The organism is uncultured Campylobacter sp. (assembly GCF_937996225.1).
GTDB lineage: Bacteria > Campylobacterota > Campylobacteria > Campylobacterales > Campylobacteraceae > Campylobacter_B.
The window spans coordinates 1-57671 of the sequence record NZ_CALKTC010000075.1; the positions used below are offsets into that span (position 1 = coordinate 1).

A 57671-nucleotide genomic window follows, 5' to 3' on the forward strand; every position below is an offset into this window, starting at 1 on the left:
AAAATTCAAAAAACGAAAAAAATAGGGAAAATTTTGATAGATGGTGCGACCGACGAGATTTGAACTCGTACACCTTGCGGCACTACCCCCTCAAGATAGCGTGTCTACCAATTCCACCACGGTCGCATAAATTTTAAAGCTTGATCTCAAACCTTGAATTATATAAGTTTGAAGCCCGATTTCTCGGGCTTTTGATTAATTTGCAGCAGCCTTTAAACCCGCTGTCAAAAAAGGATTTACGAAAAGCAAGATAAATGAAATAACTAATGCATAGATAACCTGCGCTTCGATCATCGCTAGCGAAATATACATCGTATTCGATAGCTTGCTAGCTACGCTCGGATTTCTAGCGATGCCATTAAGCGTCGCACTAGCGGCATTTCCCATACCTAACGCGCCACCCAAAGCGGCTAGACCTAAAACAACTGCAACGGTAATTGCAGAAAAAGAAACGATCTGAGTGTAAGCGCTTAGCTGCTCGCTAGCAAAAGCCGCGCCGCAAAGCGCAAATAACAATACAAGAACTTTTTTCATAAAAGTCTCCATAAATAAATTTTAAAACGAGTTTCGGCTCAATACCCCCTACTCCAACGTTTTAAGTGTGAAATATTATTAAAATTTTGCTTTTGATTTGTTTAATCTAGCGGAATTTGCGTTAAATTTAGCAAATCCCGCCAAGCAATCTAACGCTTAGCGTCCAGATACGTATTTAGCGCCGCAACGTAGGCCTTCGCAGACGCTAGCATCGTATCTACGTCAAGTCCTCTGCCGATGATGGCGCCCTCGTCTTTAAATTCTACTTTGACGGTTACTTTCGCCAGCGCGTCTTTACCCTGCGAGACCGCTTTTACTTGGTATTCTTTCAGGCTGCCGCTGATGCCGCTGATACGATCTATCGCCTTAAATATCGCATCCACGCCGCCGTTTCCAAGCGCGCTATCGCTTAAAATTTCATCCTTATACCTTAGCGTAAGTGCGGTGCTAGCGTGTCCTTTGTTGCAGCTATTGGAGCTTAAAACCAGCACTTCGTAGGTCTTTTCGGCTCCCACGAACTCATCGTTTACGAGCTCTCTAATATCCTCGTCGAAAACGTCCTTTTTGTTATCGGCGAGCGCTTTAAATTTATTAAACGCGATCTCAATCTGCTCGTTACTAAGCTCATAACCCAAAGACACCAGTTTATCCTTAAAGGCGTGGCGGCCGCTGTGTTTGCCCAGTACGAGCGAGTTTTTATCAAGTCCGATATCCTCGGCGTGCATGATCTCGTAAGTTTCTTTGTGTTTTAGCACGCCGTCTTGGTGGATGCCGCTTTCATGCGCGAAGGCGTTTTTACCCACGATCGCTTTATTAGGCTGCGGCTCGATGCCGGTGATGCTCGCGACTAGGCGGCTGGATGGGTAAATTTCTTTCAAATTTATATCGGTATAAAGCGGCGCAAATTTATCTGTGCGCGTCTTGATCGCCATTACGATCTCCTCCAGCGCCGCGTTGCCCGCACGCTCGCCGATGCCGTTTATCGTGCACTCGACCTGTCTGGCTCCTGCCAAGATAGCGGCTAAGGAATTTACGGTAGCCATTCCCAAGTCGTTGTGGTTATGTACCGAAACTACGGCGCGCCCGTCGATAAGGTTAACGATCTCGCCTATTCGAGCGGTAATCTCGTCCGGATAGAGATAGCCTACCGTATCGGGGATATTTATGGTGGAGGCTCCGGCGCTTATCGCGGCGTCACAGATCTCTTTTAAAAAGCCGATATCGCTTCTGCACGCATCCTCGCAACTAAACTCCACGTCATCGCATAGGCTTTTGGCGTATTGCACAGACTCTATGGCGCGCTTTATGACCTCTTGCGGCTGCATTTTGAGTTTAAATTCCATATGGATGGGGCTTGTGGCGATGAAGGTGTGGATGCGCCCGAGCTTTGCGCCCTTTATCGCTTCGCCTGCGGCCTTGATGTCTTTTTCTAAAGCGCGCGCAAGCGAACAGACGCGAGCCTTGCTAACGGCGCCGGCGATCTTTTCTATCGCGTCAAAATCCCCGGGGCTCGCCGCTGCAAAACCCGCCTCGATAACATCTACGCCCAGCTTTTCAAGCTGCAACGCAAGATGGATCTTTTCGTCCGTATTCATCGACGCTCCGGGGCTTTGCTCGCCGTCACGAAGCGTCGTATCGAAGATTATGATTTTATTTTTGTCCATTGCTTGTCCTTTCAAAGCGTTAAAATTTGGTGAAATTATAGCCGTGCAAGCTTAAAACAATCGCGGCGATAAACATATTTGAGATTATTTCGCCGTTTCCTCGGGTTTGTCTTTTTTATGAAATTTAGCCGCACTTAAATTTAAAGCTCCGCGAACCAAACCGTAAACGATATAAACCAAAGTGAGCACCGCCGGAAATTCCAGCCTGAAAAGATATAAAAGCGAGAAAAATACGACGATTAGAAGCACTAAAATTTTAATCGCGTTGGGGCGCTTTAGGCTGATCTTTTTAAAGCTCGGAAAGCGGATGTTACTTACCATCAAAAACGACAGTGCCGCCATTGCGATGATCAAAAATACACCAAATCCTTTGGAGAGCTCATATTTTAGATAAATTCCGATCCAAAACGCCATCGTAATAGCAGCCGTTGGAATCGGCAGCCCGATAAAAACGCTAGGCTCGTAGGTGCCCGTAGTGACGTTGAATCGCGCCAGCCTGATTGCGCCGAAAACCACGTAAAGCGCGGATACGAGCGAGCCGACCTTACCGTAATCGTGCCCGACCGCGCAGTAAAACAGCAGCGCCGGCGCTACGCCGAAAGCCACGATATCCGCAAGGCTATCGAATTCCACGCCGAATTTCGACGTAGCATGTGTTAGCCTCGCTACGCGGCCGTCAAGCCCGTCGCAGATCAAGGATAAAATGATATAAAAGATCGCGGCGCTGAAGTTGCCTTTGATCGTAGAAATTATGCTGATGACCGCTAAAAATGCACTTGCCGCCGTGAAAAAATTCGGCAATATGTAGATTAATTTTCCCTTTTCCTCTTCCATCTCTTACTCTTTAAATTTTATTTTCGCGCCGCTTTTCGTTCGGCGCCGCAGATCGCGCATAAAACCCTTTAGCGCGATCGTCTTAAAATTTAGCCCTAAGTTCTTGCTCTGCGCGAGGCTTGAAATTTACGCCTCGCTCTTTGCGCTTTCGATATCATCGTTAGCGCCTAAATTTCGCACCAGACGGGTAGGCATACCGTTATCTTTTTCAAATTTAGAGATGATCTCCACGATCTGCTCGCCCGAGACCGTCTCCTTCTCATACAGCGCCTTTACCATCTCCTCAATCGCCGGAGCATAGGTCCTTAGCGTCTCTTTTACCGCCGCGTAACGCTCATCCAGCGTCTTGCGGACATATTCGTCGATCTTAACCGCCGTTACCTCGCTGTAATCCTTGATGCTCTGTCCGCCGTTTAGGAAGGAATACTGCTGCTTTTCTAGCACCGCAAGCCCGAGCGCATCGGTCATTCCGACTTGAGTAGCCATAAATTTAAGCATATCGGTAGCGCGCTGCAAATCGTTGCCTGCTCCGTCAGTGATCTCGCCTAAAAACACATCCTCCGCCGCGCGCCCCGCCAAAAACGTATCGATCTCGGCAAAAATTTCATGGCGCTGATGCAGATATCTATTTTCAAACGGAGAATTTAGCGTATATCCCGCAGCGCTCAGTCCGCGCGGCACGATAGTTACTTTAGATACCGGCATCGCGCCTTTGGTAAGCTCGGCGATGAGCGCATGGCCGCTTTCGTGGTAGGCGACGATCCGCTTTTCGATCGGGCTTACGCGGCGCGATTTTTTAGCCAGTCCGATACCGACGCGTTCGATCGCTTCGAGCAAGTCTTTTTGCTCGACCTCCGCCTTTGCCTCGCGACCCGCTAAAAGCGCGGCTTCGTTGATGATATTTGCAAGATCGGCTCCCGCAAAGCCAACGGTAAGGCGCGCGATCTCTTCGATATCGATATCGCGAGCAAATTTAACGTCGCGCATATGCACCTTCAAAATCGCCATTCTGCCGTCAAAATCAGGTCTATCGACTAGAACCTGCCTATCGAATCTGCCTGGACGCAGAAGCGCCGCATCCAGCGTCTCCGGGCGGTTGGTAGCCGCAAGGACGATTACCGGGCTTGATTCCGAGCCGAAGCCGTCCATCTCGGCAAGCAGCTGATTTAGCGTCTGCTCGCGCTCATCGTTGCCCCCGCCGATACCGCCTGCGGTTCTGCTTTTACCGATCGCGTCGATCTCGTCGATAAAAACGATCGCTGGAGCCTGTTTTTTAGCGTTATCAAATAGATCGCGCACCCTGCTGGCGCCCACGCCTACGAACATCTCAATGAAGCTCGAGCCCGATACCGAAAAAAACGGCACATCCGCTTCGCCCGCGACCGCTTTGGCTAGCAGCGTCTTACCCGTGCCTGGAGGACCCACCAAAAGCACGCCTTTTGGAATTTTAGCCCCGAGGCTAATGTATCGCTCTGGATTTTTTAAGAAATCTACGATCTCCTTAACCTCCTCTTTCGCCTCTTCGACGCCCGCTACATCGCTAAATTTAACCTTCGGTTTTTCGGCGCTTACCAGGTTTTTGGAGCTTCCGATGCCGAGCACGCCGCCGCCCATATTGCGCTGCATGCGGTTGGCTAAAAACATCCAAATTCCAAAGAAAATCACGAGCGGCAAGACCCAGCTAAAGAGCAGATCGGTCAAAAAGTTGCTCTCGTTATACGCGCCGTATGGAATTTTGCGCGATTCTAAAATTTGAACTAGCTCGGGATCATCTACGCGCTTGGCGGTGTAGATTACGTTGCCGACTTGAGCTTTAATCGTGGAGCTTCCGATGGAAACCATGCTTACTTGGGAGTTTTTGATTTGCGATTTTAGCTCGGAGTAAGTTACGTTTCTACTCTCGCCCGAGACGGAGCTCAGCACTCCACCGCTATCAAATCCGCCACTTGGGGATATCGCTTTAAACACCACTATCAAAATAAGCGCGAAAATTATAAAAACGCCGATCGGATTTTTATTAAAAAAATTGTTTCCACCGCCGTTTTGAGGGGGTTGATTGTTTTGGTTGTTATTCATATCTTCCTTTCATAAACGAAGCTGAGCCATTCGTTTTGCTTTTTCATCTGCACGAAATTTAAATCCAAAAAGGCCTGCTCTATCCTATCTTTATATTTTTCTAAAATTCCCGACAGCACGAGCTTGCCGCCCGGTTTTAGCGCTCTTTTCAGATCCGCGCTTAGGATCAAAATCACGTCGGCGATTATATTTGCGACGACGAGATCAAACTGTGGCTGCGCGCTTTTGCTTGAACTTTGCTCGTTTAAGCTTGAAACGCTGCCGAGCCAAATTTTATCGATCCGCACGCCATTTTTCTCGGCGTTTTGCCGCGTAGCGACTACCGCCTGCTCGTCGGTATCGCAGGCGCTTACCTTTGCGCCCAGTTTTTTCATCGCGATACTTAAAATTCCACTGCCGCAGCCCACGTCAAGCGCGCTCATGCCCGCGCGAGCGAGCTCGCTAAGCAGTGCCAGACACATATTGGTGCTTTCGTGATGACCCGAGCCGAACGCCAGCGCAGGATCGATCAGCAAATCGATTAGCGCGCGATCTTGCGATCTTTCGCACCAGCTTGGACGGACATAAAATTTACCGACCGCTACGGGCGCGACGCCTTTTTTATATTCGTCGAGCCAGTCTTTGTTTTGCTTTTTTGAAATTTCGATCTGCAGATCGGCGTCTAAATTAGTAGATCGCGCGAGCCCCTTTTTAAACTCTTCAAATGCAAATTTTAAATTTTGCAGATCCTCTTCGTCGCGGATTATGAAGCGATCGCCATCCTCCTCGACGCAGGTAACGCCGAGCTCAAACGCAAAGCTCTTGAAAAGCTCGCTCGCATTCGCGCTTTTTACGATCATCTCATAAAAAAAATCTTTCATCGCCTCACATCGCCTTTAAATTTTAAAATTTGCATATTACTAAAATTTAGTTCAAACTTTGCTTACGCTCGGGCGTTTTTATATAGCTTTAAACGCCTTTTTAAGATCGAGCGTGCCCTCGTAATACGCCTTACCGACGATAACGCCTGCGATGAGCCCTGCGTTTTTAAGCGCGATTATGTCGTTTATATCTTTAACGCCGCCGCTTGCGATAGTGTCGATACCGCTAGCTTTCGCGATAGAGCGGCTAAATTCTACGTTCACGCCGCTTAGCATACCGTCGCGCGATATGTCGGTGCAGATGATGGCGCAAACGCCCGCGTCCGCATAGTCTCGCGCCAGATCGGTCGCTTTTACGCGGCTTAGCTCCGCCCAGCCCTCGGTCGCTACGAGCCCCTCTTTCGCGTCTATGCCCACGACGATGCGGTAAAGCTTCGCCATTCTCCTTACGAAATCTCTATTTTTAAGCGCCGCCGAGCCCAGGATAAATCTATCGACGCCTAAGCTCAAATACTGCTTTATGCGCGCTTCGTCGCGGATACCGCCGCCCACTTCTACGCGCAGGCGCGTGTTTTTTACGATCAGCTCGATCGCTTTGAAATTTACCGCCTCGCCCGCAAACGCGCCGTCGAGATCAACTAAATGCAGCCACTTAGCGCCGAGATCTTCAAATTTTTTGGCTAGCTCGCAGGGGTCTTTGGAATAAATTTTTGCGCTTTGCATCTCGCCCTTGCTAAGGCGCACGGCGCATCCTTGTTTCAGATCGATCGCAGGGAAAATCTCCATCACAGCTCCGTAAAATTTTTAATGATTTTTATGCCCGCATCGTGGCTTTTTTCGGGATGCGGCTGAAAGGCAAATACGTTTTCGCGCCAGATCGCGCTTGCAAACTCATAGCCGTAAAATGTGGTCGCAAGCGTGATCTCGCGCTCGCAAAGGACATGGTAGGAGTGCACGAAATACAGATACTCAAACTCGCCTAGGCCCGCATTTATCGGCGAGCGCTTGATAAAATGCGCGCTGTTCCAGCCGACGTGCGGGATCTTTAGGTTTTCGGCGCGAGTAAAATTTTGCCCGCAGCGCTCGCTCGGTTCCGCCCCGTCTGAATTAAATTTCGCCCCGCCCGATCTAAATTTCATATCCTCGGACCCAGATTCCGCCCCCTGAATATTAAATTTCGTTTTGTCAAATTTCACGACGCGACCGGGCAAAATTTCAAGCCCGCTGCGCGCGCCAAATTCCTCGCTTTGCTCGAACAGAAGCTGCATCCCAAGGCAGATGCCTAAAAAATATCTGCCGCTTGCGACGAACTCTTTAATCGCGGCGTCCATACCGTTTGCGCGAAGCCTATCCATCGCCTCGCCGAATGCGCCCACGCCCGGAAGCAGAGCCTTATCGCAGCTCAAAAGCTCCTCGGGGCTGCGCGCGAGGCAAAATTTAGCGCCGCAAAAACTAAGCGCGTTCATCACGCTTTGGATATTGCCCGCGCCGTAATCCACGATACCGATCAAGCCGTGCCCTTCATATCGTTTAATCGGTGCGAAAACTCGGGCACGATACGCTTTAGCTTATCCGCGACCTGCGCGTCCTCGCACTCCGAAAGCTCCTCGATCTGCGAGCTTAGCTCTTGTAGGTCGTATTTTGCGGAGTGGGTTACGAAGATGGATTGGTACTTCGTGCTCTTGTCGTTTTCGTCGATCAAAAGCTCCTCGTAAAGCTTCTCTCCGGGGCGCAGACCGACAAATTTAATGCCAAGCTCCTCCTTGCCGGCAAGCTGCAGCATTCGCTTGGCAAGATCGGCGATCTTTACGGGCTCGCCCATATCCAGCACGAAAAGCTCGCCGCCCTGCGCGATGGAAGCTGCTTGAAGCACCAGCTGGCACGCCTCGCTAACGAGCATAAAATATCTCGTAATCTCGGGGTGCGTAACGGTAAGCGGCTCGTTCGCTTCGATCTGGCGTTTAAATTTAGGAATGACGCTGCCGCTTGAGCCGAGCACGTTTCCGAAGCGGACGGCGACGATCTGCGTATCGCTTGCCGCGTCGTTGGAATTTAGCGCGTAAAGCTCGCAGATACGCTTCGTCGTGCCCATAATGTTCGTCGGTCGCACCGCCTTATCAGTCGAGATCAAAACGACCTTTTTCGCGCCATATTTTTTGGACAGATCAATTACGTTTTTTGTGCCGATGACATTGTTTTTGACCGCTAGATGCGGATTAAACTCACATAACGGCACGTGCTTATACGCCGCTGCGTGCACGACTACCTCGGGACGAAATTCTGCAAAAACCTCCTCCAGCTCATGGCGATAAACGACGTTTATCATCTTTAGCTCGTTACGCGCGTCCGCGCCGGTGGCTTCGTTAATAGAGTAGAGGTTAAACTCGCTGTGTTCGACCATAATAAGACGCTTTGCGCCGAATTTCAAGCATTGCTTACAAATTTCGCTTCCTATCGTGCCGCCCGCACCCGTTACCAGCACGATCTTGCCTTTGATAAAATTTTCAATCGCTTTGGTGTCGAGGTCTTTGGGCTTGCGCGCGAGCAGATCCTCGATCGATACGTCGCGGATCTTTTTGCTCTCATCCTCCAAAAGCGAAAAGAGCTTGATATCCTTTAGCCCGTATGCAAACAGCTCGTCGTATAGCTCCTTTAGCTCGTCCGGATACAGCGCTAGCGCGATGATCGCGGTTTTGGCGCCGCTATCTTTGATCATCTGCGGAATTTCGCTCTTAGCCCTGACGACGTAATTTTCGCAATACGTCCCTACTAGCTCGGGCCGCCCGTCCACGACGCCCACCGGATAGTAGTTGATATATTTTTGCCGCATACCTTTTAGGACGTGAAAGGTCTTGCTCGTAGCGCCCACGACGATGCAGGGCTCGTTATTCGTGATATTTTTCTTCTCACTTAGAAACATCCGCTTTGAAATTCTAATCCCACCGATTAAAATAAACGAGATCGCCGCATCGATGATGATGACTGAGCGCGGGAAGGGGTTAAAAACTTTACTCGCTAGAAAAAATAGGATCAAAAAGGTAAGTGCTGCCATCACGTGCGCGTAGAAGAGCTTTCTTGCTTCGTATAGCCCGAAAAATCTCCACGGAACTAAATAGATCCGCAAAAACCAAAAATAGAAAATTTTAATCGCAGTAAGGCTCGAGGCGCTAAGCAGCGCGCCTTTATAGAATTCGTTCGGTATATCTCCGCTAAATCGCAGCAAAAACGCGATGTAAACGGAGAGGATCGAGATAAAAATATCTCCTAGCAAAAAAAACGCGAAGCGGCTAAATTTAGTGGGTTTTAACAGCATTAGATGTTTTCTTTTACGATTTTTACGACGCGTTCAATCGTCTCGTCGCTCATATCGGTGCCGCTAGGAAGGCAGATGCCGCGACTAAACATATCCTCGCTCGTGCCGTCAACTACACTAAGTGCGCCTGCGAAGATGCTTTGCAGATGCATCGGCTTCCAAAGCGGGCGAGATTCGATGTCGGCTTTATTTAGAGCCTCGATAACCTTTAGATGAGCGTCCTTTTGTTTAAATAATAGCGTTGTAAGCCATCTGTTGCCCTCGCCGCCTTCGACTTCGGGCATAAACTCCACGTCGGTGCCTCTAAACAGATCCTCGTAGATTTTAAAAATCTCGCGTTTTCTCTTTACGCGCTGCGGCAAGACCTCCATCTGACCTACGCCGATAGCGCCTAAGACGTTGCTTAAGCGGTAGTTGTAGCCGTAGTCCTTGTGCTCATAGTGAAGCAGCGGCTCGCGTGCCTGTGTGCTTAAAAATCTAGCCTTGGCGATTAGCTCCTCATCGTTTGAGATCAGCATTCCGCCGCCTGAGGTAGTGATGATTTTATTGCCATTGAAGCTTAGTGCGCCGCATTTTCCGATGCCGCCAAGTGCTTTACCCTTATAAAATCCGCCCAGCGCCTCCGCAGCATCCTCGATGAGATCGATATTTTCATTAGCACAAATTTCGCATATCTCGTCCATCTTCGCAGCCTGTCCGTAAAGATGCGTAACGACGAGCACATTTGGTTTTTTCGGCGATTTTTTGATCGCTTCTTTAAGCAGCTTCGGGCTTAAATTCCAACTCTCGTCGCTGTCTATCAGCACTGGCACGCAGCGCTCGTAAAATATCGGATTTAGCGACGCCATAAAGGTAAACGTGGAGCCAAGCACCACGTCGCCGTCCTTTACGCCGCTGCAGCGAAGCGCTAGATGAAGCGCCGCCGTGCCTGCATTTAGCGCCAGCGCGCCGCGCGTGCCAGTATAGGACTTCACTGCGTCCTCAAAGCGATTAACATATTCGCCCAAAGGCGCGATATAGTTGCTTTCAAATACCTTTTTTATATACTCAAGCTCATTGCCACCCATATTCGGCGGGCTTAAAAATACTCTTGCCATCTCTATCCTTCCTTGATCTTTAAATTTAACCTCGCGCGGAGCAAGGCTAAATTTAGCTTTCGGCATTAAAATTTAAATGCTCGGATTTTATCACTTTTAATGCTATAAATTTTAAATTCAGCCATTTTTTTTAATCACGCGAGCGGGCACGCCTACGGCTACGCTGTCGCTAGCTATGTCGCGCACGACCGCAGCGCCTGCGCCGATGATGCAGCGCTGCCCGATACTTAGTCTCTGAATGACGCTGGCACCGATTCCAATGTGCGAAAACGCCCCCACCTTCACGCCGCCCGCAAGCGCCGCGTTTGGGCTAATGTGCGCGAACTCGCCGATCTCGCACTCATGCTCGATTACGACGCCAGAGTTGATTATCGCGCCGCGGCCGATTTTGGCTCGCGCGTTTATCACGGCGCCTGGCATTACGACCGCGCCCTCGCCGATGACTGCGCTTGCGCTAACGATCGCGCTTTGATGAATTAGCGTCGCTATCTCAAAACCCGCGCGCGATACTCTCTCTTGGATCTTTGCGCGAGTTTTGTTATCGCCGATTGCGATTATTACGGGATGCTTCGGCAGATCCTCGCTAAATTTCAACCCTGCCGCGTCGTCTAAAAAAACGACCTCGCTAAATTTAACCCCGCGCGCGGCTAGCGCGACGTCCGCTACCACCAGCCCGTGTCCGCTCGCGCCGTAAACGTAAATTTTAGTTGTGCCCATTAAATTTCTCCGTCGTCGCCATGCCCTCTTTATTCACGCCTTCTTTCGCAAGCACTTTTTTGATCGTTAAAAGCGCGATCTTAAGATCGAGCGCGAAGCTTAAATTTTGCGCGTAATAGGTGTCGAACTCAAATTTTTTCTCCCAGCTGATCGCGTTGCGTCCGTTTACCTGCGCAAGCCCCGTGATGCCCGGGCGCACGCTGTGTCGCAGGCGCTGCTGCGGCGAATAAAGCGGCAGATACTCGATCAGCAGCGGGCGCGGCCCGATGAAGCTCATATCACCCTTTAGCACGTTGAAAAGCTGCGGCAGCTCATCCAGGCTTAGCGCGCGGATTTTTTTGCCGTAATCGTTCAGCCGCGCTTCGTCAGGCAGAAGCTCGCCGTCCGCGCCGCGCTCGTCGCTCATCGTTTTAAATTTATAAATTTTAAAAATTTGCTCATCAAGCCCAGGGCGAGATTGCGTAAAAATCGCGCTTTTGCTAATGTGCTTGCGGATCAAGAACCACGTAAGCGCCATCACGGGCGAAACCAAAATGATCAAAACCAAAGCCGCCGTAAAATCGAGCGCGCGCTTTAAAAAACACTTATACATCGATAAATTTCCTATAAACCTCTAAATATTTTTCCGTGACGATCTTTTCGTCGTAATTTGCAAGCACCATCTCGCGCCCGTTTCGTCCCAGCCTTTCGCAAAGCGGCTCATCATCTAGCAAAATTTCGATCTTTCGCGCAAGATCATTCGCGTCGCGAGTGCGGCATATTAGACCGTTTACACCATCCTGCACGGCCTCGACGCAGCCGCTACAGTCGCTTACTACGCAGGCTCGCGCCATGCTCATCGCCTCTAAAACCGTGCGCGGAAAGCCCTCCTTGTAGCTAGGAAGTGCTAGCAGGTAACTAGCCTTCAAAAGCTTTGGTACATCATTTCTGGCACCCAGATAATGCACCGCACCGCTTCGCAAAAACGCAGGATCAGCGGTACTTTTATTGCCCGCAAAGCCCTCGCCTACGAAGACAAATTTCGCATCCGATCGATTTTTTAAAATTTCTGCTGCTTCGTAGAATTCTCTCACGCCCTTATGCCACATCGCGCGAGCTATCATCAGTACGATCTTTTTGCCGTGCAAATCCTCGCCCAAATCCGCTGCATTAACGATTTTGGGGTTGAATCTTTCAACATTTACGCCTACACTTTTAATTCTTATGACCTTTTGCTTCGTAATAAGCCCGCGAGATAGCATATAATCGGGATCGGCATCGTTTACAAATATGCAAGCATCTGCCTGCGAAAATGAAAATTTATAAAGTTTCTCCAAGACAGCCCTCACAAGCCTTGTTTTAATATCATCGTCGATATAAAAGCTGCCCAGCCCCTCGACTAAGTTTATCACATATTTTATACCCGCCTCTCGAGCTGCCAGTGTACCAAACACGTTTGATTTATGCGCAGCTGTTTGCAGCAGGTCTAAATTTAGCCTCTTTAGCTCGCGCGCAAGGGCTTTGGTGTTGCTAAATACGGTAAGCGGATTTAGGCTAGCTCGATCAAGATCGTAGGTTATGGCATTAAAATCACGCGCTAAATCCTGCGTATAAGCGCCACGAGGAGCAATTGCAAAAACCTCGTGCCCGCGCTCTTTTAAAGCCTGCATTATCGGGCGGCGAAAGAAATGTAAGCTCATATCGGCATGGCTTAAAAACCCTATGCGAGCCATCTGCTGCATTCCTTGCTTGGCGTTGCGAGATTAAATTTCATAAATTTCTCCTTAGCTTGCGGCAAAATTTTATCTAGCGCTTTAATTTATAAACTTTCACGGCAGGGCTTAAGATCACAGGCTCGAATAGCTCGGGCCTATATCTTTCAAATACAAAAAGCTGAATGTAGCTTGAGTTTAGCATCGTCTTATCTAGCAGCAAAAATCGCCCGTAATCGCGCATGAAAATCACGTAAAATTGCGCGCTGCTGTCCATATTAAACTCTTTTACCGAAAGCTTGCCGCTCGCGTCGTAGCTCGTTTCGTAAAAGGTATTGATCGCAAATTTTCTGCCGCTATATTCTAAATTTAAAAGGCTCGGCGAGATCGAAAAGCCGTTGTCCATATGCACGCCGCTTTGATCCTGAACAAACCTATCGCTCGTTATGAAAAACAGCTCACTTAGCTGCTTGCCGTCGGTGATGTCGATGTTTGAAAACTGTGTGACGACGGGGAAGATATTCATCATGCGATCGGGCAGGATGTAGTAGATGTCGCGCGTAGGCCTTGGCGGCTTAAAATCGGCTAGCCCCAAGCTTAAGATAAAATCATTTACATCAGTCGCGTTGTAATCTTTTAAAATTTGCTTTAGCTTGTTTGGAATTTTTTCGCTATATCCGCGCTCGGTGTATTCGACATCCAGGCGCGCCATATTTGCGGAACTCATCTGATCTCTAAAAAGCGCAAAGCTAACGGGAAAATTATCGTTGCCGAGGTGTTTGCCACCGTCGATGAGGGTCTTTACGTCGCTGTAATAGCGTATGCCATATCCGTAGTCCCACCATGAAAGCGCGTAGTCTTCGCGCTGCGCCTTATCTTTGAGCTCATCTAGCACCCGCACCTCGCTTTTATAAAAGACCGTATCGACCTTGTACGAGACGATGTGCTGCCACGCGGGATAAATAGCAAGCGCCGTCAAAATAAGCAGTATCGCGCGTCCCGCGATCTTTGGCAGATCCAAGCGCTTTACGCAAAAATACAAAATATATCCGAAACTTAGTCCCATCACACCCACGGCATAGATCGTAAATCTAAGGCCCGCTTTGTTCGCCGCAAAGCCCAAAAGCAGAAGTGGGATCGAGAGCAAAAATTCCTTATGTCTAAAGCAAAGCACTAAATATCCGATCGTCGCGATCACGAAAACCGCGACGTGCGAGCTGATGCGCTCCATAAAGATCTTAGGCGGCACGATGCCCGATTCTTGGATCGTTTGATTGACGTTGAAAAAATGAAATGCCGTATCGGCGTTGTCCGCAAAGGAGCGGAAGATATAAAATTTTGCCTGAAAGATGATCGGGCTAAGACCTCCGTTTGCGACGAAAAAGACTACGGCAAGCGCGCCGATAATCGCTAAAATTTTAAAATTTAATAGCTTTCCTTTAAATGCAAAGAGCCAAAATAGCGTAAGCGAGATTAAAATTTTAGCTACCAGCGGCGTGGAGCAAAGCGCGATCAAAAAGATGATCATCGCTTCGTAATTTACCGCACTTTTTCGCTTAAAAATCAGCGTGTAGGCGAAAAACATGGCGAGCATCATGGAATTTAGCGAGAAGCTGGACGGATACCACCACATATAAAATATCGTAAACGCGCCCAGCCAAAACAGCGTGCTGCGCGAACCGCGCGTGCAGATACGGATGAGCGCCCACAAGATACACATCGCAAGCATGATATTTAACATATCGGTGTCGTAATACCCCGCCATAGTGCGGTTGTAGTAGCTATTCGCCACGCTCGCGACAAGCGCGCCGATGAAGCCCGCGCGCATGCAGCGAAACTCGCTTGAAATCAGCAAGATCGGCACTACGATGAGCGAGCTAAACAAAGCCGGCAGATAAACGAATATCGTCTCGATTTTAAAGGGTAAAATTTCAGCCAAAAACGCCGTCAAAATCGAAAGCGGCGCGCTAAAATAGCTAAGATCGTTAGGCTGATGAAAGCCGGCGAGACGGTCGCGCGCGCCCTCTGCAAAGGCGTAGCCGTCGTTGGTGTTTATCATCAGCTCGCCGTCCCAAAAAAAGTAGTTCGGAAATCCGCTCGCCCAATACACCCACCACATACGAAACGCCACGCTAAAGGCAAACGCGAACAAAATCATCAGCAAAATATGCTTGGAGAACTCATAATTTTTTATAAAACCAAAAATTCTACGCCTGGCAGGAAGCGCGCCAGCTGCCTGATTTTTAGAATTTTGGGAATTTTCTGCTGTGGGGCTTTTAGAATTATCAGAATTTATGCCGTTTGTAGAATTTAAAGTACTTGCGGAATTCGCATTTTTAAATTTAGCCAAATTAGCGGCTTTTGCGGAATTTTTATTTGTAGAGTTCGCAACGCCAGCGGAATTTTTATTTGTAGAATTTTTGCTCGTGGAATTTGCAGTGCCCTTTAAATTTGAGTTTGTAGAATTTGCACCTGCGGAATTTTCAGAATTTACCGAGGCGGAATTTTGTCCGCTTGATTTTTTAGCCTTTTTGGATTTTTTTTGTGCTCGCGTTTTTGCAGAAACAGCGCGCGCTTGATCGTCGCTTAAATTTTTAACGCCGGCGTGCGCGGAATTTTTGCTCGCAGAATTTTTTGCATCAAGCGCGGAATTTTTATCGCTTTTAAGTACGGCGTCCTCGCTACCCTCAATCTCGGCATTTTCGCCGTTAAAATTCTCTCCACCGCCTGCGGAATACTCTGCGTCAAAATTTCCCTCACTAGCAAAATTTTCGCTTAAGGCAGCTTTGTCGGCACCCATTGATTGCGCGCCTTTTTGATCGTCCGATCCTTCGTCGATCTCTCTGACGCTAAAAGCCTTTTTTTCTTCACCCACGCCTATTTTCCTTCGTCAATTTGTTCTATTTTTGCGATCAGCTCGCTTGCTATCCGTTTTTTATCGAAAAACGAGGCTTTAATTTTAGCCTTTTTCTCATAAAATTTTACATAATTTTCATCATTCAGCGCTTTTTGCATCGCCGCTTGGGTGCTTTCTAGATCGTTCACACCCACCAGCACGCCCCATTCGCTCTGCCCCATAAGCTCGCGCGCACCGCTTTGATGATCGCTTGAAATCACGAGCTTGCCGCACGCAAGAGCTTCGATGAGCGCGTTTGAAAACCCCTCAAAAAGGCTTACGAAAACAAACGCGTAGCATCTGGCCATATATTTATACGGGTTTGCGTCAAAGCCCAAAAGCTTCACGCGACCGCCCAAGCCTAGCTCCTCTATCAGAGCCTCAAGCTCGGCTCGCAGCACGCCGTCGCCCAAGATCAGCAGGTCTTTGTCATTATTTTTTAAATTCGCATACGCGCGGATCAAAAGCGCGTGGTTTTTGCCCGCATCGAGCCTGCCGACGCTTAGGAAAAAGGGCCTCTGCTGCGCGATAGGCTCGCTCGCTTTACGGCCGATCTCATCAAGATCGATCGCGTTATACAGCACGCTCATCTTGCGCTCATCGATTCCGAAATTATCCGCCAGATCGCGCAGATTTCCAAGCGAGTTTGGAAAGATAAAATCAGCCTTTGGATAGAGTTTGCGCAGCAGAAGCTTTGAAATTTTGGATTTGAAACTCGCATCTTTATACAGCACCGACGGCGTCGAGCATTCGTTAAAAATCATCGTTCCGCCCAATCCGTAAACTCGCGCCAGCGCCGCCACGTAACAAGGGCGGTTCATCCAAACAAAGTGGATGTCGATACCCAGCCTCTCGCATAGCTTTTTGTAGCGCAGCGCCAAAAACGGCAGCTTTGCAAGCTTCAGCAGTCCGTTTTCAAAAGGGGCTGATTTTTCGATGAAATGGATCTGCACGCCGCTTGGAATTTCATAAAAAATCCTCTCGTTCATCAGCACCAGATGCACTTCGTAGCGCGCCTTAAGCTCGCCTAATAGGTTGCTTACGACGCGCTCGGCGCCGCCGCCGCCCATCGAATATATAAAAACGCTTAATTTCTTCATCCCTTTACCTTTTAAATATCGCTGCCGCGCCCTAAATTTAAGCTTTAGTTCCGCTTTTTATGCGAGCATACGCCGCGCCGTTTAAATTTAGCGCGTTTTGCGCTGCCTCCAAGCGGGCAAAATTTCATCGCGCGATGCGGCTTTGTAAATTTAAACGCGCCGTTTTGCTCGGGCGCAAGACGCCATCTTAGCACACCGAAGTTTAAATTTATCTCTGCGCGGTGCTAAGGCATCGATAAGCGGCTGCTATTTGCGTGCAAACCGATCGATCAAGCCCTGCCAGAGCTCGACTATGCGCTCTTGCGAAAACTCGTCTAAATTTTCATTTGCATTTTGCACGAGAGCGTCTCGCAGCGCCTCATCACGCATTAAAATTTCAAGCTTGCTCGCAAGTTCATTCGCATCGCCGCATTTAAACAAAATGCCGCTAAAGCCGTCTTTTATGAGCTCTTTTGCGCCCGCCGTGTCGCTGCTAAGCCGTGCACAGCCGTAAAACGCAGACTCGATCAGCACGTTCGAAAGCCCTTCATTAAGCGAACTGAGCACAAAAATTTTGGCTTCTTTATACAGTTCGCTCACGTCCTGCTTATGCCCTAAAAATCGCACTTCAAGCCCAAGCTGTGCTGCCAGCTCGCGCAAGCTTTCGCGCAGCGAGCCGTCGCCCGCGATTAAAATTTCCCACTTCGCAAGCAGGCTTTTATCGATCCTGCTTAGCGCGTCAAAGTAAATTTCATACCCCTTTACGGGCTCGAGCCTGCCGACGCTTAAGATCACGTTTCGCTTAACGCCCTTGGTATCGCAAATATCGCCGAAAAAGGGGTTATGCACGACGAAGCAGTTTTTGACAAATCGCGAATAGTACTCAAAATCCGAACGCGTAAGCACCGTAAGCGCGTCCGCTTTTTTATAGCACAGATCGCGCACGCGGCTAAAAAGCCCGCTTCGCAGATAATCGTGCGCGTTGTGCTCGGTCGCGATGAGCGGGATACCTAGCCCAAAGCTTGCGATCACGCACGCTACGTTCGTCCAGTCCATAAAGCTGATGATGACGCTTGGGCGCTCGCGCTTGAAGCACTCGCGCAAAATTCTGTATTTATCGAACCTGCCGCCATTTTTGTAAACATCCAGATGCAAAAATTTTATCTTTTCGCTAAATTTATACCTGCCCTCGTCGTTTTCCAAAATCGCGATCGTAACGTCGTTTGCGCGCGCAAAATGGTTCGCCAAAACCTGCAGCACGCGCTCTGCACCGCCGTTTCTAAGCGCTGCGATGACGAATAAAATTTTCATTTTAGCTTCCGATAAATTTTATAAAATAGCCGCAAAAGCGCGGGGCTAGCGTAAAACAAGACCATCATCAGCGTCTGCGTGCGGCTTGCATGCGCCGCGAAAAATCCAAAATCCAGCCGCTCGCGCACCAAAGCGTGCAGTGAGCGGATCTGATCCACAGCTTCTGCAGCGCTTAAAGGAGAGCGGGGATCTGCGATCTTTCTTTGCGACGCGGAATTCTGCTCGGAATTTCGCATATAATTTTGCTCGGAGGAATTTTTAAATGCAGAATTTTTACTGCATGCGCAAGACAAACTATCAGCACCGCGCGAATCTGCCTCGTTTGCCAAGCTGCACATATTAGCCTCGGAAGGAGAAGTCGCATCTCCATCCGAACTTGCAGGATCAAAACTCGATTTGATAATTAAAAACGCCGTATTCAGCGCGGATTCGCAGCGAGTAAAATTAGCCTCACGCGCCAAGCTTGGATAATTCGCAGCGATCGCCTCAGTATAGCGGCGCACCGCAGCGATGACCGCAAGATGCCTGCGCGCAAATGAGTTTACGGTCGAGCCCGCCCTTACGCGGTAAAAATATAAAATTTCATCCGTGCACGCCGTAATAGAAGCGTTAAAAATATCAAAAAATATCGCCACATCCTCATAGATCTGCCCCGCAGGAAAGCGCAAAGCAGTGAAAATTTCGCGAGCAAACAGCGCGCGCCAAACCGCGGTGCTAAAATACGGATCCTGCGTGCAGCTGCGTCTAAAAAGCTCTTGCGGCGATATTTTATATTCGCCTGCGCAGGTATTTAAATTTGCAGCTCCCCCTGGATTGCTAATCTCTTTAGAATTTTGATTTTCTTTAAAATTCAAAACCGCCTTGAAATTATTTATTTCGCTCTCGTCGCTAAATGCCGTGTAGCCGCACATAGCTATTTTGGTGCAAAATTTCTGCGTCAGGCGAAAAAGCGTCTCAATCAAATCAAGGCTTATCAAATCGTCGCTATCTACGAAACTGATAAACTCCCCGCGAGCGACATCCAAAGCAGCGTTTCGCGCGCTAGCCTGCCCGCCGTTTGGTTTATGCAGCACGCACACACGGGGATCGCGCGCAGCGTATTCGTCGCAAATCGCCTCGCTGCCGTCATTTGAGCCATCATCTACGAGCAAAATTTCTAAGTTCGTATAGGTCTGCGCCGTGATGCGCTCCATGCAAGCGCGCAGAAATTCTTTGACATTATAAACGGGGATGATGACCGAGATTAGGGGATTTTTGCTCATTATTCCTCCCTTTTTATCGTAGCGGCTATGAAATCCAGCCAGCGTCGCCCGATCGTTTCAATTTTAAGGCTCTCCTCGCGCTTGGAGGCGTTTTGCACGAGCCGCTCGCGCAGCTTTTCGTCACTCATTAGAATTTCAAGCTTTTTAGCGATACTTGCGCTATCGCCTACAGGGCACAAAAACCCATCTACGCCGTCGCTTATAAGCTCGCTAGGACCTGCGATGCAATCTGTGGAAATTCTAGCGGTGCCAAAAAATATACTCTCCATCAAAATATTGCAAAAGCCCTCCATCTTGGAGGTTACGACGACGATTTTAGCGCGTTCATATAAGCTCTCGATATCGCGCACAAAGCCGATGAACTGCACATTTAAGCGCAGCTTCGCAGCTAGGCTTTCAAGGCTCTTTCGCTCCTCTCCGTCGCCTGCGATCACCACCTTCCACTCTTTTAAAAGATTGAAATCTATAAGCGCAAGCGCCTTAAGAAGGACATCAAAGCCCTTATAGACATTGAGCCGGCCGGCTGCTAGGATGATATTTTCTTTAGGCGGGCGAGCATCTTTAGCATGGCTGATCTCAAACATCGGATTAGGCATAATCACGCGATTTTGCACATATGTGTAATGATCCAGATCGAATTTACTAAGCACACTAAGACCTGCAGCTTGCGGATAAAAGATCCGCTTGAGAGCTCGCCAGATCGGACTTTTTAAAAAACGATGATTGGTGTGCTCGGAGACGATGATTTTCTGCCCAACTCCAAGATTTGCGATAAGCGTAAGGACATTGGTATTATCTAAAAACGAGATTACTACGTCAAATTTACGACTTTTTAGAAGCCTATGCAAGGCTAAAATTTTATCGTAGCGCTTTTTTATATTGCCAAATACTCCTAAATCGCCTACGCCCAAATCCAAGCTAATAAGTTCGATCTTATGATCCAGCGCGTAAAACGGCTCATCTGCGTCAAATTTTATCACGCAGACTTCATTCTCGCGGCAGAAAAAATTTGCCAGCACGCTTAGCACGCGCTCGGCACCGCCCTTGCCTAAAGCAGAAATTACCATAGCTATTTTCATTTTATGAGCCTAAACTTGTTTTTAAAAATTTCATCGAGTCCTCTCTTTTACGGCGCAACGCCTCATTTACGCCATCCCAATCGATAGTCGCGTCCAACCACGCGTCTTTGGGATCTTGCAAAGCTCTATCTTCAAGCCCGAACGAGCCCAAAAGTGAGCTAAAGCGCGACGCACCGCGACTAGCGTTAATGAGCACAAAAAACGGCTTATTAAAGATTATGGAAAATACGCAGCCGTGAAATGAGTCGGTTAGCACAAACTCCGCGCCCGCAATAGCGCTTAACCATGCTTTTATGCCGATACGGTTGCCGCGGTCGTTCACCTCATCTATCTCTAGGCCGCTTTGCTTTTTTAGTAGCTCTATCGCCGCTTCAGAGCGAGGCGATGGATCTAGGATATAGGCAAAACCCTTGCGCTTTGGCGCATGGCTTAAAAATTTATCGTAAATCTCTTTGTTAGCTAAAAGCGTAGGATCCAGTACCCAGTGCGCATCTACGCCAAAGCATTCGCGTGCAAGCTTTACACTATCGCACTCACGCACCGAAATAGCTTTAAATTTAGCCAAATTTGCAGCGTGAGCTTTTAAATCTGCGGGATTTTTAAGCCCACAGAGCCTATCTCCGCCGAAGCTTGCAGCATAGGCGATCCGCGTGCAGTTAGGCGGCAAAAATCCAAGGCTAAAGCAATCTGCAAAATCCGCAAAATAGCTAGGACGAAAAACTTGATCGCTTCCTAAAATCACCGCTTCAAAGCGTTCTTTCTCGCACAGCGCTTTTAAATCCGCGGGCGTGCAAACAGGCACGGTTAAAGGGATATTTTCCGCTACAAACTCGCTAGTATCGCGCTCGTAAGAGGGATTAAATTTCGCGCCGCAAAGCTCCTTTTTAAGCGCGCATACCACTAAAAATTTAAGATACGCAATCGATAGTTTACTTCTTTGCAGGCGCAAGTTTATGAGACGTGGCTCATGCCCTAGCCCCACTAGCACGCGGCTTAACGCGTAAGCTTGTAAAATTCCGCCGTAATTATTTACTAGCGGCAGGGTAAAAATCCCGATCTTCATGCAAACTTCCTATAAATTTTATATGCCGCGATCTTTGGTAGCGCCAAAAGCGCTAGCGCTTTATTCGTAGCGGCAATTTTTTTAAGCCTAGCAGCGATGAAATCATCGCAATCAAAATGCGTAGCGCTATATCGCTGGATCTGAAGCTTCTGGCGCAAGATGTAGCGTCTAAGCGGATTTTTCGCGCCATAGAAAATTTCGTTTTTGCACTCCACCTGGCTTTGCTGCGAGCGCTGCACCTCCGCTGCGAATATCCGCTCGCAAAAAATCGCCTCGCGTGCCTGCTTCGTAGGCTGCGAAAATAGCGCGTCGATCTGGGCTGCGCGCGTAATTACGAGTGATGTGCCGCGCCACTCGCTCATTTCGCTTTGCAGCCACGCATCCATCAGAACGACGTCGGCGCATTTGGCAAAAACGTCAGTGCAGGCGTTGCACGCAAGCGGCGTAAAAGCGCGCGAACTCCAGTACGCAAAGGCGCTACTACTGCGATCGTCTATCGCCTCGCTACCGTCTGCGGCGCGGAATTTAAAGCCAAAGCTCATCGCACTTTTGCCCGCGATTTTATATCTGTAATTAACCGCCGCGAGCTGCTTACGCTCTTTAAACGCAAGATCTGCCAGCTTATGCGTAAAACCAGCACCCTTGCCCTGTCCGCAAACCAGCCCAATAATAAAGCTTATGCGGGATTTAAGGCGCGGATTTTTACTCGCAGCAAGCCTTAAGGCCTTAGCAAAACACGGCAGCGCGCTGATCGCGTATCTACCCTCACGGCGCGACATCTCCTTTAGCACTGCTTCAAGCGTGAGCGGATAGTAAGCGGACGAGCGCGCACGAGTAAGCTCATCAGCATTTTTTATCACGCTAAATTTAAATAGCGGCACGGAATTTTCGCCCATAGAATTTCGCGCGTTTTTGGAATTCTCGCAAGCAAAATTCTGCGTTGATACGGAATTTTCACAAGAAGCTTTAGAATTCTGCGCGGAATTTTCATTTGTAAAATTCTGCGCGGAATTCTGCGTCAAATTTCCGCAAAAAGAATTTTGTGCACTCGTAAAATTTATAGAATCATCATCTGTCAAATTCTGCGTTAAATTTACCATTACGGAATTCTGCGTGGAATTTTTGGTTGCGAAATTTTGCAAATTCTGTGGCTGCGCTAAATTATTGCAGGCAGAAAAATCACGTTTGGAATTTTGGGCTATAAAATCCCCTTCGTCCGCGGGCACAGCGCAAATCGCGTAATCAATGAGCCCGCGCGCAAAAAGCTCGCGAAAAATATAATCTCCCGCGCCGCCGCTTGCACTGCTTAGGCGCTGCGCTTCATCTTTTTTGTAGAATTTGTAAGTGGCTAAAAATCTGCCAAAATCAGGACTAAAGCTTTCCAGCTCTGAGTATGATTTAGAATTTAGCTCATTTTCAAGCATGTCTTTTTCGTAAAACGGGCAGACTTTTAGACAAATATCACATTTATCGCGGCACCCTTCGCCCTCCTCAGGCGCGTAAAATCCATTGCCTCCAAGCCGCATTTTTAGCACGCTAAAAGGGCAGCTGCTCGCGCAGACGCCGCAGCCGATACAGCGGTCTTTCGTAACCACTTCGCTAATTACATTGAAGCTCAAGCCCGCCTCCTTATCTTAGCTGCAATGCCGCCAAAAATCGCGCGCTCATAGTCATTCATCGCCCAAAAATATGCGCTTAGCACAAACATAGCCGAATAAAGCCCGCCGCAAATTAACAAAAAGCTCACTCCATGCAAGCCTAGTGCGTAATTTATCACTAGGCTTGCTGCGATTGCGGGAGCAAATTTTACTACCATCGCGCCGATATTTCGCCAAAATTTAGCGATGTCAAGTCCGATTACACGAGCATAGTAGATATTCATCACGCAGATATTTAGCAAGGTGATCGCAAAAGCCGTGCCGCACGCAGCGCCCACGCCACCGTAAGCCTTAGCTAGCGGGATAGAAATAGCGATGTTTACGAGCGTGACGCAAAACGCAGCGATTGAGCGAAATTTGACTTTGTTTTTTGCCTGAAGCACGGCTAAGCCTAAATTTTGAATCAACGGCACGCTTACTGGAAGCACCAAAATAAGCGCGATTGCGTATGAAATTTCATAATTTGCGCCAGCCCATAGCACGATAAACTCCCGCCCAAAAATCACCAAAAGCGACGCGATAAAAAATATCACGTAAAATTGCAGCCTGCCTATTTTGATAAATTCCGCGCTAAGCTCGGAATCAGTGGAGTTTGCAGAGACCATTTTGGCGATTTTAGGAAGCATCACGCCGCTAATGGTGAGCGAAAGCGTGACAAAAGTGGCATTTATCGTGCTTGCTACGGCATACGTGGAGACCGCCGTAGCGCCTGCGACCGCGCCTAAGATAAAATTATCAACGTTCCAGTTTACTTGATCGACTACGATGCCTAAAAATATAAAAAATGAGTAGCCAAAAATTTGCTTAAGCGTGGAGGCGTCAAAATTTCGCACACTTATCACGGGCGAGACTTTGCGCTTGCAGTAAATAAAATCCGCCGCGACGCAGATTAAATTTACCGCCGTAGCGATGATTACGATCGCGATAGCCTTATATCCCAAAAGTAGCGCAGGCACCGCAGCTAGCGGCAGAGCGATCGTACGAAAGATCCCAATTAGCTTGATAAATACGAAATTCTCATGCGCCGTAAGGATCGACGAATATATGCTAAAAGGAAAACTAATCGCTAAATTTGCAGTTAGTAGCATTAGCATAATGCGAATTTCGCCCATCTCACTAGCGCTTAGCTTAGCGCCAAAAATCGCGTGCAGATTGGCTAGCAGCGCAGCTCCTGCAAGCACGATCACCGCGCTCATTGCTAAATACACGCTAAAAATCGTGCCGTGCAGCTTATGCATGCGCTCCACTTCGCCACTCGAGGCGTATTTGGCGGTATAGACCGTCACGGCGTTGCCAAAGCCTAAATCCAAAATCGCCAAATAGCCAATAACGCTGCTAGCTAAAGAATACAGCCCAAACTCGCTCTGCCCCAGCGCCCGCAGGAAAAACGGCGTATAAACCAAAGTAAGTATCGTAGAAACAAAGATATTCACATACGATAGAACGACGCCGAGCTTACGCTGCGCAGCTTCGGGGGCATTTAGAATTTTAAGCAAATAAGGCTTCCTTTTGCTCGCCGCTATTAAACACGGCAGAGTAAAATTTTAAAATTTCAAATCGCACTTTCACGCTAGAACCTAGAGCTTCTTTTCCCAATTTAGCGCGCTTAGGATGATCTCATCCAGGCTCTCGTGCTCAGGCTGCCAAGAGGTTTTGGTGCGAATTTTATCCGCGTTTGAGATGAGGCAGGCAGGATCGCCCGCTCTGCGCGGAGCGATCTGCACTTTAAAATCCACGCCGCTTACTTTTTTGGCTTCATTGACGACCTCTTTTACGCTAAAGCCCGTACCGTAGCCTACGTTAAAGACCGCGCTCTCACCGCTTTGCAGATAATCAAGCACCGCCAGATGCGCGCTTGCGAGGTCCTCTACGTGGATGTAGTCGCGTATGCAGGTGCCGTCTTTGGTATCGTAATCATCGCCGAAAATGCTCATCTTATCGCGCTTGCCGACGATCGTTTGGGTCGCTACCTTAATTAGATGCGTCGCGTTCGGATAGTTTTGCCCGATCGTGCCGTCGCTTGCGGCTCCTGCAACGTTGAAATAGCGCAAAATTCCATATTTAAAATTTGGATTTGCCGCCGCCGCGTCTTTTAACACCCACTCGACCATCAGCTTGCTTCTGCCGTACGGATTGATCGGATTTTGCGGAGTTTCTTCGCTTACTTGCGGGATACCCGGCTCGCCGTAGGTCGCTGCCGTGGAGCTAAAGATAAAGTCTTTCACGCCGTATTTGTTCGCAAGCGCGATCAAATTCATCGCGTTGGCAGTGTTGTTTAGATAGTATTTTAACGGATTTTGCGTGCTTTCAAAAACCTCGATAAACGCCGCAAAGTGAATGATCGCATCAAACTTCTCGCGCTTAAAAAGCTTCTCGATTGCGGGGGTGTTTTCTAGGCTTTCCTGCACGAACTCAAACTCGCCTATCTTGCGAAGCGCCTCGATCGCTCGCATCGAGCCCTTGCAAAGATTATCCAGTATGACGACGTCGTGGCGGTTCGCTTCTAAAAGCGCCTTTGCGACGTGGCTGCCGATGTATCCCGCGCCGCCTGTGATTAAAATTTTCATCTATTCTCCTTCGGATCAAATTTATTAAAATACGCGATTATAGCCCCTTAGATTAAATCGCCGGTCGCACGCGCAAAAATACGGGGAAGCGCGGCTTTTTCTCGCGAGTTAGGTTTTGGTATTGATAGGTGATGATCGTGCCCACCTTAGGCGGATTTGCCCGCATTTCGTCGCTAAAGCCCGTGCCTACTTTAAATTTCGCTCCGCTATGCAGATCCACGCAGCTAAGCGAGCCCATCTTGCCCTCGTTTTTGCCGTAGCCCGGGTTGATTTTTACGACCTTGCAATCGCTATCGTGCGTCTTTTTGTATTTTAAAATTTTATCGCTGCGCCCGCTTTCATAAAGCGCGTTTGGATCGCGCAGTACGACCCCCTCGCCGCCTGCTGCGATGACGCGATCAAAATACGCCTGCACGTCGGCATGCGTGCTTACCGGAGTTTGCTGCACGATGAGTAAATTTTGCGCGCCACTTGAAGCGATAAAATTTCTTAAAATTTCCATCTTTGCGCTTAGGTTTTTCTGCTCCTTCGGCAGGTCAAACGCGTAAAATTTCACCCTACTCCACCGCTCATCGGGCACGCTAGAAGAGACGATCGAGACGAGCTGTTCAAACTCTCCGCGCGCCGTGTATAGCTCGCCGTCGACGAAAAACGGCGGAAAGCCCGCGCTCCAGCCCTCGGGAGCGTTTATGATCTTGCCGCGCCTGGAGCGCAGATTTTTGCCGTCCCAGATCGCGCGCACGCCGTCTAGCTTCTCGCTGATGACCCAGCCCGTGATATTCATGCCAGGGACGTATTCTTTAAGCAACATCGGTTTAAATTTAGCCTCGTTCGCGATCGCGCCGCAGGCCAAAAACAGCGCGCCAAAAACAGCACCTTTTAAAATTTTAAAAATTTCACTTCGCATATGCCGCCAGCTCCCTTTCTATGAAGTCGCAAAAAACGGGTGTGTAGCTCATGCCCGCGCACTCTTTTTTCAAAAATTCGCCCATCACCGCGATGTAATTTAGATAGTCGTCCTTGGTGATCTTGCCGCGCAAAAGTTCGTATTTCAAAAACAGCCAGTAGGTGTTGAGCACGTCGGATCTGCAGTACTCGTCGATCTTGGCCTGCTCGCCTGCGTAATACAGCTGCAGGACCTGATCGCCGTGTACGTCGTATTTGCCCGGCAAACCCATGCTGGCGCAGATATGATCGAGCTTGAGCCCGCGAACGGCGCCAAAATCGCTGATGTGATCGAGCAGATCCAGATGAAACCGCCCGTCGTAGCGACTGCGGTAGTTCTCCCATTTGCTCTTGTTGTTATCGCGATCGTTCGTCTCAAAATACGCCGCGGCGCTTAGATCATAGCACATCGCGCGCGCCATAATCATCGGCAGATCGAACCCGCGCCCGTTGAAGCTCACGAGGCGCGGATTAAAATCCTCGATGAAGGTTAGGAATTTTGCGATTTTATCGCGCTCGCTCTCGCCCTCGAGCGTCGAGACGCGCAAAAACCTGCCGAATCCGTCCGCCATCACGGCGCTAATGCTAACGACGCGGTGGAAGCAGACGGGTAGGAATTCGCTGCCGGTTTTTTCTTTGAAAATCTCCATCGCCCTAAGCGAGAGCAATTTGTAATTTAAAATTTTGCTTTTATCCGCGTTAAAGATCAATTGCTCGCCGTAAATTTTAAAATTTAACGCGAGATCTTGCGCGGAATTTGAAGCGAGATTTTCGCTCTTTGAGCTTTGGGATGCGGAGCTTTGAGGCGTAGAGCTTTCCGCCGCGAAATTCTGAGGCACAGGGCTTCGGAGCGCGGAATTTTCTACCGCGACGCTCTGTGCCGCGGAGCTTTGAGGCGCGATATCGTCGTAGGTTAAATTTAACGACGCGGAATTTTTGGGCGCCGTATTTTGCGGCGCTAAATTTTCGCTTGCAGAATTTTCTTGCGTTAAATTTTCAGCGGAATTTTCGCTCGCGAAGCTTTGAGGCGCAGCGTCTTGCTGCGTAAAGCTTTGCAGTGCAGAATTTTGCTCGGAATTTTCAATTTTAGAATTCTGCTCCGCCGAATTTACAGCAAAATTTAAAGACGCGTTTTGTTTCTCGCCGCCGATCTTTTGCGAGAGCTGCGCGTTAAGAAGCTTTGCGAAGCTTTTTTTATCGAAAGGCTCAAAGCAGCTCGCGATCGCATCCTCATCCAGCACCCGCACCAGCGCCGCTACGTCTGGGATCGTCTCGCAATCAAATACGCAGATATAATCCTTTTTCATCAAGCTCCTTTCTAGCGGCTTTTACCGCTTTTTTCAAAAACGGCTCTGAAATAATCCTCTATCTCCATGCCGTTTTTATGTACGCGCCTAATCGATCTCCTTGCTCATCCGAGGTTTTCATTGCCGCTTCCAATCTTAAAATTTTACGCTGCCGCATTTTCGCGGCAAAAGGGGCGTATGCGGAGGCGCGGCAAATTTCGCTACCGCTCGCCGCGGCGCAATTACCGTGCGCAAAAGTGCGCCGGTCGTTAAATTTATCCTTCGATCAAGCGCTTGATACCCGGCAAAAGCTCGCCTGACGCCTCGCAAATCCTGCTTCGCAGCACGCTAAAATCGCCGCAGTAATCGCCCAGAAGTTGCAAAATATCGTCTCTGATGGCTTGCGAGCGCTCGCTCAGAAGCAGCTCCTGCAAAAGGGCGAAAATTTCTCTCTCATGCGCCAGCGTGCAGCCGTAGTAGGGATCAAGGTAAAACCAGGGCACAACAGAAGCGAGGCCTTTTCGACTTCGTCATCACCTCGCAAAACGGCGGCGATGCCCTCTACGCCGCCCTCCGCTATGGCTTTGTGCCTAGCCTCGTAATATGCCGTGCGCGTCAAATTTTACCCTTTTTGCACGCCGCTTATTCGGCCTTGCCCGCATCCCACGCAAGGATCGTCTTACCCTCGGCGTCGGTTGCCACGTCGCCCATGCCCATGATGTTGTAGCCGCAGTCGACGTAATGCACCTCGCCGGTCACGCCGCTGGCTAGGTCGCTAAGCAAATACATAGCGCTGTTGCCGACGTCATGTGTCGTGACGTTGCGTTTTAGCGGGCTATTTACTTCGTTGTAGCGCAAAATCATCCTAAAATCGCCGATACCGCTTGCGGCAAGCGTTTTGATCGGGCCCGCGCTGATGGCGTTTACGCGGATATTTCTCGCGCCAAGATCGTGAGCGAGATAGCGCACGGAGCTTTCAAGCGCTGCTTTTGCGACGCCCATGACGTTGTAGTGAGGCACGAATTTCGGCCCTCCGAGGTAGGTTAGCGTGAGCACCGAGCCGCCCTCTTTTAGCACCGGCAGCACCGCGCGCGTGAGGCTTAGTAGCGAATACACGCTCGTGCCCATCGCGATATCAAAGGCTTCTTTGCTCGTGTTTACAAACTCGCCCTCTAGCGCTTCTTTTGGCGCGTAGGCCACTGCGTGCACGACGAAATCAATCTCGCCGAGGTCTGCTTTGATACGATCCGCAAGGCCGTCTAAATGGGCTTGGTTGTTTACGTCAAGCTCATAGACGAATTTACTTCCAAACTCCTCCGCGATCGGCTCTACGCGTTTTTTCAGCGCGTCGTTTAGGTAGGTAAACGCCATCTGCGCACCCTGGGCGTGACAAGCTTCGGCGATGCCGTAAGCGATGGATTTGGCGTTAGCGACGCCGACGATGAGGCCCTTTTTGCCTTTTAAAATCATTATTTCTCCTTTCTATTTTTGCTTGGCTTTTTCTACTTATTCTGCGTTAAAATTTAAAAAATAATGCTCACGAACCATATGTTCGCTCCGCTTATTTTTTAAATTTTGCCTTGACTAAGCGAAAAATCCTGCGCAATTTGACTTAAAAATTTTGCAACCCAAATTTGAAACCAAATTCGATAGCGGCAGTATCGTGAGATAGATTTTAATGTTGTGTAGAAATTTTAAGTCAAGACTAGGCGCATAGCCTGTCGCGGACTTAAAATTTCAAACTCATTAAAAGACGCTCACGAGACGACGCGTATAAGTTCCAAAAAGCCAGAGGCGTCCCAGCTTGCTGTGCCCACTAACACCCCGTCGCAACCTCTTATCGCGCAAATTTTTGCGATATTTTCAGCATTCACGCTGCCGCCGTAAAGCAGCGGCGCGGAGCTTTTGGTGCGCAAGAGCTTCAGCATTCTTTCGATCTGCTCACGCTGCGCGCTTCTGCCCGTGCCGATCGCCCAGACGGGCTCGTAGGCTAGTACTAAGCTCGGATATTTCAGATCGATACCCTCAAGCTGTGTCGCTACAAACTCCTCGCTGCGATCTTGCGCGAATGCCGCCTCGTCCTCGCCGACACAAAAAACGATGCGCCAGCCCTGCGCTGCGGCAAAACCGAATTTCTCTCTTATCAGCTCCGCGCTCTCGCCCAAAATGGCGCGCCGCTCGCTGTGACCGATAAGAACGGTTTTGATATCAAATTCCGCCAGCATATCGCCGCCGATCTCACCCGTAAAGCTACCGTGCGCGGCAGGATAGAAATTTTGCGCGCCTTGAGTAAAATTTTTCACTTTCGCGCAAAATGCGCTAGCGGGCGGAAAAACTAAAATTTCATCCTCGCGCGAAATTCCGCCCGCTAAGCCTTCCTCTAAAGCTTTAGCGTACCGCTCAAAACTAGCACGGGTATGGTTGCATTTAAGATTCGCCGCCAGTATCATCGCAGCTCCGTTTTAGCAGTAAGCACTCGCACGCCCGGCAGCTCCTTGCCTTCGATGAGTTCTAAGCTCGCGCCGCCTCCGGTAGAAATAAAAGTCATATCGTCGGCGTTACCAGCGCGTTCGACGACATCTGCAGTATCGCCGCCGCCCACTACGGTTGTGGCGTCGCTATCTGCGATCGCGTGCGATATATGTAGGCTACCACGAGCGAATTTATCGATCTCAAAAACTCCCATCGGTCCGTTCCACCAGATCGTTTGCGCATCGTCTAGGGCTTCTTTAAAAAGCGCTATGGTCGCAGGTCCGATATCTAGTCCCATCCAATCGCTTGGAATTTCTTGGACGGTAACCTTTTTTGTAACGGCATCTTGCGAACATTGCGGAGCTGCGACGGCATCAACGGGGATATAAATTTTAACCCCAAGCTCGCGAGCATTGCGGAGAATATTTTTTGCTTCCTCGATTAGATCCTCTTCGAGTAAAGATTTGCCGATGTCATATCCAACGGCTTTTAAAAACGTAAACGCCATGCCACCTCCGATGATGAGCTTATCGACTTTAGGAAGTAAATTTTTAAGTGCCTGAAGCTTGCCGCTTACTTTGCTGCCGCCCGTTACGGCTACAAAAGGACGCGCAGGATCTTTAATAAGGTCTTTGGCGAATTTTATCTCTTTTAGCAGCAAAAATCCCGCCGCTTTGTGTGCCTCATCGTAGAATTTCGTAATCGCCTCTACCGAAGCATGCGCGCGGTGGCATACGCCAAAAGCGTCGTTGATATAAAATTCCGCGTAGCTTGCGAGCCTCTTAGCTAGTGCTTCGTCATTTTTGCTCTCGCCCTTTTCAAAGCGCAGATTATCCAGCAGAAGCACTTCGCCCTTTTTAAGCGAATTTACTGCAGCTCCAGCTTCCTCGCCCGCGACGTCGGAGACAAATTTTATCTCGCGCTCCAAAAGCCTAGATAGCCTCTTTACCACAGGCTTTAGGCTAAGTCTTTCTTCGTATCCGTTTTTCGGGCGTCCTAAGTGGCTGGCTAAAATTACCGCGCAGCCCTCGTCTAAGCAATATTTAATAGTAGGGATAGACGAACGGATGCGGCGATCGTCCGTAATATTGCAAAACTCATCCATCGGCACGTTAAAATCACACCTGATAAAAACGCGCGCGCCGTCTTTAAATTTCAAATCTTTAATCGAAAGAATTTCGCCCATCTTATTTCCTTCTTTTTGCCGCATATAGGGCTAAATCGATGAGGCGCTCGCTATATCCCCACTCGTTGTCATACCAGCTCATCACTTTTATCAGATTGCCGTCAATTACCTGCGTGCAGTCGCTAGCTACGATGCTGGAGTATTCTGAAGTACAAAAATCACTGCTGACACGGCTATCGTCGTCTACGAGCAAAATTCCTTTCATATCTTTAGCGGCATAGCGGCGGAAAATTTCATTTAGCTCCTCAGCACTCGTCTGTTTACGCGTTAGCACCGTTAGATCAACCATCGAAACGTTAGCCACCGGCACGCGCACCGATTGTCCGTGCATCTTACCGCTTAGCTGCGGAAGTACCTTACTAATCGCTTTTGCCGCACCCGTCGTAGTCGGAGCGATATTAAGAGCCGCGGCGCGTGAACGGCGAAAGTCTTTGGCTTTTACATCGACTAGACTCTGTCCATGCGTATAAGCATGAATTGTCGTCATCAGACCCTTTTCGATACCAAGCTCGTCGTCTAGAATTTTTGCAATCGGAGCTAGACCGTTAGTGGTGCAGCTAGCGTTTGAGATGACGCGCTGTCCTGCATAAGCGCCCTCATTAACGCCGATTACGAAAGTAGGCGTATCATCCTTGGCAGGCGCGCTCATTACGACTACGCCGATACCGTTATCTATGAACGGCTTGCATTTTTCGCTCGTTAAAAACGCACCAGTACATTCAAGCACAGCTTCTGCACCATCGCCCGCAAAATCAAGCTCCGCAGGCTCTCTGGTGGAATATACACGGATCTTTTTGCCGTCTACGGCTATGCATTCGTCGCTTAGAATTTCTACTTTTTTACGAAACTCGCCGTGAACGGTGTCGTATTGAAGCAGGTATCTCGTAAGCTCGCGCTTAGCGGTATCGTTGATCGACACAAGCTCCACATCGTCCCTGCTTAGAGCAATTCTAGCCGCGCACCTACCGATCCTTCCAAAGCCGTTAATTGCGATTTTTACTGCCATAAGGTTCTCCTTATTTGGGATGTTTTCAGCTGGAATTTTACTAAATTTGGGTTAATCTTTGATTAAATAAAAAGTCGCGAAATCTAGGATTTACTTTTTGGCTATATAATTCGCGAACTTTTTTTAAAGGAGAAAAAATGAGACGAATTGTATTATCGTCATTAGCGGCAATCGCGATTTTAAGCGGATGCAACCAACCTAAGGCCGATACGGCTCCGCAGCAAAAGCAAGAGTCTGTAGCGCACACGATCGTATTTCTACTCGGAGAGACCGGAGATAAGCGCATCAGCCTTAGCTCGAACGATATGTTTGCAACGGGCGTGTTAACCGACGAAAAGGGTAAAAAGCATAATCTTAAACGCGCGGCTTCCGCAAGCGGCATAATGCTTACGAATAACGAAGGTATCGAGCTTCTTTTCAAACGCGGAGAGGGAGTGTATACGCCGGGCAAAGGCAAGAAGGATATTCCGGTAACCTACACCGAGCACGAGCACAAAAGCGGCGAAATGATGTAGCCGCGGCGAGGTTAAATTTAAGCGCCCGCAAAAGCGAATTAAATTTAACCCCTCATTCCTAAATTTCGACTTCTTTATCCATAGCAAAATTTAACCCTTGTTTCGATCTCTTTGATCTGCGATAAAATTCAATCTTTTATTTTCGCTTCTTTCATCTACGCAAATTGAACTTTTTTGTGAATTTAAGCTTGCGCTCACCGAAAGCAAGCTCCGCGAGTTCAAAATCATTAAATTTTACGAAATATCCACTTGATCTGCGCTTTACCAGCGAATTTCTTGATCTTCAACCGAATTTCACTTCAAATTCGCTAAACTGCGCTGAAATTTTAGCAGACCGGTGCAAATACGGCGTAAAATAGATCATTTAGCGAGATTGCCGCATGGATAGCATTAAATTTTACCTAAACGATTACGATATGAAAGGCGAAGGCCTTACCGAAGTCGTCGTTACGATAAACGATAAGCCCCTGCTTGAGCTGATTAGGCAGCGCGAGCGAAGCTTTGCGGCAAAGGACGGGCAAGCTAGCGTCGCGGGAGACTACGCCTATTTGAGCCTAATTGATTTTAAAAAGCTCTTTTTGGATGCGCTCTTGCCTAACAGACAGCTTGCGGCTAGCGACGAGCGAAGCGTCGTCCTACTGGGCTGTCCGTGCGGGATCTGGGACTGCTGGTATCTCGCGCTTAAGATTAAATTTGAAACGGAGACGGTTAAGCTTTACGAGTTTAAAAACCCGCGTCGCAAAGATTGGCAGTATGGGCTTGAGTTTAGAATTGACCGCGTGAGCTTTGTGAGCGAAATTTCCAAAATCGCCTCTTTTGATAAGCTCTAAAATTTAGATCTAAATTTAGGAAATTTTAACGGCGTGCTCGAAACTGCGGCGAAATAAACTCGTCTTAGGCTCGGTAAAATTTGGCTTTGAAGCCATAATAAGCTGTCGCGAGAGCTTATAGTATTAAAATTTTCGCCTTGCCGCTTCGCAAAACCTCGAGCAAAATATCATAAAATTTGCCCAGCCTTAGCTTTAAAATTCCGCCCCTTTTGATAATCACGAAGACCCGCCCGCCCCGCTCGCCTAGCGCGTCGTAGAGCGCGTCTAAATTTGCGACGTATTCGGGCTCGAAATCCAGCGCTGCGGCAAACAGCGCGAAAATTTGATCTTTGCGCCTAATCTTTGCGCCGTCGATGATGATCTTTGCGCCGCGGCACGTTTTAAAATTTAAACTCATTGCACGCGCTCGAAGCTTTCGTAATGATCGGCGGTGTAGAAGATCAGCCCGTCATTTGAAAATATCAGCCGCTTCGCGCCGCGCGCGCCGCCGCGATACTCGATGTCGCACTCGCGCCAGATCCGCCCCTTTTTATCAGGTAGTCTGCGCTCGAAATTGCCGAAACGATCGCCGCCTATGCTCTTGCCGCGCGCATATCGCCACAGATCGCCGCCCTGCCAGCCAAGCTCGCCAGCCTGCTTTTTCGTGATAAAATTTTGCGGCAAAGAGCCCGTACGGCGGATATGAGCGCTCACGCACTCCCTGCTTATGCAGGGCTCGTCCGCGAGCTGATTTTTAGAATTTGCGGCGGGATTTTGAGATTGCGAAGCTTCATAATCTGCGCTAAGCCGCCTGTGGACGTCCGCCTCATCTTTAGGATTTGCCGCGGCGGGCTCGTTTACTTGCGGATGAGATTTTAAATCTCCTAGATCTGCTCCGCGCTCTGCCCCGCCGTCTGCGCTTCTTGCACCGCTCTCATTTTTTGCGTCGGCGCCGCTTGCAGGATTTTCGGAGCTTGAAACTTTACGATCGGTGCCGCTTTTGATATCTTGCGCGCTGTTTTTACGAGAGGCGGCATCCAGGGTTTTGGAGGTAAAAATCCGCTCATCTTTAGTCGTAGGACTGCGCGAATTGGAGATAAAATTTAGCGTCAAAAAAAGTGCTGCGAAAATTGCGAGCGGGATCAGCTTTTTTGCCACCGCTAGCCTCTTTTGCGCGTGGCGAAGTGAAAATAGAGCACGATCGCCGCTACTATCGCGCCTAGAGCCAGCGGAGCAATCCACGGCGCGTCCTTGATGTGCACATAGAGCTCGCGCACGAAATCGCCCGCGTAATAGCTCAGTAACCCCACCACAAGCGCCCAAATGAGCGAGCTTACGGCATTGATGACGCTAAATTTTAAAAACGAATATTTTGTGATACCGATTGCGATCGGTACGAGGGTTTTGAGGCCGTAGATGAATTTTTTGATTAAAATTATGCGGTCGCCGTATTTACGAAACAAAATTTGCGCCAGAGCGAGGTTGCGGCGCTGTTTGCGCAGATAGGGCATGATCTCTTTTTTATTGTAGCGGCTTACTAAAAACAGCCCCGAATCGCCTATAAAGTTCGATATGCAGGCAATTACGATGCATAAGACGATATTGAGCTCGCCGGCCGAGCTTAGCACGCCCGCTGCCGCAAGCGCCAAAAATCCTCCGCCCAGCGAATACAAAAACAGTATCAGATACCCCCACGTATGGAGGTTTTCAAACATCGACTCCATCAAATCCTTTCATTAGATCGTATAAAATTCTAAAAAATTTGACTAAAGCAGCTTTAAAATTCAGTGCGAAAACTTCACTCCAACGTCCCACGACGCCACTTGATTTTGCTGCGACATTAAATTTAAAATTCCGCACGGCTGTCGCAAAATACAAAATTCCGCCGCAAAATATTAAGCGAAATTCTAAAATAAAATTTCTAGCATCAAGTAAAATCACCGCAAAATTTAGCGGTAAAATTTTGCGACTATAAATTTAATGACAAAATTTCGACTTCTTTAGAATTCAAAGCAACTTGCGAATTACGCAGGATTTACGCGATATCTTCAAATGCCTCCCACCCCGCGAATTGCAATGAAATTACGCACCTAAGTCTATTATTCTGCAGAAATCACGCGAGCAAAATTCCAAGCCGCTAATAAAACGCCCATAAAGCAAAATTTTTCGCTAAGCTATGTGCCTTAGCATCTTTAGCTAAATTTTACTCATCTGCGCCAATTACTCGCATCAAAAGTGCATAGCCCTCAGTATTTGGATCAAAAGCGCGGTCATTTTTGGTCTCCAGCACCGAACCGCCCAGGCTCACGCCCGCAAACAGCCCGCCTTTATTCGTAAAGACGTACATATCTTGATTTAGCACGTCTAAAGAGCCAGAATCGGCGCTGTAGTTACCCGCAACCGCCGTAGCGTCGCCCGAAAGCGTGATTTGGGAATTTCGCATTTTTTGGATTACATCGTCATGCATTACGAAAATGACTAGATAATTATCCTCATAGCCGATCTGAAGTCCTACGCTGGCGCTACTGATCTCAGCACCGCTTACGCTGTGCGCGCCGTCGTTATTGTAGATGATGATCCCCTCGCCGTACATTCCGCCTATGATGAAGCCCAGCTTTTTGACGCTCGGAAATATCACTATCGCGCGGGCTTGTTGTGCTAGATATTTGTACTGCGAGTTTGTGCGCATTACCGACGAATAGGCGCTTGCGCTGTTGATGATGAGCTCATCATCGGCAAATGCCGCGTTAAAAAGCAAAAATAAAGCGATTATAAATTTTTTCATTTCACACTCCTTATTTGGCTATCTCGACCGCGCGAAGCTCGCGTATGACGTTAACTTTGATCTCGCCTGGGAATTGAACCTTATCTTGGATCTCTGAAGCGATCTCTTTAGCGACCAAAACCGCCTCGTCGTCGTTCATAAGCTTAGCGTTTGCGATAACGCGGATTTCGCGACCTGCGTTGATCGCGTAGGCTTGCTTGACGCCCGTTTTACTCATAGCGATCGCTTCGATATCGCTAACGCGCTTTAGATAGCTCTCTAGCACCTCTCGTCTAGCGCCCGGGCGCGCGGCACTTAGCGCGTCTGCGGCACAGACTGCCGCGCTTTCTACGCTGGTGGCCTCCTCGTGGCCGTGGTGGGCGTAAATCGCGTTTATCACTACCGGATGCTCTTTGTAGCGGCGGCAAACCTCGGCGCCAAGATCTACGTGCGAGCCCTCGTATTCGTGAGTTAGCGCCTTCCCGATGTCGTGAAGTAGGCCCGCTCGCTTGGCTAGCTTTTGATCTCCGCCCGTTTCTGCGGCGATGATGCCCGCAAGATGCGCGACCTCAAGGCTGTGCGCAAGGGCGTTCTGTCCGTAGCTGGCGCGAAATTTAAGCTTACCGATAAGTTTTAAAATTTCAGGATGAATTTTGCTAAGACCCAGATCCATTACAATATTTTCGCCCTCTTCGGCGATGCTAGCTTCAAATTCGTCGCTTACTTTTTTGTAGATATCCTCGATGCGCGCAGGTTGAATTCTGCCGTCCTCGATAAGAGTTTCGATGACGCGAACGGCGATGGCGCGACGGTAGAGGTTGTGAGAGCTTACGATGATCGCATTTGGGGTATCGTCGATGATAACGTCCACGCCCAGAGTCATCTCAAGCGCCTTTATATTGCGCCCCTCTTTGCCGATGATGCGACCTTTTAGCTCATCGTTTTTGATATTTACGACGTTGATAAGTCGCTCTGCCGCAAACTCGCCTGCAAAGCGCGACGTAGCCTGCGCCAAAATATAATTCGCCTTTTTTCGCGCCTCTTTTTTGGCCTCCTCTTCATACTTTCGCACGATGTGAGCGATGTCGGTGCGGCTTTGCTCCTCGACCTTCTTAAGCACCTGAGCGCGCGCCTCGTCCTGCGTAAAGCCCGCCACGCGCTCCAAAACCTTAAGCGCTTCGGCTAGCTTCTCTTCATAGCTTTTCTTTAAATTTGAGCCCTCTTCGTAGAGGAATTTCGCCTCTTTTTTGGCGCTTTCGAGCTCTTTTTTGCTGTCTTTTAAAATTTCTTGCTCGGTTAGAAGCGCGTGCTCCTTTTTGCCGAGCTCGTCAAATTTAACGTTAAATTCTTTCTGTAGTTTGCTTGCTTTATCTTCGTATTTTTTTTTAGCTTCGAACTCCGCTTCCTGCACCGAAATTTTAGAATTTCGCAAGATGCCCTCGGCTTCAAATTCTATAGCTTTGGCTTTAGCTTTGGCTTGTTCGACGAAGAAATCGTAATTGGCGTTATTGATCTTTCTAGCTACTAAGTATCCTATGCCAGCGCCCACCGCAAGAGCGCACAAGGCGATTAAAATCTCTATCATACTTTCCTCTTTTTAGGTAATTTTGGCTCGGAGTTATGTAAAAATCACCCTTTACGTCGTGATCAAGCGATAAAATTTCGCTGCAAAAGCAGTCTTTTATACTCACGAACGCGATTGCGGGCTTAAGCTTCAGACCTGAAAAAAACATATCGTAAAATCCTTTCCCATGTCCTATTCTAGCCATTGCGCCATCCACTCCGATAGCTGGAACCACGGCTAGATCGACCTTTTTAAAATACCCGTTTTGCGGAAGCGTCTGTCGCAACCCAAAGCGCGAAATTTTAAAAGGCTGGCGCAATCTTACCATTTTTAAACTAATATCCACCATAAACGGAACGTAAAATTCGCAGCTTTTTGATAGCTTTTTTCTTAAAATCAAAACGTTCGGCTCGTAACTCATCGGCAAAAATATTAAAATTTTACGCGCTTTTAAAAATTTTATCAGCCGTTCCAGCCGCCATAAAAGTGCGTAATGCTCGCATCTAGCCGCTCGCGCGGTGTGAGATTTTAGACGCGATTTGCAAATTGCTCTAAATTCATTCTTTTGCATAGCTTAAGCCTTTTATAAAATTTTAACGCTTATTTTAGCTAGTTTTTGTATAATCTTGCGATTAAATTTTAAGGTTTATTATGAAATTTCGTTTTTTTCTAGCGCTTTTTACGGCTGTTTTATTTCTTGTGGGTTGCGGCGATGATGAGGATAAAAAATCAAGCGATACCCCGACCGAGGCCAACGCCACGCAGCCGCAGTCCGAAACCGAAGCCGTAATCCAGGTCGATTATACCGCTCCTTTTACACTTCAGCTAAGTAACGGAAAAATTTTAAATATGCAAAAGACAAAGCAAGGCTTTCATATCGATAACAACTCCACCGTGACGCTATTTACATTTTTTACGCCGTGGTGCGACGCCTGCGCCGTGCAGGTAAGCGCGCTAAATGCCGCCAAACAAGCCTACTCCGGCAAGCTTGACATAATCGGCGTGATGATCGGTGATGCAAATTTAGACGATGCAAAAAATTATGCAAGCGCGCACGAGGTAAATTACGCGATCGCTTACGGCGAAGGGACGGACTTTTTTACAAAGGCGTTAGGCGGCATAAACGAAGTGCCGTATATGGCGATATACGACGAAAAGGGCGAGTTTAGCGCGCAGTATTTCGGGCTGATGCCGGAAGAAATTTTAATGACCGAATTGGAGAAAATTTTCTGATGTTCGAATTTTTTAAAAAAGGGCTTAGCAAGACCATAGACGCGATGCGAGGCGCGAAAAGCGAAGATAAAATTTCAAAAGAAATCCTAGAAGAGATGCTACTTGAAGCCGACGTAGGCTACGAGCTTGTAGAAGAGATTTTAGAAAAACTTCCCGCAAAAAAGCTAGTCGCTAAAGATGATCTCAAGGACATTTTGAAGAACTATTTCGATTACGAGATCGCTAAACCCGCGGATGAGAAGCCCTTCGTAGAGCTCATCATCGGCGTAAACGGCGCGGGCAAAACTACAACAACCGCAAAGCTTGCAAATTTATATAAAAATAGCGGTCAGAGCGTGATTTTAGGCGCATGCGACACCTTTCGCGCGGGCGCAGTCGAGCAGTTGCGCAAATGGGCGCAAATTCTAAATCTACCGATCGTAGCTACCGCGCAAGGGCACGATCCCGCAGCCGTGGCGTTTGACACCGTAAGCTCGGCAAGTGCCAAAAACATCGATCGCGTCCTGATCGACACCGCCGGACGCCTGCAAAACCAGAAAAATTTAGCCGCAGAGCTAAGCAAGATCGTGCGCATCTGCGACCGCGCAAAAAGCGGCGCACCGCACCGAAAGATCATCGTGCTTGACGCAACTCAGGGCAATCACAGCGTCGCGCAAGCCAGGGCATTCAACGAGATCGTAAAGCTCGACGGCATCATCATCACGAAGCTCGACGGCACCCCCAAAGGCGGCGCACTTTTCGCCATAGCGCGCGAACTGCGACTGCCGATACTTTTCGTCGGCGTGGGCGAGCGGATGGAAGATTTGGCGGAATTTAACTCGGATGAGTTCGTAGAAACGCTTGTGGAGGGAATTTACGCTTAAGCTCTACGTAAATTTACATATTCTCGCCGAACAAGCTTAAATTTTATGCGCCGAAATACTCGGCAAATTTTGCCGCTTTATTATCTTAGAATAAATTTTGCTTAAAATTTTACGATTTTCGTTTAGGATTTTGCAAAATTTTAGCTCACGCACCGCATAAAAACGCGCTCGCCCACGTCCATTCGCACCAAAATATGTAAAATTCCTCCGCCATCAGCAAAGCAGCGCGCTTATAAGAATTCCTCAATGATTTCAAGCTGTTTAAATTTTACGGTTATCCTCTGCTCGCTCGCAAAGATAAAATCATACTCGCAAACGCCTCTAGGCTTTAGCGAAAATTGATGAACTATCAGATCGTTGTTTTTAAAGCTCTTGTCCTCCGTTTTAAAGCGGACGGCTAGGACGTTTTTGAAAACAAATTTAAAATTTCTATCTCGGTAGGGCGATAAAAATTTCATCGTTAATTTATCTTCATTTTTTAAAATAGCAAATTTAAATTCAGTCAAAACGGCGTCGTGAAGGGTTTCTTTCATACTGAACAGATACCTTTTCGGATCCGAGACAAACTGCCTGATAGGCTTTGCTATTTCGTTTTCATTCTTGCGAAGCGACTTAAAATAATCGTCAAAATACCAAATATCGCCCCTTCTTTTTATTTTCGCCGTGATCATCCGTCCGTCCATTTGCGCGTTTTTCTTAAATTTTACTCACGTGCACTGCATAAAAAATGCGCTCACCCGCGTTCGCTCGCACCAAAACACATATAAAATCCCGCCGCTGCCGAACAACAGCTCGCCGCCTTGCTCGCAGCTTGGAAGCTCGCTGTCAAGCTGCATCAAAAACTCCATCTTTTCGCCGCATATCGGACACGTCGGCACCAAGGCACCCTGTATCCACGAAGGCTCGCCGCCGATGCGCGCGAGGTTTTGCCTGCTGTTTGACATCCCCCAGTCCTGAGCCGCCCAGCGCGCGGGCGTAGGCGCAAGCGCGACCTCGCACTCCTTTATCGGCTCGTCCTGCACGTATTCGACCTGCGTCCGCTCGCCGATACGTCGCGGCATACCCTGCGCGTCGTGCTCGTAAAAGACTACCTCGCCCTCGTTTATCTCTCTAACATGCGCGGCGAGGGTTAGGCACGGCAGCGAGCACATGGGCAAGTCACGGGGCAGCGGATCAAGCGTGATGAGATGAAATAGCGGATTTTGCGCATCGCCGTCCACCTCGTCCAAAACCCCGCTTAGCTTATATCCAGCCTCGCCGTTCTCAAGCCGCCAGGTCGGATGGTGCTTCGCCAGATGCGGCGCATAGGGCGCGCCGAAATAGCCGCGCGGAAAGATTATGTGATATACGCGCTGGCCGCAGTATCTTTTGAGCCTGAATTTCTCGCCGCCAAAGCAAATTTCATCGTTCGGTGCTTTTTGTGATTTGTCGGCGGCTGGCTCGTTTGAGTTAAATTTAGAGCTATGTTCAGCCGCGCTCGCTTTAAAATTTTGGCTCGCTGCCGATTTTAACTCGCCAGCGTTAAATTTAACGGCGCTTGCCGCATTGCACGCTTCATCTAAATTTTTGCGCGATAGATCGCACTCATCCGCTTGCAGCGACGCTGAAGTAGCGCCGTCCGGCTCGTTTGACATCCGCGATACGTCGCGCTCGCCAGGTTGGGTTTGCTTGGCGCCGCCGCATTTGCCCGCATCCATTTTTAAAATTTCATCCGCCGCTTGAGCTTCGCCGTCTGCGTCAAATTTAACCCGCTCAAAGGTAAATCCCACGGCCTCCAGCCAATAGCCGATATACTCAAGCAGATCGAACGGACGGTCGAAAAAATCCTCTGCAAGCGCAAACTCACAGGCAAATTTTACGTTTCGCGGATCGCGGGTTTGCAGCAGGCAGCTAAAAATTTTTTGCTTATCGTCTCTGCTCGTCTGCGGATCCGCAAGCCTCTCGCGCCAGATTTGCGAGCTCTCGTAACTAAGCCCGCGCCACGGATACTCCGCGTAATACGCGCTCTCGTTCGGCTGTAATTTAAAAAGCTCGCCAAGATACTGGTGCAAAAGCGGTGCGAACTCGAGACTTGCCGCAGCGATGACCTCTTCGGCGTTTTTCCAGCGTGCGCTTTTTTCATCTTTGTCGCGTTGCCGTGTGCTTTTGCCCGTGCATTCGTCCGTCCGCGCATTCTCTTCCGTCTGGATCGCGCTTTTGCTCTGCTGCGTTTCGCGCTCCTCTGCCGCCTCCTCGCGCAAAATTTCAACCGCCGTGGCGATCAGAGCTTTAAAATCCTCCTTGCCTACATAGCCCAGAACGTCCTTTAGCAGCGTGCCGCCCTCTTGCTGCCCGCGCAGCAGGCTATCCGCTAGCGCAAAATACGCCGCCGCATCACCTTGCAGCCACCAAAACCGCTCGTATAAATTAGGCATACTAAAGCCGTCGCGTTCGAAATCTCGCGCTAAATTTAGCGCCTCATCCCGTTTATCCATCTTATTTCCTTTTGCGATTTTATTTTGATAATTTTATCGTAAATTTAAGTTAAATTTTGAAGGCGGCTTATTTTATATGTCAAAATTCCGGCAAAAATGTGAAAAATTAAATTCGGTGGCGAATTAAAATTTAGAAGTGTGCCGAGCCCCGTAGAGCCCGGCTAAATTTTAAAATAGCTCTTAAATTTAAAAGCTATCGTCTCTTTTTTCAAAGATCAGATGCAGCACGTAGGTCACGGCGAAGGTCACGGTGCTAGGCACGATCCAGCCAAGCATCGAATCGTAAAACGGCATTTTCTTTACGATAAACGTAACAAGCGGCACAGAAATCCCCAAAATATCAAGTCCGTTTATGACGCCCTCGACTACGCAGACATAGACGCAGGCGCGGTAAATCAGCTTGCTTGAATCGATCCACGGATTGATCAGCGAGAGGATTATCAGCATGATCGAGATCGGGTAGATTGCGACGAGGACCGGGATGGAGCCTTTGATGATGGTCGTAAGGCCGAAATTTGCGACTCCAAAGCCGATCACGCACCAAGCGATCGCCCAGGTTTTGTATTTGATCTTGCCTTTCGTAAGCTCTTCAAAGTATTCGCTAGCCGAGCTTATAAGACCCAGCGTCGTGGTGATGCAGGCTAGGAAAAACGCGCTGCCTAGGATCACGACGCCCACTCTTCCGAAGTAATGATCACTTACTCGCGACAGAAGCTCTGCTCCGTTTATATTCGGCGTATCCTTAAAAAGCTCCGCGGAGGTCGCGCCCAGATAGCCCAGCATAAAATATATCGTCATCAGTATGACGCCAGACATCATTCCCGCTTTTATGGTAGAGGTGACGAGGTGCTTCTCGTCGCTAACGCCGGTTGCTTTAATGGCGTTAATTACGATGATGCCGAATGCTAGCGACGCAAGCGCGTCCATAGTCTGATAACCCTCTACGAAGCCCTTTGCTGCGGCGTGATCAACGTACTCGCCGCTAGGGGCGACGAAGCTTCCGATCGGAAACAAAAATCCCGCGCCGAAAAGTAGCAAAATAAGCGCCAAAAGTATCGGCGTAAGGTATTTTCCTAGCAGATCGACGAGCTTTGAAGGGTTCATACAGATGTAATAGTTCAGCGCAAAATATGCCGCAGAATAAACAAATAGCCAAATTTGAAGGCTATCTTGCCCGATAAAAGGCTTAATAGCTATGTCAAAAGGCATATTCGCCGCGCGTGGTATCGCAAAAAGAGGCCCGATCGTAAGATATAAAAGCGCGGTAAAAACAAACGCAAACACCGGATCTATGCGGCGCACCAGACTCTGAAGCCCCTTGGCACGCGCAATGCCTGCGACGCCGAGCACCGGCAGAAGCACCGCCGTAGCACAAAAAAACATTATCGCGACATAAAAATTCTGTCCGGAATCCTTACCTAAGCCCGGCGGAAAAATAAAATTTCCCGCACCGAAAAACATCGCAAACAGCGTAAGCGATATCGTCAAAAACTGGCTTCTACTAAGCTTGCCCTTCATCTTAAACCTTCTTTAAATAAAGTGAAATTTGTATTATAGTTATAAATGTTTAAAACATATTTAAATTTAGCTCAAATTTAGCTGCAAATCCTCCCTCTCGTGATTTTTGATCTCGCAAACAGCGCGCGGGACGGCTAAAATTTTAAAAATTTTAAGTATAATTTCGCGAAATTCAAGGCTAAATTTAGACAAAATGAACGAGGAATAAAGATGGCGAAGATTAAAACTACGATTTTTGAGTGCCAGCACTGCGGCAATCAGCAAAGCAGATGGCTCGGCAGATGCCCAGACTGCGGCGCATTCGATAGCTTCGTCGAGCTCAAGCCCGCTCAGATCAAAGCGCTAAAAGAGATCGAGGGCGAGCTTGCCCGCACCTCGTCCGCAAGCGCCAAAGCGATCAGCGAGATACAGATCGAGCAAATTTCGCGCATCAACACCAAAGATAGCGAGCTAAATTTAGTCCTCGGAGGAGGCGTCGTGGAGGGCTCGCTCGTGCTAATCGGTGGCAGCCCCGGCATCGGAAAATCCACGCTGCTGCTTAAAATCGCGGCAAATTTAGCAAGCGGCGGCCGCGCCGTGCTTTACGTAAGCGGCGAGGAGAGCGCCAGCCAGATCAAAATGCGTGCGCAGCGGCTTGGCGCGATAAGCGAGCAGCTGTTTTTGCTCACCGAGATAAATCTGGGCGCCGTGCTTGAAGAGATCGAGCGCAGGGATTATAAATTTATCGTTATCGACAGCATCCAGACGCTTTTTAGCGACAAAGTCCCCTCCGCGCCGGGCTCGATCACGCAGGTGCGCGAGATCACGTTTGAGCTGATGCGACTTGCCAAAGCGCGCGGGATTTCGATCTTCATCATCGGCCACATCACCAAAGAGGGCTCGATCGCGGGCCCGCGCATACTAGAGCATATGGTGGACGTGGTGCTGTATTTCGAGGGCGATGCGAGCAAACAGCTTAGAATTTTGCGCGGTTTTAAAAACCGCTTTGGAGCTACAAGCGAGGTGGGGATTTTCGAGATGGGGCCGCACGGGCTCGTCAGCGCCAAGGATGTCGCGAGTAAATTTTTCACGCGCGGCAAGGCGGTAAGCGGCTCGGCGATCACGATCACGATGGAGGGCACGCGCGCGCTCGTCGTAGAGATCCAAGCGCTCGTGTGCGAGAGCGGCTATCCGAAGCGTAGCGCCACGGGCTTTGATAAAAACCGCCTCGATATGCTTCTAGCGCTACTTGATCGCAAGCTTGAGATCGGGCTTGGCGGATACGACGTCTTCGTAAACGTAAGCGGCGGCGTAAAAATCACCGAAACGGCGTGCGATCTAGCCGTCGTCGCGGCGATCGTAAGCAGCTTCAAAAATCGCCCGATCAGCAAAGAGAGCGTCTTCATCGGCGAGGTGAGCCTAAACGGCGAGATCAGAGAGATCTTCAACCTCGATGCGCGCCTGAAAGAAGCCGCGATGCAGAAATTTAAAAACGCGATCGTCCCGATGAAGCCGCAAAACGCGCAGGGACTTAAAATTTTTCACGCCACCGAGATCACGCAAATTTTAGATTGGATGTGAGACGGCGCGCTTCTTGACTTCGGCTTGGCGGTCGGCGCAAGCGAGCGAAAATGAGTTTTGAGCGACAAGGGACGCGTTGCTTTTGCATGGGCGCGGCGAGGGGGCGCAAGTGCGCTACTTTTTGCATGGCTCGTAAGCAAGCGCAAATAAGCTTGATCGCCAAGACACGCTTTTTGGATTTTCACGTATCGTAGCGGCTCAAAAATTCGTTTGAGCTTTAAAACGGCTCGGCGGCGGTGCGGTTAAAATTTAATCATTCGCGCCGCATCCTAGGCCAATACAAGGCGAGCGCTTTGCGGTGCAAAGCCGAGCGCGACAGGCCCTTGCGGCGCACAGGACGTATCGCATAGGGCTAAGAACCGGTAAAATTTTAGCGGCGCTAAGCTCTCATGCGCGGGCGCGACGCGGATACCGCAAGCAAAGTGTCGCGCGCCGAGCCGAATGGGCGCCGCCGTAGCACGTCGCAACCCGAAAAGGCTTGCTAGCGAGACGGTAAGCCAAAGCGCGCAGTTCCGCCTCACGTAGCCAAAAGACAGAGCCCGAGAGGCGGCAAGATAGCAACGCAGCGAGAGCGCGATGAAATTTTAATGCAAACCGCATAAGCCGTAGGCAAAGCCTAATTCTACGGACAGGCTCCGCGGATAAAATTTCGCAAATTTAGCGCGGATAAAATTTCATAAATTTAAACGGAAAGGTGCGTATGAGCCCAAACGTAATCGTTAAATTCGTCATTTTGTTTTTCATCAGAGCGCAAAGCTTAAACGTCAAATTTAGCAAGCTCGATGCCGTCGTGTCGCGCGCTTACGCCAAATATGGGGCGGTGTTTAAGCTAAGCGTGCCGCTACTTGCAGCAGCATCGGTATTTGCGCTGTTTAACCTATACGATTTTGCCAAAGCAAACTACGCGCTGACGATCTTTTTGCTCGCTTTGGGCTCGCCACTGCTTGCGTATAGCTTTTTTAAGGCGATAAAATCGGCGATGACCTTCGCGCTATTTGTGATCCCCTTTGCGGCGGTGTTCGCGATCATCGCGGTGACGGGCGCACAAAAGCTTGATAACTCGCTAAATTTTAACATCGTCTTTCCGCTGTTTTTCACCCTCGTGTGGTTTGCGATGTCGGTGATCGCTGATGAGGACGTGGCGCAGATCATGAATAAGATCGTATCGAAGCTCTCCACACTTTTCGTGACGATTTTCATCCTTTACAACTACGAGGCGCTACATGGGATTTTAACCGCAAGTGCGGGAGGGTATCGAGCGAGCGAGGATGAGCTAAGCGCGCTTGATCTGGTATTTATGACGATTAGATTTTTCACGCTGCCTTCGATTTTTACGTTGATGATTTTTGAGATTAAGGATTATCTTTTTGCAAGATACAGCGCGTTCGTGCAGGCTCAGCAGGAGCGCATGCAGGATTTAAAAAATTCCAAGGGCTCGAAGTAAAATTTTAAAGCTTAGCTCGATCTAATTTTGCGCGACGCAAATGGTCGCAAATACTAAAGATTGCGACTGCTGTGTGCACGCTGGCTTAGGCGCGGCGGCGGGACTAACAAAATTTTAAGCGAAATTTTAAAGCTAATTTCGAGACGAAATTTTAAGACCGCGCGGGCTAGAATTTAAAGCCGCGAAGCTTCAAATCCCGACCCACATCAAATTTAAAATTCTAAAAGAAGCTGTATATGTCGTCTAAAAGGAAGTATTTTTTATCGACGGTGCCTTTGTAGAAAGGCTCGAAAGTATCGTTATACGCTTTTTTGAAAAAGCCCTCTTTGCTAAGCGAAATGAGCGCTTGATTAACGGCTTCTGCGAGATCTGCGTTGCCTTTTTGCATCGCGATGCCTAAAAATACGTTCTCGCCAAGACTTTTGATATTAACCTCGACGCTAGGATCTGCGACCGGATAGACCATCACAAATAGATTATCGTCGCATGCGCCGTCGATCTCGCCGCTTTTTAGCCGCTTGTAACAATCGGAGGAATTTTTGCAATACACTAGATTGTAGCCGCCATCCTTTTGCATAAACGCTTCGCCCGTCGAGCCGCGGATGACGCCTACTTTCTTACCTCGCAGATCGCTCATTTTTTGGATATTATCGCTTTTTTTGGTTAAAACTCCAGAATTTACCGAAAGATAGGGCATCGAAAACTCATAATTTTTCTTTCTCTCCTCAGTAACGCTCGCAGCCGCGATAAGCATATCCGCCTGATTATTTTGAATGGACGGAAAGCGCGCTTGCGCCGATACCGGTATGAGCTCGATCCTGCCGCCGGTATCGCCTAAAATTTTGCCTCCGATTGCATTAGCAAGCTCTACGTCAAAGCCCTCAAAGCCGTTATCCGTAACTCTACTAAATGGAGGTTCATTTTCATAAACGGCGATACGAATGACTTTACTCTGCTTTATTTGGCTTAAAGAATTCGCAAGCGCAAAGATGCAAGATAAAAGAATTAAAAGCAGTGATTTTTTCATTTCAAATTCCTTTTTTTATTAAAAAAAGCTGTAAAGATCGTCGAGTAAAAAATATTTTTTATCGACGGTGCCTTTATAGAAAGATTCGAAAGTGTCCTCGTAAGCCTTTTTGAAAAAGCCCTCTTTGCTAAGCGCAATCAAGCCTTTATTGATCGCTTCTAGCAGCTCTGCGTTGCCCTTTTGTACTGCGACGCCCAAGAATACGTTCTCGCCTAAATTTTTTATATTGACTTCGACTGCAGGATCTACGATCGGATAGACCATTACAAAAAGGTTGTTGTTACAATATCCGTCAATCTCGCCACTTTTTAATCTCCTGTAGCAATCGACCGAATCGTTGCAGTAGGAAACATTATAACCGCCGTCCTTTTTGATATACGCCTCGCCGGTGGTCTTGCGGATGACGCCGATCTTTTTACCCATCAAATCGCCTATTTTGTGAATATTTGAGTCTTTTTTCGTTAAAATTCCCAAATTTACCGTAAAATACGGCATCGAAAAATCGACGCTGCCTTTACGCTCTTCGGTGATACTTGCAGCCGCGATTATCATATCGGCTTGGTTGTTTTGAAGCATCGGGAAGCGCACTTCGTTTGTTACCGGTATGAGCTCGATACGACCGCCGCTGTTGCCGAAAATTTTACCAGCTAGCGCGTTGGCAAGCTCGACTTCGAAACCTTCAAAGCCTTTCTCGCTCGACTTGCTAAAAGGCGGCTCGTTTTCATAAACGCCCACTCTGATAACCTTACTTTGCTTGATCTCGCTTAAGGAATTCGCAAAAACAAAGATCGCCGACAATAGAATAAGAAAAAATGACTTTTTCATAATTTCCTCCTTGAATTTTAAATTTTTCGTAATTGTAATGTAAATTTTCTTAAAATTTCATTTTACTAGAACCGAAACTATTCCCTAAATTGCGAGTTTAGCGATAAAATTTCGCAACTAAAATTTCTAAGCATAATGATAGAAGCTTTTTAAATTTTGCTGCCTTGCGCCAAACCCTGCCTGCTCTCATTAAATTTTAGCGCTTCGCTTAAAATTCTGTGCGTCTATTAGCGCCATAAAAATAGCGCGCCGCTGCGAAATTCTATGGAATTTTATAAATTCTGCAACGGCGCGTTAGTAAAATCTTACAATCTAAACCAAGCTCGCAAAGTCGGACAAAATAGCAAGGCTATGCGAGCCTTTTAAATTTTACCTAGCGAGAGCACACAGCTATGCTTACTGCAAGCAAATGCAGGCGAGCCGTACCGCTATGCCCGCCTAAAATAGGCTATAAAGATCATCCAGCAAGAAATATTTTTTCTCCGCAGTGCCCTTGTAATACGGCTCTATCGTCTCATCGTAAGTCTTTTTCATAAAGCCCTCTTTGCTTAGCTTGATAAGCTCGCCATTTAAGAAGTCCAGTAGCTCTTTGTTGCCCTTCTGCACGGCAACGCCCAAAAACTCCGAAGGGCCTAAATTCTTGATATTTACCTCAGTATCGCTATCGATGACGGCATAAGCCAAAACTAACAGGTTGTCGGTCGCGTAGCCGATGCCCTTATTTTCCTTTAACATCTTGTAGCATTCATTTGCAGTAGCGCAGTTTATGACGTCAAAGCCCTCTTTTCTAAAATACGCCTCGCCAGTGGTGCCGCTTTCGGCTATGATCGGTTTGCCGTGCAGATCGGATACGGTTTTGATCCTATCGCCCGCGCGGGTTAGCACGCCGATATTTACTGCGAAATACGGCGTCGTAAAATCGACCACCTGCTTACGCTCATTTGTGATCGTAAAGGTCGCAAGCACCATATCTACTTTATTTTCTTCCAACACTTTTAAACGCTCACTAGCCTTTACGGGCACGAATTCCACCTTGCCCGCTTTGCCACCGAATATATCTTTTGATAGCGCCTCGGCTAGGGTCACCTCAAATCCTTGAAATTTGCCGTCTTCAAATTTACTAAAAGGCGGTTGCGCCTCAAATACGCCTACGCGCACACTGCCCGATTGCCTGATCTCTGATAGGGTATTTGCCACTACACTACTTGTAAATAGCAATAAAATTCCCAAAATTATCTTTTTCATATCGTTCCTTTAATTACAATGATTAGCCTAGCCACGCATCTGCGTCGCTTCGGCAAGCCCTCTTAAGCCGGTCGTATATTATTCGCTCACTTCTCCTTTCGACATTTTTTAAAATTTCTTTACCTTTGAAATTTTGCGGCGCATTTTACGCAAATTTCATTTAAAATACATTTAATCTGCGCCGTGATTTAGATCCCAATCGATCTCTCCCAAACCGTGCGCGCGCAGATATTCGTTGCATCTGCTAAAATGCTTGCAGCCGAAAAACGCCCCTCCGGCTAGCGGGCTAGGATGAGCGGCGGTTAAAATGAGATGCCTCTGCGCATCGATCAGAGCAGATTTTGCTTTGGCGAAATTTCCCCACAGCATAAAGACTAAATTTTGCCGCCTCGCGCTTAAAATTTTAATCACGGCGTCGGTGAAAATTTGCCAGCCGAAGCCGCTGTGCGAGTTCGCGCGGTTCGCACCCACGCTAAGGCTCGCATTAAGTAGCAGCACGCCCTGCTTCGCCCAGTAGCTCAGATCGCCGCTAGCAGGCTCGCTGATACCCAGATCGCTCTTAATCTCTTTGTAGATGTTTACGAGGCTGGGCGGAATTCGCACGCCGCGCGGCACCGAAAAGCTAAGCCCCATCGCTTGATGCGCGCCGTGGTAGGGATCCTGCCCCAAAATCACCGCGCGCACCCGCTCAAACGGGGTGAGATTAAAGGCATTAAAGATCAAATTTCCCGGCGGATAGACGATCTCGCGCGCCTTTGCGGCGAGCAGGTTTTCCTTGATCTTCGCAAAATACTCGCTTAGAAATTCCTCCCTAAGCGCCTCTTTCCAGCCGCTCTCGATCCTCACGTCGTCTAAATTTATCTGCATACCGACCCTTTAAATTTTAATAAATTAACGCTCTAATTTTACAATAAATTTTAAAAATAATATCGCTCTTGCGCGTCGCTGCAATCAAAGGTGGATCGCACCGCCGCCGCAACCGATCCCGCCGACTTATAGGCGCCGCTATACGATCACGATCAAAAGCGCCATCAAAAACAACATGGCGATCGTCTTTTTATTGTCGTTAAGCAGGCTCTCGCGGCAAAAAGCAAACAAAATCGCGTAGGCAAAAAGCGCGATTGCAAACTCCCACGGGTTATTACCTCTAAATTTTAACCTATAAGTGACCCGAAAGCTATATGCGAAAGCAGCGATAAAATTTGAGCCGGTTTCATTCTGTCTTTGCGATCTCCTATTTTATCTAAAATCCATCGTATCGATATTTGCTCACTTAAAAACGCTGCGGTCTTAAAATTTTACGCCGTTTCTTGCGGCTTTAAAATTTCATCGTACGAGCTTGCTTCTAAGGTCGTAATACGGATAATCCATCGCCGCAGCGGCAGCCTCTCGTGCCTGGACGCCTGCAAATTTTTCGATCACGCAAAGACCAAGCTCGATGGAGCTACTCACGCCGCCAGCAGTGATGATCTCGCCTCCTTCTGGCAGGCTATCTCGCACAAGCCGCTCGTGCACCACATCCGCGCAGTAAGGCGCCAGCAGATCGTAGCAAAACGGGTGCGTGGTCGCGCGTCTACCTCGCAAAAACCCCGCTGCGCCCAGAAGCAGTGAACCGGTGCAAACGCTAAACTTATACTTCGCATCGCGCGCGGTTGCGAGCCACGAGATGAAGCCCGCATCGTCTTTAAGGCGTCGCGTCGCCATACCGCCGGGCACAAAAACCGCATCAAAGCCGCCTAGTTCCGTCGTAATCTCGTCCGCATCGATCGTAAGGCCGCCGCTGTCCGAAACTTGCCGCTCGCGCGAGCAAAACCTCATCTCAAGCTGCGGGCGGACGGCTTTGAGCCTTAGCATACAATCGTAAAATCCCACAAAATCGAGGTGTGTCTGTCCGCTAAACATCACAAGCGCTAGATTTTTCATGATCCGTCCTTTAAATTTATCGCTCGCCGTAGCAGTTTTTGGCTCGTCGCCGTTAAAATTTTCAGCGCTGCAGCCGCAACGAGCGTCTGTTTAAATTTAGCGACCGAATGCCCGCTCGGCTAAAATTTTAAAATTTCATCCTGTCGGACAGCAGAAATTTTACCGCCCGCGAATAAAATTTCAGAAGCGGTTTAAATTTTGCGCGCCTTTTATTCCGCTTTACTTAGACTTGCAAAAGCTCGCACGCCCGCATAGTGCAGCCTTTTTGCAACATTCTCAAATTCTAAATTCCAAATCCCCTCGTCGTATTTCCATTCAAACGGCGTTTTGTAATTCGTCCAAATTTCATACGCGCGTTCGTTTAGCCGCTCAATCAACGCAGAAATCCCTAAATCGCCGCCCGCTATCTCCATCATCAAATGCCAGTTATCCAAATCGGCGGGGTCGTCGGTATGGATGGATTTTTCGCGCGGTAAATAATACACAAAATCGCCCGTATCGAAAGGAAATAGCGTATGGCACAACGCAATGCCGTAAATTTTTTGGGCAAATACGGTCGGAAGCTGCTCGTCCGAATAACCGAAAGTTGAAACATATAAAAAGCTACGCAAAATGCTCGCTAAATTTCTGCAGACCGGCGCAAAGGCGTATCTGCATGCCTGCTGCGTTAAGGCGCCGTTTCGAATAAAACTTATGGCGCTATCGATCTCTCTTCTTCTTGCTTGCACGTATTTTATATTTTTAAATCGCCAAGCTTGCATCAGCTCCAAAGAACCGTCGATGGCTCGCAGATACTTGTCTCTTTTTTCATCCGCGGTGCCGCTTAGCTCCGCGATCCTCGCAGCGGCCTGCTTCCAAAACGGAATCAGGGTTTGTACCCATCCCAGGTAGCTCAGATAAAGCGCGTTCGGCTCCTCTTTTTCAAAAGCCGCTCTCATCTGCGTAAGTTTTATCATCGCAAGCCCCTTATATCAAAATTTTATCCCGCTCGCTACTACTCGTCCTGCGTCTTCTCGCCGCTCGCCATGCAGCTTTGGAATATAAATTTATGCTCCTGCGGCAGCGCATCGTAAATTTTACCCGCAAGCTCGCGGATCTCCCAAAGTGCAGCTTTGCTAGAGCGCAGAGCGAGGAAGTTTTGCAAGCTGCGCGCGTTTATGCTCCAGCTAAGCTCGCTCTTGTAGCACTCGGGCAGGCAGTATTTGGCGATATCAAGGCTAATAGGGGTTTGTAAGATTACGCGCAGATTTTCAAGCGCCGCGATACTTGCGTTATCAACCGCTTCGTTGCCGGTAAGCACTATGTATCGCGCGGCGTTTTCGAAATCTCCTTGCGCGAAGCTACCCTCGCCGCGTAGCTCTTTTAGCGTGTAGCGAGTGGATTTTACGCTAAGGCTTGCTAGGCGGTGGCGCGCCAGCTCCTGAAGCAGCGCGCGCGAAATACCGCTGATATAGAAGTTGTAGTAGAGATGCTCGAGAGTGCTTGAGTGCTTGAGCTGGTTGCCGACGCGGTCAATGAGCGCTAGGTCTTTGGCGCCGCCGCAATCGCCGCGCTCAAAGCTCTGCCAGCAGGTGCGGATTGCGTTTGAACAGACCCAAAGCGGAGTGAAATTTAGAAGTTTGACTTGCATGTTTATCCTTTGAAATTTTAAGCACATTTTAACGCTATCGCACTTTTAAACCGATAAAATTTCGCAAAATGATGCTTTTAATAAACGAAACTCGCGCCTAGCTTTACAAGCAGAAGCGACCCATTTTATCTTTTTTCGCTGCCGCTGCGAGAGATTAAAATTTCATCCAGCCCGTAGCGCGTGTGCGGGTATTTGCTAGGCTCACCACGCCCCAAAGCCACGACGATTGCAGGACGAAATTTCGTCTCTAAAGCGCAAAATTTTTCCAAAGCCGCGGCGTCAAAGCCGGTCATTATACACGAGCGCACATCAAAGTCCTCGGCAATATTAGCGATATTTGCCGCTAAGATATAAAGCTGCTTGGTCGCGTAGTTCATCAGCGCTTCGTCGTCTAAGCCCGCAAATTTCGCGCGGAAATAATTCATCGCAGCTTCATATTTTTGCGGAGTGTTTGCGCGACGGCGGACGGTGCGTTCTAAATACTCCTCGCCCACGCGCAGATCGTTACGCGCGATTAAAATCACGGCGTGCGAGCACTCGGCTATTTGCGGCTGGCTGTTGCAGGCTACAGAAAGCTCTTTTAGCTCGCAAGGATCCGAGACTATCATCATCTTCCACGGTTCCAATCCGCATGAGCTGGGACTTAAGCGCGCAAGATCAAGTATCTCGCGCACGAGCTCGCTATTTAGCTTGTCGCTGCAAAATTTACGGCAGCTGTGGCGAGAGAGCATCACTTCTTTTATCGATTTCATTTTATCTCCTTTAAAATTCGCGGCATTATAGCGGGTTTGCCTAAATTCCACCCGGTTAGCTTGGCGAGTTAAGCTAGATTTTGCTAATATTGCCCTTTCAAATTCCGCTACAAGGCATAATATGAATGATAAATTTAGTAAAATCGGCTTCATTCTCGCAGTCGCAGGCAGTGCCGTGGGGCTCGGTAATGCGTGGAAATTCCCCACTTTAGTAGGCACCAACGGCGGCAGCGCATTTATCTTGCTATATCTTTTGCTGACGCTTTTGGTTAGCTTCGTGATTTTTTTAGCCGAGATCGTCATCGGCAGGCTAAGCGAAAGTGATCCGGTGCGCGCATTTGAAAAGCTCGCACCCTCATACAAAGGCGCATGGAAATACGCGGGATTTTTTATGATTAGTGCGCTTTTGATCTATGCTTTTTACAGCGTCGTAATGGGTTGGATCCTAAAATACGTGGTCTCAAGCGCTTTTTATCTGCCAAAAAGTATAGATGAAAGCGGCGCAGCGTTTAACGCACTTTTAGGTAGCGACTTTTTAAGCGTGGCGGTGTGCTTTACCATAGCGTCGGCGTTTTGCTTTTTCATCGTATCTAAAGGTGTCAAAAGCGGCATCGAGCGACTTAATGTCTGGATGATGCCCGCGCTATTTATTTTGCTGGTTTTAATGCTAATTTACGCCGCAAGTTTCGATGGATTCGGACGTAGCGCGAAATTCCTACTGGTGCCAGATTTTTCCAAGCTTAATAAAGATAGCGTTCTTTCGGCGCTAGGACTTGCGTTTTTTACGCTTTCGCTTGGCGTTACTACGATTATGACCTATGCCGCGAGCCTGCCTGCGCGCACCAATATCCTAACCTCAAGCATAAATATCGTCTGCATTAATGTCCTAATCGGCGTGATGATGGGGCTTATCGTCTTTACTTTCATCTTTGAATTCGGCGGCGATCCCAAAGCGCAAGGTCCTGGGCTCGTGTTCGTCTCGCTGGTGGTACTTTTTTCAAAGCTCGGTGCGATCGGAAACATCCTAGCCTTTTTATTTTTCACCTCGCTATTATTTGCGGCGATTACTTCTGCAATTTCGATGCTGGAGCCTGCGATTTATTATCTCGTAAACTCCCGCAAGCTAAGCCGCAAGCGCGCTTCGCTTTTAGTTTTTGCCGTGACGTATGTTTTAGGGATATGCTGCATTTTGGGTTATTACGGGGGCACGAGCGAGTATTTTAGCCTAGGTGGCAAGAGCTTTTTTGACGTGCTTGATTACCTAACCTCGAATATCTTAATGCCTCTTAGTGGTATAATCGTGGCGATTTTCGTAGGGTTCGTGATCAAAAAACGAGCCGTCGAAATTCTACTGCGCCCATATATGGGGCGAATGGGCTTTAAGCTGTGGTATTTTGTGCTATTGCGCTTCGTGGCGCCAGTCGCGATCGTAGTGATAGCACTCAATCAGTTAAAAATTTTAAATTTTTAAATTTTGTAAAGCAGGTGGATAACATGGAAGTTAAAATTTGGCGCTAAAGCAGTCCAAAAGCAACGCGCCAAATTTCATAGCGAACTTGCGGCGATCCGTTAGCCTTGCAGCGATAGTTTAAAATTTTATGTTTAGATAGAGGAAGGTCAAAGTATGCGACGGCAATCAGCTTTCGGCACGACCGCGGCAACCCGCATGGCGATAGGTGCACGCGGCAAAGGCGTCGTAGCGCAGCCGCATCTGATCACGCTACGGAATTTTAAAATTCCGCGGCTATAAAATTTAAAAATCATCGGAGAGAAAATGAACGATAAATTTAGCAAAATCGGCTTCATACTTGCCGTCGCAGGCGGCGCGGTGGGGCTTGGCAACGCATGGAAATTCCCCACTCTCGTGGGTCAAAACGGCGGCAGCGCCTTCGTGCTTTTATACCTCGCGCTCACGCTAGGCGTGGGCTTTAGCATATTCCTAGCCGAGATGGCGCTAGGCAGGCTAAGCGGGCGGGATCTGCCGAGCGCGTACGAGACGCTGGCACCGCGCGGCGGGCGTAAATGGCGCGCGGGAGGCGTTTTCATCGCGGGCGGCATGCTGGTGCTGTCCTTTTACCTCGTCATCCTCGGCTGGGTGATACGCTACATATTTTTGGGCTTTTCTCCGCTGCCCGCAACCGCCGAGGAAGCGGGCGCCGTCTTTGACGATCTCATCTCGCATTCGCTAGCCACGAGCCTGGGCTTTTACGCGCTTGCGCTCGTGCTGACGCTCTCCGTCGTCGCGCGCGGCATCAAAAGCGGTATCGAGCGGCTAAACGTCGTGATGATGCCGCTTCTTTTCGTGCTGCTGCTCGCGATGCTTGCGTATGCGTGCACGATGCAGGGCTTCGGCGCGGCGGCGAAATTTCTTTTCTATCCCGACTTCAGCAAAATCACTGTTAACTCCGTCCTCTCCGCGCTCGGGCTCGCGCTCTTTACCCTGTGCGTGGGCGTCGGCTGTATCGCAGCATACGCAGCATCGCTTAGCGAAGGGGTGCGGCTCGTGCGAAGCTCGATAAATATCGTATTTATCAACATCGCGATCGGACTGATGATGGGGCTCATCGTCTTTACCTTCATCTTCGAATTCCGCGCCGATCCCGCGCAGGGTGCAGGGCTTGTGTTCGTCTCGCTCACTACGATGTTTGCAAAAATGGGGCTAGCGGGGCAGGTGCTTGAAGTCGCGTTTTTCGTCTCGCTCTTTTTTGCCGGGATTACGAGCGCGGTTTCGATGATCGAGCCTTTCGTCTTCTATCTCATCGGCAGATTTAAAATTTCGCGCCTGCGCGCAGTCTGCATCTCTGGGTGCGTCATAGCGGTGCTCGGCGCGTGCTCGCTGCTATCGATGCACGCAGATTATGCGAGCAAATTTAAGCTTTTCGGCGCGAGCTTTTTTGACTGCTTGGACTTCGTAAGCTCAAACGTCATG

The 57671-nt window shown here is 48.7% G+C and carries 54 protein-coding genes and 1 tRNA gene (1 of these 55 running past the window's edge); 9 read left to right on the forward strand and 46 right to left on the reverse strand.

Annotated features, from left to right (window positions below; translation table 11 throughout):
* Positions 1-41: 41 nt before the first annotated feature.
* The 29 genes from Q0174_RS08590 to gap all read right to left on the reverse strand — a co-directional run bounded on the left by Q0174_RS08590 (position 42) and on the right by gap (position 32596).
* Positions 42-126: transfer RNA gene (locus Q0174_RS08590), tRNA-Leu, on the reverse strand.
* A 69-nt stretch (positions 127-195) separates the two neighbouring features.
* Positions 196-534 carry an ATP synthase F0 subunit C gene (gene atpE / locus Q0174_RS08595; protein WP_177386747.1) on the reverse strand — a complete coding sequence of 113 codons (339 nt, stop codon included), beginning with the start codon at positions 532-534 and terminating at the stop codon, positions 196-198.
* Between the two features lie 149 nt (positions 535-683).
* Positions 684-2198 carry a 2-isopropylmalate synthase gene (locus tag Q0174_RS08600; RefSeq protein WP_298043302.1) on the reverse strand — a complete coding sequence of 505 codons (1515 nt, stop codon included), beginning with the start codon at positions 2196-2198 and terminating at the stop codon, positions 684-686.
* 84 nt (positions 2199-2282) lie between these two features.
* On the reverse strand, positions 2283-3032 hold the full coding sequence (pssA, locus tag Q0174_RS08605; protein ID WP_298043303.1) for a CDP-diacylglycerol--serine O-phosphatidyltransferase: 750 nt from the start codon (positions 3030-3032) through the stop codon (positions 2283-2285).
* Between the two features lie 126 nt (positions 3033-3158).
* A complete protein-coding gene (ftsH, locus tag Q0174_RS08610; RefSeq protein WP_298043305.1) occupies positions 3159-5108 on the reverse strand; it encodes an ATP-dependent zinc metalloprotease FtsH in 1950 nt (649 codons plus the stop codon).
* On the reverse strand, positions 5105-5968 hold the full coding sequence (locus Q0174_RS08615; protein WP_298043306.1) for a 50S ribosomal protein L11 methyltransferase: 864 nt from the start codon (positions 5966-5968) through the stop codon (positions 5105-5107). The genes ftsH and Q0174_RS08615 overlap by 4 nt, the downstream gene beginning before the upstream one ends.
* A 78-nt stretch (positions 5969-6046) precedes the next feature.
* Positions 6047-6754 (reverse strand): 1-(5-phosphoribosyl)-5-[(5-phosphoribosylamino)methylideneamino]imidazole-4-carboxamide isomerase, encoded by a 708-nt coding sequence (gene hisA, locus Q0174_RS08620; RefSeq protein ID WP_298043307.1) that lies wholly within the window; start codon positions 6752-6754, stop codon positions 6047-6049.
* Positions 6754-7479 carry an imidazole glycerol phosphate synthase subunit HisH gene (gene hisH, locus Q0174_RS08625; RefSeq protein ID WP_298043308.1) on the reverse strand — a complete coding sequence of 242 codons (726 nt, stop codon included), beginning with the start codon at positions 7477-7479 and terminating at the stop codon, positions 6754-6756. The genes hisA and hisH overlap by 1 nt, the downstream gene beginning before the upstream one ends.
* Entirely contained in the window at positions 7476-9281 is a 1806-nt protein-coding gene (locus Q0174_RS08630; RefSeq protein ID WP_298043309.1) for a nucleoside-diphosphate sugar epimerase/dehydratase, read from the reverse strand. Before Q0174_RS08630 ends, hisH begins: the two co-directional genes overlap by 4 nt.
* The gene (gene pglE, locus Q0174_RS08635) at positions 9281-10378 is read right to left on the reverse strand and encodes a UDP-N-acetylbacillosamine transaminase (RefSeq protein WP_298043310.1); all 1098 of its coding nucleotides are present in this window, start codon (positions 10376-10378) and stop codon (positions 9281-9283) included. Before pglE ends, Q0174_RS08630 begins: the two co-directional genes overlap by 1 nt.
* Positions 10379-10495: 117 nt before the next feature.
* On the reverse strand, positions 10496-11095 hold the full coding sequence (gene pglD, locus Q0174_RS08640; protein WP_298043311.1) for a UDP-N-acetylbacillosamine N-acetyltransferase: 600 nt from the start codon (positions 11093-11095) through the stop codon (positions 10496-10498).
* Entirely contained in the window at positions 11082-11687 is a 606-nt protein-coding gene (gene pglC / locus Q0174_RS08645; protein ID WP_298043313.1) for an undecaprenyl phosphate N,N'-diacetylbacillosamine 1-phosphate transferase, read from the reverse strand. Before pglC ends, pglD begins: the two co-directional genes overlap by 14 nt.
* Positions 11680-12807: a glycosyltransferase family 4 protein gene (locus Q0174_RS08650; protein ID WP_298043315.1), complete on the reverse strand. Its 1128-nt coding sequence runs from the start codon at positions 12805-12807 to the stop codon at positions 11680-11682. The genes pglC and Q0174_RS08650 overlap by 8 nt, the downstream gene beginning before the upstream one ends.
* Positions 12808-12880: 73 nt before the next feature.
* Positions 12881-15661 (reverse strand): STT3 domain-containing protein, encoded by a 2781-nt coding sequence (locus Q0174_RS08655; protein ID WP_298043316.1) that lies wholly within the window; start codon positions 15659-15661, stop codon positions 12881-12883.
* Between the two features lie 2 nt (positions 15662-15663).
* Complete coding sequence (locus Q0174_RS08660; protein WP_298043318.1) at positions 15664-16782, reverse strand: glycosyltransferase; 1119 nt, start codon at positions 16780-16782, stop codon at positions 15664-15666.
* A gap of 246 nt (positions 16783-17028) precedes the next feature.
* The gene (locus Q0174_RS08665) at positions 17029-18072 is read right to left on the reverse strand and encodes a glycosyltransferase (RefSeq protein WP_298043320.1); all 1044 of its coding nucleotides are present in this window, start codon (positions 18070-18072) and stop codon (positions 17029-17031) included.
* Positions 18069-19334 carry a glycosyltransferase gene (locus Q0174_RS08670; RefSeq protein WP_298043321.1) on the reverse strand — a complete coding sequence of 422 codons (1266 nt, stop codon included), beginning with the start codon at positions 19332-19334 and terminating at the stop codon, positions 18069-18071. Before Q0174_RS08670 ends, Q0174_RS08665 begins: the two co-directional genes overlap by 4 nt.
* Positions 19334-20413 carry a glycosyltransferase family 4 protein gene (locus Q0174_RS08675; protein ID WP_298043323.1) on the reverse strand — a complete coding sequence of 360 codons (1080 nt, stop codon included), beginning with the start codon at positions 20411-20413 and terminating at the stop codon, positions 19334-19336. The genes Q0174_RS08670 and Q0174_RS08675 overlap by 1 nt, the downstream gene beginning before the upstream one ends.
* A gap of 1 nt (position 20414) precedes the next feature.
* A complete protein-coding gene (locus tag Q0174_RS08680; protein WP_298043324.1) occupies positions 20415-21476 on the reverse strand; it encodes a polysaccharide pyruvyl transferase family protein in 1062 nt (353 codons plus the stop codon).
* Positions 21473-23095, reverse strand: a complete 1623-nt coding sequence (locus Q0174_RS08685) for a Coenzyme F420 hydrogenase/dehydrogenase, beta subunit C-terminal domain (protein WP_298043326.1) — start codon at positions 23093-23095, stop codon at positions 21473-21475. Before Q0174_RS08685 ends, Q0174_RS08680 begins: the two co-directional genes overlap by 4 nt.
* Positions 23092-24630, reverse strand: a complete 1539-nt coding sequence (locus Q0174_RS08690) for an oligosaccharide flippase family protein (protein WP_298043328.1) — start codon at positions 24628-24630, stop codon at positions 23092-23094. Before Q0174_RS08690 ends, Q0174_RS08685 begins: the two co-directional genes overlap by 4 nt.
* Before the next feature lie 81 nt (positions 24631-24711).
* Positions 24712-25701 carry a UDP-glucose 4-epimerase GalE gene (gene galE / locus Q0174_RS08695; RefSeq protein ID WP_297881973.1) on the reverse strand — a complete coding sequence of 330 codons (990 nt, stop codon included), beginning with the start codon at positions 25699-25701 and terminating at the stop codon, positions 24712-24714.
* Positions 25702-25753: 52 nt separating this feature from the next.
* Complete coding sequence (locus Q0174_RS08700; RefSeq protein ID WP_298043331.1) at positions 25754-26608, reverse strand: DNA ligase; 855 nt, start codon at positions 26606-26608, stop codon at positions 25754-25756.
* Positions 26598-27953, reverse strand: a complete 1356-nt coding sequence (locus Q0174_RS08705) for a 3'-5' exonuclease (protein WP_298043333.1) — start codon at positions 27951-27953, stop codon at positions 26598-26600. The genes Q0174_RS08700 and Q0174_RS08705 overlap by 11 nt, the downstream gene beginning before the upstream one ends.
* A gap of 254 nt (positions 27954-28207) precedes the next feature.
* Entirely contained in the window at positions 28208-28435 is a 228-nt protein-coding gene (locus Q0174_RS08710) for a hypothetical protein (RefSeq protein ID WP_298043335.1), read from the reverse strand.
* A 139-nt stretch (positions 28436-28574) separates the two neighbouring features.
* Positions 28575-29402: an enoyl-ACP reductase FabI gene (gene fabI / locus Q0174_RS08715; RefSeq protein WP_298043337.1), complete on the reverse strand. Its 828-nt coding sequence runs from the start codon at positions 29400-29402 to the stop codon at positions 28575-28577.
* A 287-nt stretch (positions 29403-29689) separates the two neighbouring features.
* Positions 29690-30382 (reverse strand): triose-phosphate isomerase, encoded by a 693-nt coding sequence (locus tag Q0174_RS08720; protein ID WP_298043339.1) that lies wholly within the window; start codon positions 30380-30382, stop codon positions 29690-29692.
* The gene (locus Q0174_RS08725) at positions 30379-31590 is read right to left on the reverse strand and encodes a phosphoglycerate kinase (protein ID WP_298043341.1); all 1212 of its coding nucleotides are present in this window, start codon (positions 31588-31590) and stop codon (positions 30379-30381) included. Before Q0174_RS08725 ends, Q0174_RS08720 begins: the two co-directional genes overlap by 4 nt.
* 1 nt (position 31591) lies before the next feature.
* Positions 31592-32596, reverse strand: coding sequence for a type I glyceraldehyde-3-phosphate dehydrogenase (gene gap / locus Q0174_RS08730; RefSeq protein ID WP_298043342.1), 1005 nt, complete (start codon positions 32594-32596; stop codon positions 31592-31594).
* A gap of 137 nt (positions 32597-32733) precedes the next feature.
* Between gap and Q0174_RS08735 the strand changes: the two genes are divergently transcribed.
* On the forward strand, positions 32734-33111 hold the full coding sequence (locus Q0174_RS08735; RefSeq protein WP_298043344.1) for a hypothetical protein: 378 nt from the start codon (positions 32734-32736) through the stop codon (positions 33109-33111).
* Between the two features lie 380 nt (positions 33112-33491).
* Positions 33492-33941, forward strand: coding sequence for a hypothetical protein (locus Q0174_RS08740; protein ID WP_298043345.1), 450 nt, complete (start codon positions 33492-33494; stop codon positions 33939-33941).
* Positions 33942-34056: 115 nt separating this feature from the next.
* Here Q0174_RS08740 and Q0174_RS08745 read toward each other — a convergent pair whose 3' ends face one another.
* The 6 genes from Q0174_RS08745 to Q0174_RS08770 all read right to left on the reverse strand — a co-directional run bounded on the left by Q0174_RS08745 (position 34057) and on the right by Q0174_RS08770 (position 38819).
* Complete coding sequence (locus tag Q0174_RS08745) at positions 34057-34338, reverse strand: barstar family protein (protein WP_298043346.1); 282 nt, start codon at positions 34336-34338, stop codon at positions 34057-34059.
* Positions 34335-35078: a ribonuclease domain-containing protein gene (locus Q0174_RS08750; RefSeq protein ID WP_298043349.1), complete on the reverse strand. Its 744-nt coding sequence runs from the start codon at positions 35076-35078 to the stop codon at positions 34335-34337. Before Q0174_RS08750 ends, Q0174_RS08745 begins: the two co-directional genes overlap by 4 nt.
* Before the next feature lie 2 nt (positions 35079-35080).
* Positions 35081-35644, reverse strand: a complete 564-nt coding sequence (locus Q0174_RS08755) for a DedA family protein (RefSeq protein WP_298043351.1) — start codon at positions 35642-35644, stop codon at positions 35081-35083.
* Between the two features lie 479 nt (positions 35645-36123).
* The gene (locus Q0174_RS08760) at positions 36124-36705 is read right to left on the reverse strand and encodes a lipid-binding SYLF domain-containing protein (RefSeq protein WP_177386777.1); all 582 of its coding nucleotides are present in this window, start codon (positions 36703-36705) and stop codon (positions 36124-36126) included.
* A gap of 10 nt (positions 36706-36715) precedes the next feature.
* Positions 36716-38269 carry a ribonuclease Y gene (rny, locus tag Q0174_RS08765; protein ID WP_040304494.1) on the reverse strand — a complete coding sequence of 518 codons (1554 nt, stop codon included), beginning with the start codon at positions 38267-38269 and terminating at the stop codon, positions 36716-36718.
* Positions 38202-38819 (reverse strand): 5-formyltetrahydrofolate cyclo-ligase, encoded by a 618-nt coding sequence (locus Q0174_RS08770; RefSeq protein ID WP_005873316.1) that lies wholly within the window; start codon positions 38817-38819, stop codon positions 38202-38204. Before Q0174_RS08770 ends, rny begins: the two co-directional genes overlap by 68 nt.
* A gap of 80 nt (positions 38820-38899) precedes the next feature.
* On the opposite strand from Q0174_RS08770, the gene Q0174_RS08775 reads away from it, so the two are divergent.
* A complete protein-coding gene (locus Q0174_RS08775; RefSeq protein WP_298043353.1) occupies positions 38900-39481 on the forward strand; it encodes a TlpA disulfide reductase family protein in 582 nt (193 codons plus the stop codon).
* On the forward strand, positions 39481-40344 hold the full coding sequence (gene ftsY, locus Q0174_RS08780) for a signal recognition particle-docking protein FtsY (RefSeq protein WP_298043355.1): 864 nt from the start codon (positions 39481-39483) through the stop codon (positions 40342-40344). Before Q0174_RS08775 ends, ftsY begins: the two co-directional genes overlap by 1 nt.
* A gap of 230 nt (positions 40345-40574) precedes the next feature.
* Here ftsY and Q0174_RS08785 read toward each other — a convergent pair whose 3' ends face one another.
* From Q0174_RS08785 to brnQ, 3 genes are all read right to left on the reverse strand, one after another.
* The gene (locus Q0174_RS08785; protein WP_298043357.1) at positions 40575-41015 is read right to left on the reverse strand and encodes a hypothetical protein; all 441 of its coding nucleotides are present in this window, start codon (positions 41013-41015) and stop codon (positions 40575-40577) included.
* 36 nt (positions 41016-41051) lie between these two features.
* Positions 41052-42818 carry a hypothetical protein gene (locus tag Q0174_RS08790; RefSeq protein WP_298043359.1) on the reverse strand — a complete coding sequence of 589 codons (1767 nt, stop codon included), beginning with the start codon at positions 42816-42818 and terminating at the stop codon, positions 41052-41054.
* A 186-nt stretch (positions 42819-43004) separates the two neighbouring features.
* Complete coding sequence (brnQ, locus tag Q0174_RS08795) at positions 43005-44336, reverse strand: branched-chain amino acid transport system II carrier protein (RefSeq protein WP_298043361.1); 1332 nt, start codon at positions 44334-44336, stop codon at positions 43005-43007.
* A gap of 210 nt (positions 44337-44546) precedes the next feature.
* On the opposite strand from brnQ, the gene radA reads away from it, so the two are divergent.
* On the forward strand, positions 44547-45896 hold the full coding sequence (radA, locus tag Q0174_RS08800; RefSeq protein WP_298043363.1) for a DNA repair protein RadA: 1350 nt from the start codon (positions 44547-44549) through the stop codon (positions 45894-45896).
* A gap of 700 nt (positions 45897-46596) precedes the next feature.
* A complete protein-coding gene (locus Q0174_RS08805; RefSeq protein ID WP_298043365.1) occupies positions 46597-47340 on the forward strand; it encodes a hypothetical protein in 744 nt (247 codons plus the stop codon).
* A 220-nt stretch (positions 47341-47560) separates the two neighbouring features.
* Here Q0174_RS08805 and Q0174_RS08810 read toward each other — a convergent pair whose 3' ends face one another.
* The 8 genes from Q0174_RS08810 to Q0174_RS08845 form a co-directional block, all read right to left on the reverse strand.
* Positions 47561-48367, reverse strand: coding sequence for a transporter substrate-binding domain-containing protein (locus Q0174_RS08810; RefSeq protein ID WP_298043367.1), 807 nt, complete (start codon positions 48365-48367; stop codon positions 47561-47563).
* Between the two features lie 18 nt (positions 48368-48385).
* Positions 48386-49192, reverse strand: a complete 807-nt coding sequence (locus Q0174_RS08815; RefSeq protein ID WP_297882300.1) for a transporter substrate-binding domain-containing protein — start codon at positions 49190-49192, stop codon at positions 48386-48388.
* A 438-nt stretch (positions 49193-49630) separates the two neighbouring features.
* Complete coding sequence (locus tag Q0174_RS08820) at positions 49631-50437, reverse strand: transporter substrate-binding domain-containing protein (RefSeq protein WP_298043369.1); 807 nt, start codon at positions 50435-50437, stop codon at positions 49631-49633.
* A 171-nt stretch (positions 50438-50608) separates the two neighbouring features.
* Positions 50609-51304 carry a uracil-DNA glycosylase gene (ung, locus tag Q0174_RS08825; RefSeq protein ID WP_298043371.1) on the reverse strand — a complete coding sequence of 232 codons (696 nt, stop codon included), beginning with the start codon at positions 51302-51304 and terminating at the stop codon, positions 50609-50611.
* Between the two features lie 459 nt (positions 51305-51763).
* Positions 51764-52360, reverse strand: coding sequence for a DJ-1/PfpI family protein (locus Q0174_RS08830; RefSeq protein ID WP_298043373.1), 597 nt, complete (start codon positions 52358-52360; stop codon positions 51764-51766).
* A 209-nt stretch (positions 52361-52569) separates the two neighbouring features.
* Positions 52570-53316, reverse strand: a complete 747-nt coding sequence (locus tag Q0174_RS08835) for a hypothetical protein (protein ID WP_298043375.1) — start codon at positions 53314-53316, stop codon at positions 52570-52572.
* 38 nt (positions 53317-53354) lie between these two features.
* Positions 53355-53990, reverse strand: coding sequence for an FAD-dependent thymidylate synthase (gene thyX, locus Q0174_RS08840; protein ID WP_298043377.1), 636 nt, complete (start codon positions 53988-53990; stop codon positions 53355-53357).
* 125 nt (positions 53991-54115) lie between these two features.
* On the reverse strand, positions 54116-54742 hold the full coding sequence (locus Q0174_RS08845) for a nitroreductase family protein (RefSeq protein ID WP_298043379.1): 627 nt from the start codon (positions 54740-54742) through the stop codon (positions 54116-54118).
* Positions 54743-54863: 121 nt separating this feature from the next.
* Between Q0174_RS08845 and Q0174_RS08850 the strand changes: the two genes are divergently transcribed.
* From Q0174_RS08850 to Q0174_RS08860, 3 genes are all read left to right on the forward strand, one after another.
* Complete coding sequence (locus Q0174_RS08850) at positions 54864-56213, forward strand: sodium-dependent transporter (RefSeq protein ID WP_298043381.1); 1350 nt, start codon at positions 54864-54866, stop codon at positions 56211-56213.
* Between the two features lie 153 nt (positions 56214-56366).
* The gene (locus Q0174_RS08855) at positions 56367-56492 is read left to right on the forward strand and encodes a hypothetical protein (protein WP_297901624.1); all 126 of its coding nucleotides are present in this window, start codon (positions 56367-56369) and stop codon (positions 56490-56492) included.
* Positions 56493-56516: 24 nt separating this feature from the next.
* On the forward strand, positions 56517-57671 hold the 5' portion of the coding sequence (locus tag Q0174_RS08860) for a sodium-dependent transporter (RefSeq protein WP_298043383.1). It continues 189 nt past the right edge of the window; only the first 1155 of its 1344 coding nucleotides appear in the window; its start codon is at positions 56517-56519; its stop codon lies beyond the right edge, outside the window.

Excerpts from the sequence above, each read along its gene's own strand:
- Q0174_RS08790 (WP_298043359.1), bottom strand. The coding sequence starts at position 42,818 with ATGGATAAACGGGATGAGGCGCTAAATTTAGCGCGAGATTTCGAACGC.
- pglD (WP_298043311.1), bottom strand. The coding sequence starts at position 11,095 with ATGGGCACAACTAAAATTTACGTTTACGGCGCGAGCGGACACGGGCTG.
- Q0174_RS08835 (WP_298043375.1), bottom strand. The coding sequence starts at position 53,316 with ATGATAAAACTTACGCAGATGAGAGCGGCTTTTGAAAAAGAGGAGCCG.
- ftsY (WP_298043355.1), top strand. The coding sequence starts at position 39,481 with ATGTTCGAATTTTTTAAAAAAGGGCTTAGCAAGACCATAGACGCGATG.
- Q0174_RS08785 (WP_298043357.1), bottom strand. The coding sequence starts at position 41,015 with ATGATCACGGCGAAAATAAAAAGAAGGGGCGATATTTGGTATTTTGAC.
- Q0174_RS08665 (WP_298043320.1), bottom strand. The coding sequence starts at position 18,072 with ATGAAAATTTTATTCGTCATCGCAGCGCTTAGAAACGGCGGTGCAGAG.
- Q0174_RS08845 (WP_298043379.1), bottom strand. The coding sequence starts at position 54,742 with ATGAAATCGATAAAAGAAGTGATGCTCTCTCGCCACAGCTGCCGTAAA.
- pglC (WP_298043313.1), bottom strand. The coding sequence starts at position 11,687 with ATGTATAAGTGTTTTTTAAAGCGCGCGCTCGATTTTACGGCGGCTTTG.
- brnQ (WP_298043361.1), bottom strand. The coding sequence starts at position 44,336 with ATGAAGGGCAAGCTTAGTAGAAGCCAGTTTTTGACGATATCGCTTACG.
- rny (WP_040304494.1), bottom strand. The coding sequence starts at position 38,269 with ATGATAGAGATTTTAATCGCCTTGTGCGCTCTTGCGGTGGGCGCTGGC.
- Q0174_RS08650 (WP_298043315.1), bottom strand. The coding sequence starts at position 12,807 with ATGGCTCGCATAGGGTTTTTAAGCCATGCCGATATGAGCTTACATTTC.
- radA (WP_298043363.1), top strand. The coding sequence starts at position 44,547 with ATGGCGAAGATTAAAACTACGATTTTTGAGTGCCAGCACTGCGGCAAT.
- Q0174_RS08830 (WP_298043373.1), bottom strand. The coding sequence starts at position 52,360 with ATGAAAAATCTAGCGCTTGTGATGTTTAGCGGACAGACACACCTCGAT.
- gap (WP_298043342.1), bottom strand. The coding sequence starts at position 32,596 with ATGGCAGTAAAAATCGCAATTAACGGCTTTGGAAGGATCGGTAGGTGC.
- Q0174_RS08755 (WP_298043351.1), bottom strand. The coding sequence starts at position 35,644 with ATGGAGTCGATGTTTGAAAACCTCCATACGTGGGGGTATCTGATACTG.
- Q0174_RS08725 (WP_298043341.1), bottom strand. The coding sequence starts at position 31,590 with ATGGGCGAAATTCTTTCGATTAAAGATTTGAAATTTAAAGACGGCGCG.
- Q0174_RS08670 (WP_298043321.1), bottom strand. The coding sequence starts at position 19,334 with ATGAGCAAAAATCCCCTAATCTCGGTCATCATCCCCGTTTATAATGTC.
- Q0174_RS08660 (WP_298043318.1), bottom strand. The coding sequence starts at position 16,782 with ATGAAGAAATTAAGCGTTTTTATATATTCGATGGGCGGCGGCGGCGCC.
- Q0174_RS08855 (WP_297901624.1), top strand. The coding sequence starts at position 56,367 with ATGCGACGGCAATCAGCTTTCGGCACGACCGCGGCAACCCGCATGGCG.
- thyX (WP_298043377.1), bottom strand. The coding sequence starts at position 53,990 with ATGCAAGTCAAACTTCTAAATTTCACTCCGCTTTGGGTCTGTTCAAAC.
- Q0174_RS08720 (WP_298043339.1), bottom strand. The coding sequence starts at position 30,382 with ATGATACTGGCGGCGAATCTTAAATGCAACCATACCCGTGCTAGTTTT.
- Q0174_RS08815 (WP_297882300.1), bottom strand. The coding sequence starts at position 49,192 with ATGAAAAAGTCATTTTTTCTTATTCTATTGTCGGCGATCTTTGTTTTT.
- Q0174_RS08735 (WP_298043344.1), top strand. The coding sequence starts at position 32,734 with ATGAGACGAATTGTATTATCGTCATTAGCGGCAATCGCGATTTTAAGC.
- galE (WP_297881973.1), bottom strand. The coding sequence starts at position 25,701 with ATGAAAATTTTAATCACAGGCGGCGCGGGATACATCGGCAGCCACGTC.
- Q0174_RS08820 (WP_298043369.1), bottom strand. The coding sequence starts at position 50,437 with ATGAAAAAGATAATTTTGGGAATTTTATTGCTATTTACAAGTAGTGTA.
- Q0174_RS08615 (WP_298043306.1), bottom strand. The coding sequence starts at position 5,968 with ATGAAAGATTTTTTTTATGAGATGATCGTAAAAAGCGCGAATGCGAGC.
- Q0174_RS08630 (WP_298043309.1), bottom strand. The coding sequence starts at position 9,281 with ATGCTGTTAAAACCCACTAAATTTAGCCGCTTCGCGTTTTTTTTGCTA.
- pssA (WP_298043303.1), bottom strand. The coding sequence starts at position 3,032 with ATGGAAGAGGAAAAGGGAAAATTAATCTACATATTGCCGAATTTTTTC.
- atpE (WP_177386747.1), bottom strand. The coding sequence starts at position 534 with ATGAAAAAAGTTCTTGTATTGTTATTTGCGCTTTGCGGCGCGGCTTTT.
- Q0174_RS08680 (WP_298043324.1), bottom strand. The coding sequence starts at position 21,476 with ATGAAGATCGGGATTTTTACCCTGCCGCTAGTAAATAATTACGGCGGA.
- Q0174_RS08740 (WP_298043345.1), top strand. The coding sequence starts at position 33,492 with ATGGATAGCATTAAATTTTACCTAAACGATTACGATATGAAAGGCGAA.
- ftsH (WP_298043305.1), bottom strand. The coding sequence starts at position 5,108 with ATGAATAACAACCAAAACAATCAACCCCCTCAAAACGGCGGTGGAAAC.
- Q0174_RS08810 (WP_298043367.1), bottom strand. The coding sequence starts at position 48,367 with ATGAAAAAATCACTGCTTTTAATTCTTTTATCTTGCATCTTTGCGCTT.
- pglE (WP_298043310.1), bottom strand. The coding sequence starts at position 10,378 with ATGGCAAGAGTATTTTTAAGCCCGCCGAATATGGGTGGCAATGAGCTT.
- Q0174_RS08805 (WP_298043365.1), top strand. The coding sequence starts at position 46,597 with ATGAGCCCAAACGTAATCGTTAAATTCGTCATTTTGTTTTTCATCAGA.
- hisA (WP_298043307.1), bottom strand. The coding sequence starts at position 6,754 with ATGGAGATTTTCCCTGCGATCGATCTGAAACAAGGATGCGCCGTGCGC.
- Q0174_RS08745 (WP_298043346.1), bottom strand. The coding sequence starts at position 34,338 with ATGAGTTTAAATTTTAAAACGTGCCGCGGCGCAAAGATCATCATCGAC.
- Q0174_RS08770 (WP_005873316.1), bottom strand. The coding sequence starts at position 38,819 with ATGCAAAAGAATGAATTTAGAGCAATTTGCAAATCGCGTCTAAAATCT.
- Q0174_RS08600 (WP_298043302.1), bottom strand. The coding sequence starts at position 2,198 with ATGGACAAAAATAAAATCATAATCTTCGATACGACGCTTCGTGACGGC.
- Q0174_RS08850 (WP_298043381.1), top strand. The coding sequence starts at position 54,864 with ATGAATGATAAATTTAGTAAAATCGGCTTCATTCTCGCAGTCGCAGGC.
- Q0174_RS08775 (WP_298043353.1), top strand. The coding sequence starts at position 38,900 with ATGAAATTTCGTTTTTTTCTAGCGCTTTTTACGGCTGTTTTATTTCTT.
- ung (WP_298043371.1), bottom strand. The coding sequence starts at position 51,304 with ATGCAGATAAATTTAGACGACGTGAGGATCGAGAGCGGCTGGAAAGAG.
- Q0174_RS08760 (WP_177386777.1), bottom strand. The coding sequence starts at position 36,705 with ATGAAAAAATTTATAATCGCTTTATTTTTGCTTTTTAACGCGGCATTT.
- Q0174_RS08705 (WP_298043333.1), bottom strand. The coding sequence starts at position 27,953 with ATGAAAAAGGATTATATCTGCGTATTTGATTGCGAGACGATCCCAGAC.
- Q0174_RS08675 (WP_298043323.1), bottom strand. The coding sequence starts at position 20,413 with ATGAAAATAGCTATGGTAATTTCTGCTTTAGGCAAGGGCGGTGCCGAG.
- fabI (WP_298043337.1), bottom strand. The coding sequence starts at position 29,402 with ATGATTTTAAAAGGCAAAAAGGGCCTCATCGTCGGCGTCGCTAACGCC.
- Q0174_RS08700 (WP_298043331.1), bottom strand. The coding sequence starts at position 26,608 with ATGCGAAGTGAAATTTTTAAAATTTTAAAAGGTGCTGTTTTTGGCGCG.